The organism is Nonomuraea sp. NPDC049655, assembly GCF_044465465.1.
Lineage (GTDB): Bacteria > Actinomycetota > Actinomycetes > Streptosporangiales > Streptosporangiaceae > Nonomuraea.
Window position 1 is genome coordinate 54,349 of sequence record NZ_JBITLS010000007.1, and the last position, 56,045, is coordinate 110,393.

Here is a 56,045-nt window from a genome sequence, read left to right on the forward strand (position 1 = left end):
CGGGGGGCGGGGCCCCCCCCCCCCGGGGGGGGGGGGGGGGGGGGGGGGGGGGGGGCCGGGGGGGGGGGGGGCCCGGGGGGGGGGGGGGGGGCCGGGGGGCGCCCCCCCCGCCTCCGCCGGCGCGGGCCCTGCGGCGAGGTCAGGTACGCAACCACCTGGAGCAGCCTCTTGCGACGTGACCGTGGGCTACGGAAGGATCGCCAGATCGAGCCCCACCGGTATCCGTAACCCCATGCGTATACCGAGGCCCGTCACCCCCCGCATGGACGACATGGAGAGGCTGTCGTGCAACCTCAGGAGAGCATCGAGCAGTTCGGCTACCGTCAGGAATTACGCCGCGGGGTCGGACTGACCGACCTCGTGTTCTACGGCCTGATCTTCATGGTGCCGATCGCGCCGTTCGCGATCTTCGGCCCGGTCTACAAGGCCTCGGGCGGCATGCCCGTCCTGGCGTACCTGGTGGGCATGGTCGCGATGTTGTTCACCGCTGCCTCCTACGCGCAGATGGTCAAGGCCTTCCCGCTGTCGGGGTCGGTCTACAACTACGCGGGCCGCGGCATCGCCCCGTCGGTCGGCTTCATGACCGGGTGGGCGATCCTGCTCGACTACCTGCTCGTGCCGAGCCTGCTCTACCTGGTCGCCTCGATCGCCATGAACGCCAGCGTGCCGGGGGTGCCGGTCTGGGGGTGGCTGCTCGTCTTCGTGGCCGTCAACACGGTGGTCAACCTGCGCGGCATCCGGATGACGATCACCCTCACCAAGGTGCTGATCACCTGTGAGCTGGTCGTGCTCGGCCTGTTCGTGCTGATCGGGATCTGGGCCCTGCTCCAGGGCGAGGGCCACGGGTTCAGCCTCTCACCGCTGTTCAACCCCGACACCTTCTCCTGGCCGGTGATCTTCGCCGCGGTCTCCGTCGCGGTGCTGTCCTTCCTCGGCTTCGACGGCATCAGCATGCTCGTCGAGGAGTCCGCGGGCGGCTCGGCCCAGGTGGCCAGGGCCATGCGGCTGGCGCTGATCCTGGCCGGGCTGCTGTTCGTGGCCCAGGTCTGGGTGGCCGCGCTGGTGGTGCCCGACCCGGCGGGCCTGCTGAAGACCGGCTCGGAGACCGCCTTCTACGACGCCGCCGCCTCGGCGGGCGGCGAGTGGCTGCGGCACGTCACCTCGACGGCCACCGCCATCTCCTGGGGCTTCGCCGACACCCTGGTCGCCCAGGTCGCCGTCTCCCGCCTGCTGTACGCCATGGCCCGCGACCGGCAGCTGCCGGCCTTCCTCGCCAAGGTGTCGATCAAGCACTCGGTCCCGGCCAACGCCATCCTGCTCGTCTCGGCGCTGTCCGTCGGCATCGGCGTGTGGGCCTCGCAGCTCAAGGAGGGCGTCGGCCTGCTGAGCAGCCTGGTCAACATGGGCGGCCTGATCGCGTTCGTCGTGCTGCACGTGTCGGTGATCGTCCACTACCGGGTCCGGCAGCGCTCGTCCGACTTCTGGTCGCACCTGGTGGCGCCGCTGATCGGCATGGCGATCCTGATCTTCGTGATCGTCAACGCCAACATCCTGGCCCAGCGGGTGGGCCTGATCTGGCTCGCCGTCGGCGTCGTCGTCCTCGGCGTCCTGTACGCCCGCGGCCGCCGCCCGGTGCTGGACGGCGACGACAAGGCCGGTCTGACCGGGATCCGGTCGCCGTGACGCGGCCGCCGCTCCACCACGAGCTGTTCCTCATCGCTCACGACCAGTCCGGCAAGCCCCTGGTGCACCAGCACTCGATGGCGCTCGGGCTGGCCGGGGCGGTGCTGCTCGACCTGGCGCTGAGCGGGCGCGTCACGGTCGGGCGGGGCCGGATCGCCGTCGTCGACCCCACCCCGGTCGGCGACGCGGTCGTGGACTCCCTGGTCCCGCTGATGGCCCGCGACCGGGCCGAGGGCGAGGCCAGGTTCTGGATCAAGAAACTGGCCGAGGACGCCTACGACCGCACCCGGCAGAGCCTGGTCACCGCGGGCGTGCTGGTCATGGTGACCGGGCGGCGTATGGGCATGTTGCCGTACACGCGGTACCAGCTCGCCGACATCGCCTCGGTGGTGCGCGCCTCGGCCGGGGTGCGCTCGGCGGTGGAGGGCTGGAAGCAGCCAGACGGGCGTGGCGCGGCGCTGTGCGGGCTGGTGGGGGCGCTGCGGCTGGAGGCCGAGCTCTACCTCGACCAGCCCTCGGCCCGGCTCGTCGAACGCCTCCGGGAGATCGCGGGCGAGCACTCCCCCGTCGTCAGGGAGGTCGTGCAGCTGATCGACGACATGCTCGGCGAGGCCGCGGTCGCGGTCTTCCGCTGACCGCGGCCCCCTTCGAGAGCCGCTGGTCAGCCGAACAGCTCGCGGATCTGGCCGACGACCTCCACGATCACCGACACCTCGGCGGCGCGGGCCGACAGCCGCTTGAGCGCGTCGAGGACGCGGGAGCGGTCGGGGTCGGCCTGCTCGATCTCCTGGCGCACGTCGGCGACGTCCCGGCGGGCCCGCGCGGGCTCGGTCACCTCCGCCTCGTGCTCGGCGAGCAGGCGTTCCAGCCGGTCGAGCAGCCGGGCCGCCTCGCCGGGGGCCGAGCCGCCCAGGTTGTTGACCGTGGCGCGGGAGTGCGGGCCCACCGCGATCGGGCCGCTCACCTCGCCGCCGCTGATGTGCACGCCGTACGAGCCCGGCATGGGGGTCTGCTCGTTCGTCACGCGCCCTGCCCTCCCAGGTTGTTGACCGTCGCCGCGGCCTGGTGCCCGAAGGCGACCGGGCCGCTGACCGTGGCGCCGCCGCTGACCGACAGCGTGTTCATGGTCACGCTCGCCGCCTGCAACCGGTAGGCGCCGGTCTCCACGCCCTTGTCCTCCAGGAAGTCGAGGACCGCCTCGGTGAGCCGCTGCTCGATCATCCGCACGTACTTGGAGACGTCGAGGACCTGGATGTGGGTCTGCAGGTCGTCGCTCGCGCCCAGCTCCCGGACGCTGAAGCGGGCGCCGTAGGGGTAGACGATGTGCTTGCGCGGGTCGGGCGCCAGCATGTTCTGCCGGACGGCCTGCACCCCCGTACGGACGAGCCGGGCGGGCGCGGCCAGCACGTCGCGCAGCAGCCGCAGCTTCAACGACCTGACCGCCTCCCAGGCGATGCGGCCGCCGGTCATCGTGGGCAGCCGGTCGACCACGTGGTAGGGGCCGTGGGCGGGCGGGAGCACGGTGACCACGAACTGGGTGTAGAGCATCCGGCCCTCGACGGCCAGGTAGATGAACGCGGAGGTCAGCGCCTCCTGATCCTCGGCGGGAGCGACGAGCCGGCCGTTGCGGTCGCGGATCTCCTGCCCGGCGTTGTTGATCGTGACGCGCTGGTAGTAGCGCACGCCGCCCTGCGGATGGCGGACGATCGCCTCGATCTCCTCGGGCGTGGCGTGGGACCTGGGCAGGCCGTTCTTGCCGATCAGCGGATGGGACACCGGAACGCCGCCCTCGTGCCAGTCGGCCACGGTGAAGATCCCCCTGGTGACGACGTGGTCGCCGATGTCGAGCCGCTGGATGCCCTCGTTGGGACGCAGCACCCGGTCGCGCATGTCCTTCAGCCGCTCGCGGACGAAGGCGTGCAACTCGACGGGGTCGAGGTCGACCGGGTCGTCCTGGCGGCGCGGCGGGCCCTCGCGGCCGCGCACCCGGTCGAGCTCGACGGCGATCGACCAGGTCCTGGCGATGGACCCGGCGCCCATGAAGGCGTCTTCGTTGGCGTACATGGTGATGTTGCCCCACTGGGCGCTGCGCACGTAGTCGACGCGATGGGCGGTGCGGGGGCCGGTCGCGCCGGTGACCGGCTCGGGCGCGCCCGGCCGCAGCGTGCCTGCCAGCGTCATGTACGTCGCGATCCGGTAGACCAGCGCCACCCCGAGCGTGGTGAAGGGCACGGCCATCGCCAGCGCCAGCGTGCCGAGCCCCTGGCCCAGGACGTCGGCGACGCCGTAGGAGGGGCCGTCGTCGTAGAACGAGGAGCTGGACAGGCTCTGCAGCAGCAGCACGGACAGCGCGGTGGAGAACACCGCGGCCAGCAGGAGCAGGGCCATGTTCGCGGCCCAGAACCAGAGCATGGCCCGCAGCACCAGCGAGCCGCGCCGGACCCGCCCCGACGTGAGCAGCACCAGCGGGACGAGCGTCGCCACCCACGCGATCGTGGTCAGCGGGGAGATCACGAACCCGACGAGGAAGAACACGGTGATGAGCGCGTCGCGGACGACGAGCATCGAGCGCGAGCGCCGGCAGTGGTGGATCACCGGGACGAGGTCGAAGCCGCCGTAGGACGGGGGGACCGCGCGGTAGGGATCGAACATCAGCTCGCCCAGCACCCGGTCGCGGAACCCGCTGTCGAGGTAGGCGGCGGCGCTGAGGTAGCGGGTGACGTTGCTCATGCGGGGCACGCCGGGGTGGGCCCTGGTGTCCCGCGTGGAGCCGGTGGCGCCGGAGCTGTCGACGGCCATGACCCTCCTTCGTCGGTGAACCCGGCCGAGCTTATGAGGGGCGAGTGCTTTGGGGGGCTCGTTGTTATCAAATAGTCTCGTTCACCGGAAGTGAAGCTCGGGACAAAAGCCCGATAAATTGAAATTCTTCCCTTTACGGAGCATTACGGGAGGGTGTATTGGTCCACCATTCAGGCGCCGAGGGGCGGTGCGGGCGATGCGGCAGCGACACCGGCGCCCTCACCCAGTGCCCCCGCTGCGGCGCCCTCCTCCCCGCCCCCACACCCCCCACCTCCACACCTCCCGCCGCCTCCGGCCCCTCACCCGCCGACCCCGCAGACACCGGCGCCCCACCCGGTGGCCCCGGTTCCCCGCCCGCCGGCAGTGGCGTCCCGTTCGTAGGGGTCGGCACGCCGGGGGCCGGTTCCGGTGGTGTTCCGCCTGTGGCGCGCTCGTCCGGGGAGGGGGCGTTCGCCGGTCTCTCGCGGGGGCCGCTGGGGGACGATCATCCGCCGCCGCCCTCGCGGTTGCGTCCGCCGGGGTGGCGGCGGCCGGTGGTGCTGGTCAGCGTGGCGGCGGCGTGCGCGACGACGGCGCTGGTCTGGTGGGTGGCCGGGAGCCGCCCGTCCTCTCCGGCGGAGGCGGGCGGGCGCTCGGGCGGCGCGCCGTCGGCCGTCCAGCCGCAGACCTCGGACGAGGCGACGGACGACCCGGCGACCGAGGACGCCACCCCCACCGGCGACCCGGCCGCGAGCACCGACCCGACACCGAGCACGGACCCCACGGCAGGTGCGGCCGGGCAGGCCGGGCGGGTGGACGAGCTGCTGTCCAGCAGCAGTTCCGCCCGTTCCAGCCTGTCGGCGGCGATCGCGGACGCGACCGGTTGCCGCCGGTCCGGCGTGACCACGATCGAGGACATCACCGCCGGCCGCCGCGACCAGCTCGCCGCCGCCCGGACGCTGGAGGTGACGGCCCTGCCCGAGGGCGCGGCGCTGAAGCAGACGCTCATCACCGCGCTCGACGCCTCCTACGACGCCGACACCGCCTTCCTCTCCTGGGCCCGGCGCCATCTGGCGGGCGGCTGCACCGGCCCGGTCTCGGACGACCGCGATTACCGGCGAGGTCTCAGCAGATCGGAGGCCGCCCAGACGGCGAAGGCGCAATTCGCGCAGGCGTGGCAGCCGATTGCGGAGACATATGGCCTGACAATATGGAAAGCCGACCAGATCTAGCCATATTGGCCCATAATTCAGCGTAAGCACCGAAATTCCGAGCGCCGATCGACGAGAGGCCGCGCAGACGGCACGTTCCGCCGGTGACACGTTCCGTCCGGCGACGCGTCTCGTCAGTGACACGAAGGAGTGCTGCGATGTTCCTGCCACGCCGTGTGTTCCGGCTGGCCGCGGGGGCGGCGGCCGGATACCTGCTCGCCGTGCGCCCCTGGCACCTGCGCTGGGGCGCGACCGACAGAGAGGTGCACGAGGACCTGCCGGGTGACGACATCGTGCCGCTCCCCCAGCTCCAGGCCACCCGTGCCGTCACCGTGAACGCGCCGCCGCCGGTCGTGTGGGCCTGGGTGGTCCGGCTCGGCGGCTACCCGGGCCCGAGCACCCGTCCCGGCACCCGTCCGGGCACCGGAACCGACGCGCGGGCGGAAGCCGCCGGCGAGCCCGCGCAGCCCCCGCACGACCTCAAGCCCGGCGACGTCATGGACGGCGGCGCCTTCGTCGTCGAGCGGATCGAGCCCCCGCACAGCCTCGTGCTGGCCGACCGCGGCGCCGACGCCACCACGACCTGCTCCATCGCGCTCCGCGACACCGGCGGCGGCACCCGGCTGATCTACCGGCTCCGGATGCGCGGCGAGCCCACCGTGCGCGGCGCCGCCCACGTCGCGATGACGGACGTCGGCGACTTCGTCGCCATGCGCAGGCAGCTCCTCGCCGTCAAGACGGGAGCCGAGTCGGCGAGGTGAGCCACTGAGCCGAGCCGGTGAGCCGGGCTGGAAGGCCCTGGTTCGGGCCCTCCGCCGCTGCCTTAGGGTTCATGCTGTGGATCAACGGGCAGCGAGCGCGACGGCCGAACGCGCATCCGCCGGCAAGCGTCCCTCACCCCGGCGGCGCAGGCGCTGGTTCGCCTGGACGGTGGTCGCGCTGCTGGCGGCCTGGGCGGCGCTGCGGGTCGGTGGCCTGGAGACCGGCTCCTTCCTCATCCAGCTCATGACGGTGACGCCGATCGGCGCGGGGCTGGCCGCGCTGACCGCGCTGCTGGCGGTGCTCAGGCGCAACCGCCCGGCGGGGCTGAGCGCGGCCGTCGTGGGCATGGTGTTCGTCGCGTGCCTGATCCCGAGGACGTCCGGGGTCGAGCCGGGCAAAGTGATCGAGGGCGTCCCGCTGCGGGTGTTGTCGGTCAACCTGTTCGGATGGGCCGACGCCGAGACCGTGGTCCGCCTGGTGCGCCTGTACGAGATCGATGTGTTCAGCGCGCTGGAGCTGACCCCCGACGCGGTCCGGCGGCTCGACCAGGCGGGGCTGCGCAAGCTGCTCCCCTACCGGGTGCTCCAGGCCGCGGACGGCGCGATCGGCAGCGGCCTGTTCGCCAAGCACCCGCTGCGGCCGCTGCGGGGGCTGTTCACCCCGATCGGCCACAACATGCCGGCCGCCACGCTGTCCCTGCCCTCGGGCGGCAAGGTCGAGGTCGTGGCGGTGCACCCCGACCCGCCGCTCGGCCGGATGGCGGCCGAGTGGGACGCCTCGCTCAAGGCGCTGCCGTCCCCGTCGCCGTCGGTGATCAGGATCCTGGCCGGCGACTTCAACGCCAGCCTCGACCATCGCGCCTTCCGCGACCTGCTGGCCCGGGGCTATGTCGACGCGGCCGACCAGGTGGGCAAGGGGCTCGTCCCGACCTGGCCCAACAACAGGGCGATACCGCCGATCATCACGATCGACCACGTGCTGGCCGACCGCCGGGTGAACGTGGCCAGTACGGAGATCCTCGACGTGCCCGGCACCGACCACCGCGGCGTCTTCGCCGACCTGCGTCTGCCCGCCATCGGCTGACCCGCCGCTCCCCGCCCGGTCACCGCCCCCGCTGCCCGTGCAGCATTCTGAGGGACGCCCTGAGCAGCTTGCCGGCGCCGTTCCGCGGCAGGCCGGGGACGAGCTCCAGATACCTCGGGATCTTGAAGCGGGCCAGGCGGCCGTCGAGGTGGGCGAGCAGTTCCTCGGGCTCCGCGCTCGCCCCCGGCCGCAGCACGACCAGCGCCTTGCCGGTCTCCCCCCACTTCTCGTCCGGTACGCCGATCACCGCGCACTCGGCCACCGCCGGATGGGCGAGGAGCAGGTTCTCGATCTCGGCCGGGTAGACGTTCTCGCCGCCGGAGATGTACATGTCACTGATCCGGTCGCGGATGCGGACGTACCCGCCCTCGTCGGCCACGCCGATGTCGCCGGACCTGAACCAGCCGTCGGCGGACAACACCTTCGCGGTCTCCTTCGGACGCCGCCAGTAGCCGGGCATGACGTTGGGGCCCTGGACGTACACCTCGCCGGGCGCGCCGGGGGCGGCGGGCGAGCCGTCGTGGGCGACCAGCCGCACGTCGGAGAAGAAGCACGGCACCCCGGCCGAACCGAGCTCGGCCTCCGGGTGCCCCGCCCCGAGGAAGAGCGCGCCCGGGGAGGTCTCCGTCATGCCGTACCCCTGCAGGAACGGCAGCCCGCGCTCCCGGTACGTCCTGATCAGCGGCTCGGGCACCGGCGCTCCTCCGCACAGCAGGTGCCGCAGGCTGGACAGGTCGGCGTCCGCCCAGCGCGGCGACCGCGCGAGGGCCGCGAACATCGACGGCACGCCGAACATCATCGTGACCCGCTCGGACTCGACCAGGTCGAACGTCCTGTCCACCCGGAACGACGGCTCCAGCAGCGCCCGGCCGCCCTTCAGCACGGTCGGGACGAGCGTCTGCGCCAGAGCCGCGATGTGCCACAGCGGCGCGCTGACCAGCGTCACCTCGTCGTGCGCGAGCGGCACGTCGACCAGCAGGTTCACGGCGTTCCAGATGAGGTTGCCGTGGGTGAGCATCGCGCCCTTGGGGCGGCCGGTGGTGCCCGAGGTGTACATGATCAGGCAGAGGTCGTCCTGGCTCACCGGCTCGTCCACGGGGTCGGCGGGCGCGCCGGCGATCAGCTCCTCGAAGGCGTCCTGGCTCAGGTGCCGGCCGGGCAGGCCGCCGCCGTCCTGGCCTTCGCCGAGGACGACGACGCGGGCGCCGGAGTCGTCCAGGAGGAAGCGCAGTTCGGGCGGGGCCAGCCGGGCGTTGAGCGGGACGAACACCGCGCCCAGCAGTCCGGCGGCGAAGAACGTCTCCACCAGGGACGGGTGGTTGGGCCCGAGATAGGCGATCCGGTCGCCGCGGCCCACGTCCAGGCCGGTCAGCCCGTGGGCCAGGCGGGTGACCCGGTCGTACAGGTCGCCGTAGGTGCGGTCGATTCCCTGGTAACCGACGGCGGGCCGGGCGGGCGTCATCCGCGCCCTGCGTGCCGGCCATGACCCAAGCCCCTGATTCCGCATCGGCACTCCTTGACGGTCAGGACTCAAGGTAGGTCACCAAGCGCTTGCTGTCACCGGAATGCCATACTTTCTCCCGTCCGCCCTCTCTCGTGCTCCTGGGGCGTCGGCGGTTTCCGTGGGTGGCGGCCTCTTTCAGCGGCGGCATCCGCGCGTGACACTGGACGGCGTGTCCCCAGTCACGCGCGTTCCCGTGTTACGCGGCCGCGACGCGGAGGAGAACGTCCTGCTGCGGCTCCTCGACGACGCCCGGGCCGGCTCCGGAGGGGCGCTGCTGCTGACCGGCGCGGCGGGCATGGGCAAGACGGCGCTGCTCGACCTGGCCGCCGCGCGGGCCTCCGGGTTCCGGGTGCTGCGGGTGTCGGGGGTGGAGCCGGAGTCGCGGGTGCCGTACGCGGGGCTGCACGGCCTGCTGAGGCCGGTGTCCGGGGTCGTCGCGGCGCTGCCGGCCGCCCAGGCCCGCGCGCTGGCCGAGGCCCTGGAGTCCGGGACCTGCGGAGCGGGGCTCGTGCTGCCCGCCGCCGTGCTCGGGCTGCTGTCGGCGGTCGCCGCCGAGCGTCCCGTACTGGCCTGCGTGGACGACGCCGACCGGCTGGACGCGGCGAGCCTGGACGCGCTCTCGTTCGTGGCCCGCCGCCTGTCCTGCGAGCCGATCGCCCTGCTCTTCACCAGCAGCCCCCCGCCCTCCCACGCCGTCCCGTACGGCGAGCGGGAGCCGGAGGGGTTCGACGGCGAGGCGATGCGGCGGCTTGAGGGCGTGCCCGCGCGGGTACTGCGCGGGCTCGACGGGCCGGCGGTGCGGGAGCTGGCCGCGGACCTGGCGCCCGGCGGGCTCGCCGAGGACCTGTCGGCCGCGCTCGACCAGATCGCCCGCGGGAACCCGCTGGCGCTGCGCGAGCTGATCGGCGCGCTCACCCCCGACCAGCGGGCCGGGCTCGCGGCGCCGCCCGCCGTCCTGCCTCCTGGTGGGCGGTTGTGGCGGGAGCACACGGGCGTGCTGGCCCGGCTGCCCGCGCGTACGCGCCGGCTGTCGCTGCTGATCGCCGCCGATCCGGCCCTGGACGTGGCGACCCTGGCCAGGGCGGCGAGCCCGGCGTGCGCGTTGTCGGTGCTCGAACCGGCCGAACGGGCGGGCGTCCTGCGGGCCGACGGGGACGCGTTCGCGTTCCGGGAACCCGCGATGCGGGCGGTCACGTACCACGCGGCGTCGCTGGCCGAGCGCCGCCGCGCCCACCGCCTCCTCGCCGACCTGCTCACCCCGGGCGGGTGCCACACAGGTGGTTGGGAGGGGTTGCGGCGGGCGTGGCATCGGGCCTGGGCGGGGGATGGCGGGGAGGAGGCCGGGGACGAGCTGGCGCGGGCGGCGCTGGCCGTGCGGTGGGCCGCCGGGAGCTCCGAGCCGTGCCTGGCCTCGGAGCGTCGTGCCGGGTTCCCCGAGCCCTACCTGGCGTTGGAGCGCGCCGCCGAGCTGACCGCTGATCCCGCGGTCAAGGCCGGACGGCTGGCCGCCGCCGCCAGGCACGCCTGGGTGTCCGGACGTCCCCTGGCCGCGCGTTCCCTGCTGGCCCGGCTGCGGTCGCCCGGCGCGCCCGAGGAGCTGCGCGGCCACGTCCAGCTCCTGCGCGGCAGCCTGGAGCTGCTGGGCGGCGAGACCGGCAGCGCCCGCGAGGAGCTGCTGGCGGCGGCCCGCGGGCTGCTGGACAGCCACCGCGTGCTCGGCGTGCGCGCGCTGGTCCGCGCGGCGGACGCCAGCTACCGGGCGGGCGACAACCGGGCGTTCATCGCGATCGCCCGGCAGGCGGCGGCCCTGCGACGTCCGGACGAGCCGGCGCCGGCGCAGCTCATGTTCGAGTACCTGGCGGGCATGGCCCACACCTTCAGCGGCCTGCACCAGGAGGCGGCCGGGCCGTTGCGGCGGGTGCTGGAGCTGTCCGGCTCGGTACGCGACCCGGCTGTGCTCACGTGGGCGTGCGTGGCGGGCATGCTGCTGGGCGAGGACGCGGTGGCCCACCGGCTGTCGGCGCGGGCCGTGGAGGAGGCCCGGCTGCGCGGAGCCGCGTCGGCCGTGCCGCAGCTCCTGGAGTTCACGATCTACCCCGACGTCTGGACGGGCCGGTACGCCTCCGTCGCTGCCACCGCCGCGAAGGGCCTGCGGCTGGCCCGCGAGACGGGCCAGTACAACACCGCGGCCCAGCACCTGGCCTGGCTGGCGATCAGCGCTGCCGTGGAGGGCGACCAGGAGACGTGCCGGATCCGCGCGGACGCCGCCATCGAGCTGGCCGACGCCCACGAGCTGGGTCTGGCCGGCGCGGTCGGCAACTGGGCGCTGGCCTGCCTCGACCTGGCCGCGGGCCGCGTGGCCGACGCCGCGGGCAGGCTGCGGGCCGAGCGGCGCAACCGCCACGTCGTCATCAGGGTCATGTCCACCCCGCACTACATCGAGGCGGCCGCCCGCACCGGCGACCGCGAGCGGGCCGCGGCCGCCCTGCGGGTGCTCGAACGCTGGGTCGGCAGCACGCGCAGCCCCGGCCTGCGGGCGCTGGTCTCGCGCTGCCGGGCGCTGCTGGCGGTGCGTCCCGGCGAGGCCGAGGAGCTGTTCCTGGACGCCCTGCGCCTGCACGGCCAGGGCGTCTGCGCGTTCGAGGCGGCCCGTACGCACCTGCTGCTGGGCAGCGCGCTGCGGCGTGACCGGCGGCCCGGCGCGGCCAGGAACCACCTGCACACGGCGCTGGAGACGTTCGAACGGCACGGCGCGCGGCTGTGGACCGAGCAGGCCAGGGCCGAGCTGCGGGCCTCCGGCGAGCCGGTCCGGCCGGCCGCGGACGCGACGGTGTCGCAGCTCACCGCGCAGCAGGCGCAGATCGCCCGCATGGTGGCCGCCGGCGCCACCAACAAGGAGGTCGCCGAGCAGCTCTTCCTCAGCAGGCGCACGGTCGAGCACCATCTGCGGAACATCTTCAGCAAGCTCGGCATCCGCTCACGGGTGGAGCTGGTCAGGTTCATGTAGCGCCTGAACCGGGCGGCGGGCGGCACGAGACCGGTGATTTCACCGATGCACGGCTGACCGCGCGTCCCGACAATGGCGACAGACAGCAGTCATTCCCCCGATGAGCAGGGAGTTCGACGACGTGCAGCTCTCCACCCCCCACTTCGGCGCGCGAACGTTCACCAAGCTCGCCCTGGCCGTCACGCTGCTCGCCGGTGGCGTCGCGGCGGCGCCGGCGGCCCACGCGGCCGGTCCGTACGAGCGCGGCCCCGACCCGACCGGCGCGATCCTGGAAGCCGCCCGCGGCCCGTTCGCGACCGCCGAGCTCGGCGTCTCGCGGCTGAGCGTCTCCGGCTTCGGCGGCGGGACGATCTACTACCCGACCGACACCAGCCAGGGCACCTTCGGCGCGATCGCCATCTCGCCCGGCTATACGGCGACCTGGTCCAGCCTCGCCTGGCTGGGGCCGCGGATCGCCTCGCACGGGTTCGTGGTGATCGGCATCGAGACCACCACGATCTACGACCAGCCGGCCAGCCGCGGCCGTCAGCTCCTGGCCGCGCTGGACTACCTGACCTCGGGCAGCCCGTCGGCCGTGCGCGGCAGGATCGACGCGTCCCGGCTCGCGGTGGCCGGTCACTCCATGGGCGGCGGCGGCACGCTGGAGGCCGCCGACGCGCGCCCGTCGCTCCAGGCGGCGGTGCCGCTCGCGCCGTGGAACCTCACCAAGAGCTGGTCGGGCCTCCGGGTGCCGACGATGATCATCGGGGGTGAGGCCGACACGATCGCGCCGGTGGCGACCCACTCCGAGCCGTTCTACCAGTCGATCCCGTCGCCGGTGGAGAAGGCGTACCTGGAGCTGAACGGCGCCTCGCACTTCTTCCCGCAGGTCACCAACACCACGATGGCCAAGTCGATGGTGGCCTGGCTGAAGCGGTTCGTCGACGACGACACCCGCTACGACCAGTTCCTGTGCCCCGCCCCGCGCGGGACCGCGATCGAGGAGTACCGCGACACCTGCCCGATCACCTGACGGGCGCGGATCCGGAGCCGGTGACGCCCGCCGTCACCGGCTTCTGCGGCGTTACCGGTGGTTGTCCGGCTGCCAGCCGGCCGGCGGGTCCTCGCCCACCAGGCCGTCGACGGCCTCGCGCAGGAGGTCGGCGTGGCCGGTGTGGCGGCCGTACTCCTCGATGAGGTCGCACAGCAGGCGGCGCAGACTGGCGTGGCGGCCGTCGGGCCAGGACAGGTGGACGAGCCGCGCCGGGCCGCCGTCGGCCAGCGCCGCGCCGATCCGGGCGCGTGAGCGCTCGACCGCGGCGTCCCACAGGGCGTAGAGGTCGGCGGGGCTGTCGTGCGCGGCGGAGGTGAACGGCCAGTCGGGGCCGTCCCAGTCGGCCGACTCCCACGGCTCGCCGAGCGGGGCGCCGGTCAGCCTGACGGTGGACAGGTGGTCTTCGACCAGGGCCAGGTGTTTCAGCAGGCCGCCGAGGGTGAGCGCGGAGGCGCCGACGCGGGCCCGCAGCCCCTCGGCGTCGAGGCCGTCGGCCTTCCAGCGGAAGGTCGTGCGGAGGCGGTCGAGCGCCCCGAGCAGGTGTTCGGCCTCGCTGCCCGCGATGGGCGGCTCCCAGGGGGTGTCGCTGTCGGTCATGCGGACCACCGTAGAACCCGCCACCGACAAGACCGGCGGTGTTGGGCCCGTCGCCGGTGGTCAGCGGAAGGCGGCGGCGTTGCGCTCGGCCCAGGCGGCGAACGGGCGGGCGGGACGGCCGAGGACGCGCTCGACGTCCGGGCTGACGCTCCGCTCGTCGGGGGTGGGCTCGCCCAGGATGGCGAGCGTGCCCTCCACCACGGGCAGCGGCATGACCTGCGCCATCTGCGCGTGGGCGGCCTCGCGGGTCTGCTCGGCGAAGCGCACCGGCTCGCCGAGCGCCGCCGCGATCGCCGCCGCCCGGTCCCGCGGGGTGGTGGCCTCGGGGCCGGTCAGCACGTACGTCGCCCCGTCGTGCCCGTCCTCGCGCAGGACGGCGGCCGCCACGGCGGCGACGTCGGCGGGGTCGACGAAGGGCAGGCCGACGTCGCCGAAGGGGGCCTCGGCGGTGCGGCTCAGGCGTACGGGCTCGGCCCAGGCGTAGGCGTTGGAGGCCATGCCGCCCGAACGCAGGACCGTCCAGGACAGCCCCGACCCGCGGACGGCCTCCTCGAACCGGACGGCGTGCGGGTAGGCCCCCGGCCGGGTCCCGGCGCCCTGGCTGGACAGCAGGACGACCTTGCGCACGCCCGCCTCCCCGGCCGCCGCGATCACGCCCTCCGGGTCCTCCCCCGCCACCAGCAGGAACAGCACGTCCGCACCCGCCAGGGCCGGACGCAGGCTCGCGACGTCGCCCAGGTCGGCGGCGACGGCCCGGACGCCCGGCGGCACGTCGGCCTCCGTGACGCGGCGGGCGACGGCGGTGACCGGCAGGCCCTCCTCGGCCAGCAGACCGACCAGCGTGCGGCCGACGTTCCCGGTGGCACCCGTGACAACGAACATGGTGGTTCTCCTCAGTCATTAGTTAGTTACCTGACTAAGAAGAACCGTAGCACAGGAACTAAGTCAGGCAACTAACTTCTTGTCGGGAAGGTGTGAGACCTCCGCACGCCGGGGACATCTGGGCAAATGGGGACGGCGTTCGCCACGACGGCACTGGCCGGACAAGGATGGACCCAGCTGGGAGAACTGGGTCTGGCCCTGCTGCTGTCGGCCGCCATCGGGCTCGAACGCGAGATCCGCCAGAAGAGCGCCGGCCTGCGCACCCACACGCTGGTCGGCTTCGCCTCGGCCCTGATCATGCTGGTGTCCAAGTACGGCTTCGCCGACGTCCTGGGCGAGCACGTCACGCTCGACCCGTCCCGGGTGGCCGCGCAGATCGTGTCGGGCATCGGGTTCATCGGCGGCGGCCTGATCTTCGTCCGCCGGGACGCGGTGCGCGGGCTCACCACCGCCGCGGTGGTCTGGCTGACCTGCGCGGTCGGCATGGCCGCCGGGGCCGGGCTGTGGCTGCTGGCGGTCGCCGTCACCGCCGGCCACTTCCTGGTCCTGTTCGCCTTCACCCCGCTCAGCGCCCGGCTCCCCCGCTCCAAGTACGCCCAGTCGCGCCTGCACCTGACCTACCTCGACCGCCACGGCGCCCTCCGGCGGGTGCTCGCGCTGTGCAGCGACAGGGGTTTCGTCATCGCCGAGCTCACCCTCGAACGCGACCAGCCGCCCAAGGACCGGGAGTCGATCTCGATCTGGCTCGTCGTCCAGGGCCCGGGGCCGGTCGAGGTGCTGGTCACCGAGCTGCTGGAGATCGACGGCGTGCTCGGCGTCTCCAGCGTCGACCTCGACGTCACCACGCCCTGACGCCGGCGCGGGCCGCACAACCGTTCAAGACCGGAGCCGGTCCCTGCCGCTACAACGGTGACGGCGGGACACGCGGAGCGGGAGGGCGGATGGCCGGAACGGGATTCATCGGACTGGGGATCATGGGCCGGCCCATGGCGCTCAACCTGGTGCGGGCGGGCACGCCGGTCGTGGTCTGGAACCGTACGGCGGCCGGGTGCGAGCCGCTGCGGGCGGCCGGCGCGCACGTGGCGGCGAGCCCGGACGAGGTGTTCGCGCGGGCCAGGGTCGTGCTGCTCATGCTGGCCGACGAGGCCGCCGTGGACGCGGTGCTCGGGCGCGGCACGCCGCGGTTCGCGTCCATGGTGGCCGGGCGGATCGTGGTGCACATGGGCACGACGTCCCCGGCGTGGTCGGCGGACCTGGGCGCGGCGGTGCGGGCGGCCGGCGGCGACTACGTCGAGGCGCCCGTGTCGGGCTCGCGCGGCCCGGCCGAGGCCGGGCGGCTGGTGGCGATGCTGGCCGGCGAGCCCGCGGCGGTCGAGGAGGTGGGCCCCCTGCTCGCGCCGATGTGCGCCGGGACGATCGCGTGCGGCCCGGTGCCCGGCGGGCTGCTGATGAAGCTGGCGGTGAACATCTTCCTGATCACCATGGTCAGCGGCCTGGCCGAGGCCGCGCACTTCGCCGCCCGGCACGGCCTGGACCTGGACAGGTTCGCCCAGGTGCTCGACTCGGGCCCGATGGCCAGCGACGTGTCGCGGGGGAAGGTCCGCAAGCTGCTGGACGGCGACCTCGCCGCCCAGGCGGCCATCGCCGACGTGCTGAAGAACAACCGGCTCATCGCCGGGGCGGCGCGGGCGTCGGGCGTGGCCTCGCCGCTGATCGACGTCTGCCACGCGCTGTTCGCCGAGACCCTGGCGCTCGGGCACGGCACGCTCGACATGGTGGCCGTGATCCGCGCGATCGAGGCCAGGACCGACGGGCGTCAGGTGGGCGCCGCTGTGGACGCGCCGGGCGTCAGGTGAGGGCGGTGGTCCATTCGCCGGGGGTGAGCCCGTAGGCGCGCTTGAACATGCGGGTCAGGTGGCTCTGGTCGGCGAAGCCCGCCCGCAGCGCGGCCTCCCGCAGCGGCAGGCCGCCGCTCATCGCCCGCCGGGCCACGTCCAGCTGCCGCATCGTCCGGTACCGGGTCGGGCTGGTGCCGAAGGCGGCGCGGAACTGGCGGGCGATCGTCCAGCGGTCGAGCCCCGAGACGCGTTCGAACTCGGCCACCGGGTGCCGGGTCGCGGGGTCGGCGGCGATGAGCTCGCGCACCCGTGCCAGCGCCTCGATCGCGAGGGGATCGCGCCGCCGCCGGACGGGGACGTCGGCGTGACGCTCCAGGGCCGCCGCGACCAGCAGCGCGACCTCCAGCCGGGCCAGCTCCTCCAGGGGCTCGTCCAGGTGCCGCAGCCAGGCGAGCAGCGCCGGCGACATCCCCTCCGGCCGCACGACGGGGTCGGCGACGAACGGCAGCGGCCGGCCGCCCAGCGCCTCCTGGATCAGGTACGGGTCGACGTAGAAGATCCGGTAGCCGAAGCCCGCGTCGGTGCCTGCGGCCCCGTCGTGCAGCTCGTCGGGGTGCAGGACGTGCCACTCCCCCGGCAGGCATCGCCGCAGCTCGCCGCGGTAGCGGAAGGTCTGCACGCCGGCGAGCGTGACGCCGATCGCGTACGTGTCGTGGCGGTGGGGCGCGAACGCCTCGCCGACGAGCGAGGCCGCCAGCCGCTCGATGCCCTCGGCGGCCGGGCCGAAGCGCAACCGGTGCCCCGGCCGCCCCGCCCCGCCGCGGACAGGTCGTGTCTCCACCACCCCAGTGTCGCGCTTCACCCCTCCGGCGCGGTCACCCCTCGGGCGCCCGTCAGCGCCCGCGCGTCGTTGCCGACGATCGGGTTGCGCACGCTGCCCAGGCGTTCGGCCTCGACCTCGACGACGTCGCCGGGCCGCAGCAGCCACGGCGGGGTGCGCGCGTAGCCGACCCCGGCGGGGGTGCCGGTGGCCAGCAGGTCGCCGGGCCGCAGCGTGAACGTGCGCGAGATCAGGGCGAGCGTGTCGCCGACGCCGTAGACCATCTCGTCGGTACGCCCGTCCTGGACGACCTCGCCGTTCACCCGGGTCCGCACCCGCAGCCCGTCGCGCAGGTCACCGACCTCGGACGCGGGCACCAGCGGGCCGAGCGGGCCGGACCGGTCGGCGTTCTTGCCGAGGATCCACTGGCTGGTGAGCTTCTGCGCCCTGCGCGCGGTGAGGTCGTTGAAGACCGAGTAGCCGGCGACCGCGGCCAGCGCCTCCTCCGGGTCCGCGTCCACCAGCGGCGCGCCGACGTACGCGACCACCTCGCCCTCCCAGTCCAGGCCGTCCTCGCCCGAGGGCACCGGCACCGGGACGCCGCCCACGGTCAGCGACCGCGTCCAGCGGGCGAACAGCGTCGGGTGCGGCGGCACGCCCTCCCCCGCGTAGGAGCCCTCGGCGACGTGCCTGAGGTAGTTGAGCCCGATACAGATCACCCGGGCCTCCGGCAGCACCGGCGGCACGAGGGTGACCGACGCGACCGGGAGCCGCTCGCCGGCCGGCTCGCGGGCCAGGAAGGCGGCCGCGCCGGCCCAGAACCGCTCCAGCGGGGCGAGGACGGTGACCTCGGCCCCGTCGGCCGACAACGCGCCGGCCTCGACGTCCCCGGCGGCGTGCCGGCGGATCCCGACGATCCTCATCGCTCATCTCCTCACGGCGGCGAAAACCTGCCAAAGGTTCGCAGGTTTTGTGGTTGGATCCGGACTATGCCCTACTCCTCCTCGCCCGGACAACCGGCCGCCGCGCTCGGGCAGGGCGCGGGCACGCGGGCCGAGCGGCTGGCCGCCGCGCTCGACGAGCGGATCAGGTCGCGCGGGCTGGGTCCCGGGGAGCCGGTCGGCACGCTGGAGGCGCTGCGCGCGGAGACGGGCCTCGGTTACGCCACGGTCAGCGAGGCCGTCCGGCTGCTGCGCGACCGTGGGGTGCTGGAGATCCGGCCGGGCCGCGGCGGCGGGCTGTTCGTCGCCGACCCCGGCCCGGTGGTGCGGCTGCGGCACACCCTGCTCGGCGTCGCCGAGGAGCCGGGCACCGTCGCCGACGCCGTCGAGCTGCGCGACCACCTGGAGGAGCTGATCGACGTCGGCGCCGCCCGCCACCGCACCCGCCGGGACGTCGCCGACCTGCGCCGCCTGCTGCGGCGGCTGCGCGCCGCGCCCGGCTGGGACGCCTTCATGCGCGCCAACTGGGCCCTGCACGAGCGCATCGCCGCCATCAGCCCGAACGCCATGGCCCGGGCCGTCTACCTCGGCACGCTCGGCCATCTGGGCGCCGCGTCCGCGCGTCCCGACGACGCGGCCGGCGCCGGCTACCGCGAGCTGCGCCACCAGATCCACGCCGACCTGGTCGAGGCGATCGCGGCCGGCGACGAGAGCGCCGTACGGGTCGCCGTCGCCCGGCACAACACCACCGTCTGAGACAGACCGGAGAGCCCTCATGCCCGGCGAGTTCCGCCAGTACCTGTTCCCGCACGACCACCCGCGGCTGGCCGGCGTACGCGGCCTCGACCCCTACGCCTACCGCGAGCTGGCCAGGAGACCGGGGACGTTCACCTGCGGCCTGATCGAGGGCTGGACCCCGCTGTACGGCAACGACTTCCGCGGCGTCACCGAGGACGGCGTCCTGCGCGACGGCCTGTACCCGCTGACCCCGGCCGCCCGCGGCGAGCAGGCGCCGGTCGCCGCGATGGTGTCGGCCGCCCGCGACCTGCTGGCCTGCCTCGACGACGAGGACCGCGAACGCCTCTCGCACGACGCCGACGACGTGGCGTGGCAGACCTGGGCCAACCCGGAGTTCATGCAGTTCGACACCGGCCTGCGGCTGGACCTGCGAGCTCCGGCCGTCAGGGAGAAGGCGCTGGCGCTGGTGGGCGCCTCGCTCTCGCCCGCGGGCGGCCGGCTCGTCCGCGCGGTGATGCGGGTCAACGGCTTCCTGGGCGAGGTGGTCGGCCTGGAGACGATACTCAACGAGTTCAGCTACAACTTCGCCCTCTACGGCACGCCTGACCCGCGGGCCCCCTGGGGCTGGCAGCTCTACGGCCACCACTGCGCGCTCAACTGCCTGGTCGTCGAGGGCCGCATGGCGCTGTCGCCGGTGTTCCTCGGCGCCGAGCCCGACGAGATCGACGCCGGTCCGCACGCCGGCCTGCGCGACCTGTTCGCCGACCGGGTCGCCCGCGGCCTGCGGCTGATGGCCGCCCTGCCGGAGGAGCAGCGCCGGCAGGCCGTCGTCTACGAGCACATGGTCGACCCGGCGATGCCCGAGGGACGGGTGCACCCGGGAGACGAACGCCACCTGGCCGGGGCGTTCCAGGACAACCGCGTGATCCCGTTCGAGGGCGTGCGGGTCGCCGCCATGCCCGCGGCGGCCCGGGAGCACGCGCTGGCCGTCGCCGAGTCGTTCGTCGGCCTGCTCCCGGCGGGGCCGCGCGCCGCCCGGCTGCGCGAGATCGCGGCGCACCTCGACGAGACCTGGTTCTGCTGGATCGGCGGCCACCGGCCGGGCGACGTCTTCTACTACCGGCTGCAGTCACCGGTGATCGTCGCCGAGCTCGACCACCACCGCGGCGTCTTCCTCGACTACGACACGCCCAAGCCGTTCCACGTCCACACCGTGCTGCGCACGCCGCACGGCAACGACTACGGCCGCTCGTGGGTGCGGCAGTGGCAGCAGGGTCAGGGCTCGGGCTGCAGGTAGACGACCGTGGACATCGGGACGCGTTCGCGGATGCGCCGCTCGGCCTTGGCCAGCGCCTCGGCCACGGCGTCCCCCTGCTCGGCGACGGTGACCCGGGCGGCCACGAGCAGCTCCTCCGGGCCCAGGTGCAGGGTGCGCAGGCGGGTGAAGGAGGCGACGGCGTCGTCCTCGCGCAGGGCCTCCTCGATGGCCCGCTGGACCTCCGGCGACGCCGACTCACCGATGATCATGCTCTTGGTCTCGGTGGCCAGGGTGACAGCCACGATGATCAGGAGCACGCCGATGGCGATCGAGCCGATGCCGTCGTAGACCGGGTCGCCGACGACCAGCGTGAGCGTGACCCCGATGAGGGCGAAGGCCAGCCCGAGCAGGGCGGCGGTGTCCTCCAGCAGGACCACGGGCAGCTCGGGGGCCTTGGCCTCGCGGATGTAGCGCAGCCACGACCGGCCCCCGCGGGCCCGGTTGGCGTTGCGCACCGCCGTGCGCAGGGACAGCCCCTCCATGACGATCGCGCCCACCAGCACCCCGATCGCCCACGGCCAGCTCTCCAGCGGCTTCGGGTGGCTGATCTTCTCGTAACCCTCGTACAGGGCGAACAGGCCGCCGCCGAAGAACAGCACGACGGAGACCAGGAAGGCGTAGAAGTACCGCTCGCGCCCGTGGCCGAAGGGATGGGACGGGGTGGGCCCGCGCTTGGCGCGGGACTGGCCGAGCAGCAGCAGCCCCTGGTTGCCCGAGTCGGCGAAGGAATGGATGCCCTCGGCGAGCATCGAGGACGAACCGGTGAAGAAGAACGCCACGAACTTGGTGACGGCGATCCCCAGGTTGGCGGCCAGCGCCGCGTAGGTCGCCTCCTGCGAGCCCCCCTTACCGCTCACGCCGACCCCGCAACCGGCACTCGTCCAGGCTGTCGCGTCATCACGTTCCTCCCGTGCGGGTGAGCTGTCGGATGCGTGCCTTTGCCCCGTGGGCCCGCGGGCACACCTTGACCCGGCGATCGAATGGACATGCACAACGTGCATTGATGCGCGTCATGCATCTTTGTAGGGTGGAACGGCCCGCACCCGAGAGAACAGGACGTGCCGATGAGCGACCGCAGCCTGACCGACGACTCCCCCGGTGCGAGTCCCACGGCGATGCGCCGGATCCTGCCCGCCGACCTGGTCGTGCGCGGCGGGTGCCCGTTCGACCCGCCGCCGGGCCTGCGGGAGCGGCGCGGCCAGGACCCGGTCCGGCCGGTGGAGCTGCTCAACGGCGCGCGGGCGTGGCTGGTCACCGGTTTCGACGAGGCCCGCACCGTCCTGTCGGACGCCCGCTTCAGCGCCGACCGGGTCCGCCACCGCGAGGCCACGTCGCTGCAACCGCACGAGGTGGCCGAGCAGGCGGCCGGCGCCCTTCCGGCGGGCCCGTCCGTCGAGAGCCGCGAGGACGGCTTCTTCGTGTTCATGGACCCGCCCGAGCACACGCGCATCCGGCGGCTGCTGACCGGCCAGTTCACCGTCCGGCGCATGCGGGAGCTGGAGGCCCGGGTCACCGAGATCGCGGTCGAGCACATCGAGGCGATGAAGGCGGCCGGCACGGAGGCCGACCTCGTGCCGTCGTTCGCGCTGCCGCTGCCGTCGCTGGTCATCTGCGAGCTGCTCGGCGTCGACTACGCCGACCGCGCCGAGTTCCAGGAACGCACCTCCGTCGGGCTGAACGCCGGCTCCACCGACGAGGAGCGGGCGGTGGCGGGCGTCGAGCTGTACGCGTTCATGCAGCGGCTGGTGGCCGCCAAGCGCGCCGAGCCGGCCGACGACCTGCTGTCGGGGCTCGTCCACGACGCCGACCCGCCGCTGACCGACGCCCAGCTCGTGGACGTCGCCCTCGTCCTGCTCGGCGCGGGCCACGAGACCACCGCCAACATGCTGGGACTGGGCGCGTTCGCCCTGCTGGAGCACCCCGACCAGCTCGCCGCCCTGCGGGCGGACCCCTCCCTCGTCGACAACGCGGTCGAGGAGCTGCTGCGCTTCCTGAGCATCATCCAGCTCGGCGTCAGCCGCGTCACGACCGAGCCCGTCACGCTGGGCGGCGCCGACCTCCCCGCCGGCGCGACCGTCGTGATCGCCACGCCCGAGGTCAACCGCGACCCCCGCCACTGGCCCGACGCCGACCGGTTCGACGTCAACCGCGCCCGCGTCCCGCACCTGGCCTTCGGGCACGGCGTGCACCAGTGCCTGGGCCAGCAGCTGGCCCGGGTGGAGATGCGCATCGGCTTGACGGAGCTGATCACCCGCCTGCCGGACCTGCGGCTGGCCGTGCCGGCCGGCCAGGTGCCGGTGCGCGACGAGATGCTCATCTTCGGCGTGCACTCCCTGCCGGTCGCCTGGTCCTGACCGGGCGCAGTGCCCGCCGGAGCCCCGTCGCCCTGCCGGAGCCCATAATGAGGACCGTGGCAGAGGAGGCCGGGGTGGTTCAGCTCGCATCGGGCGGCGGGGAGCCCGCGTCGCCCGGCCGCCGCGAACGCAAGAAGCAGGCCACCCGCGCCGCCCTCCGCGCGGCGGCGCTCCGGCTGGCCCTGCGCCACGGCGTCGAGAACGTGACCGTCGAGCAGATCGCCGGCGAGGCCGACATCGCGCTGCGCACGTTCTTCAACTACTTCTCCAGCAAGGAGGAGGCGGTCGTGGCCTCGCTGGCCACCGCCGCGCAGGAGCTCGTCGCCCGGTTCAGGGCCCGGCCGCGCACCGAGCCGGTCCTGCGGGCATTCCGCGAGGCCGTGCTGACGGTCATGAACGAGAGCGACGCCGCCGGCCGCGACCACGTCCGGGCGTTGCAGCTCGTCCGGTCGGCGCCCACGCTGGTGCCGCAGCAACTGGCCGTGCTCGCGGCGCAGGAGCAGGCCCTGGCCGAGGCGATCGCCGAGCACGTCGGCCACCCCGCCCCCGGGCGTCCCGGCGACACCGGCTATCCCCTGCTGTGCGCGGCCGCGGCCCTGACGGCGCTGCGCGTCGTCCTCGACCAGTGGCTCCGGCAGACCGCGGCCTCCGCGGGGCCGCCGGACACCGCCCTGCTCGGACGGCGCATCGACACGGCGATCGACCAGCTCACCGCCGGCCTCGACCACCCCGGCCGGCCCGGGCCGTGAGGTGAGCGGCCCCTTCGGCGGGCCGCACGGGCTGTCCGGGCTGTCCGGGCTGTCCGGGCTGTCCGGGCTGTCCGGGCTGTCCGGGCTGTCCGGCGAGGAGATCCGCCGCTAGTGTCGGCAGTCTCCGGTGATGATCGACTTGGGAGGGCGTCGTGCGGCGTGTCCTGATCCTGCTGGCCCCGATCGCGGCCCTGGCCGCCGGGCTGGCCGCCGGGCTGGCCGTCGCCCGGCGGCGCCTGGTCGTCGTCCGGATCAGCGGGGCGAGCATGTTGCCGACCTACCGCACCGGCGACCGGGTGCTCGTCCGCAGGACGACGGGGGCGGGCGTCGGACGCGGTCAGGTCGTGGTGCTGCAGACGTTGCCGCCCGGTGGCGAGTGGCGCACCGGCCCGCTGCCGGCGCCGGGGGCGGCCATGTGGTTCATCAAGCGGGCGGTGGCCGTGCCGGGCGACCCGGTTCCGCCCGAGGTCGCGGGGCGGGTGGGGGCGTCGCCGGGCGACACGGTCCCGGCCGGACGGCTGGTGGTCCTGGGTGACGGGCCGGTCAGCGAGGACTCGCGGGTGTGGGGTTACGTGCCGTTCGACCGGGTGCTCGGCGTCGTCGTCCGGTCGATGTCGCCCGTCCGCGGGTCCGGTGGGGTGGCCGGTTCGTAGCCCTGGGCCTGGAGGGTGAACAGGCTCGCGTACTCCCCGCCGAGCGCCATCAGCTCCGCGTGCGAGCCCTGCTCCGCGATCCGGCCCTCGGCGAGCACGACGATCGCGTCCGCCTCCCGGACCGCGCCCAGCCGGTGGGAGATCAGCAGGCTGGTGCGTCCGGCGCGGTGGCGGCGCAGGCTCTGGTGGATGGCGTGCTCGGCCTGCGCGTCCAGGCCGGAGCTCGGCTCGTCCAGCACGAGCAGGTCGCGTCCCTTCCGCATCAAGGCGCGGGCCAGCGCCAGGCGCTGCCACTGACCGCCGGACAGCACCACTCCGGCCTGGGGGTCGTCCCGGTCGCCGAAGAAGATCCGGCTCAGCAGCGTGTCGTAGCCGCGCGGCAGCCCGGCGACCGTCTCGTGGACGCCGGCCAGCCGGGCGGCGGCCTCGACCCGCTCCCGGTCGCCGATCGCCGCGACGTCGCCGAGGCCGATGTTCTCGGCCGCGGTCAGGTCGTAGGACATGTAGTCCTGGAAGACCGCGCCGATGCGGCCGCGCAGCTCGGCGGGGTCCGTCTCGCGCAGGTCGACGCCGTCCCAGAGGATGGACCCGCGCACCGGGTCGTACAGCCGGCAGATCAGCTTGACCAGGGTGCTCTTGCCCGCGCCGTTCAGGCCGACGAGGGCGAGCGAGCCGCCGCGGGGGACGAAGAGGTCGACCCCGCGCAGCACCCACGGATGGGCGTCGTCGTACCGGAACCAGACGTCGCGCACCTCGATGCCCTCGCGCAACGCCGGGACGGGCCGCGGCCGCCGCGGCACGGGCAGGTCGGGCGGGTCGGCCACCACGTCGAGGTAGTGCCCGAACATCAGCAGAGCGTTGTGCGCGTCCGCCGACTGGCCGACGATCGACGCCAGCGCCGACTGCACCCCGGCCACGGCCGCGACGAACACGGCGACGTCGCCGACGCTCAGCGCGCCCGACGCGGCGGCGATGATCGCCCAGAGCAGTCCGGCCGCCGCGACGGCCGCCCCCACCAGCGACAACGCGCCCTGAGTACGCAGGGTCCGGCGGGCCAGCCCCTGCTCGGCGGCGTTGACCGCGCGCAGCTCGGCCAGCATCCGGCCGCGCAGCAGGTCGCCGAGGCCGAACAGGCGGATCTCCTTGGCCGCGTCGGGGCTGGTGAGCAGGCCGGCGAAGAAGATCTGCCGCCGGGCCCTGGAGCTGACGCCCCACATCATGCCCGCGCGACGCCTCGACAGGTCGAGCTGGGCGCGGACCGACGGGATCGCGGAGAGCGCCACGACGGCGATCATCCCCGGCGCGAGCACGGCCAGCGCCGCGGTGAACCCGGCGAGGGTGACGGCTCCCTGGGCGATCCCCAGGGTCGAGCGGACGATCCGCTGCGGCGCGTTCTGCCCGGCCTCCTGCGCCAGCCGCATGCGGTCGTGGAAGGCCGGGTTCTCGAACCGGCTCAGCCCCGGATGGGCGTTGACCGCCTGGAACAGCCGGTCCTGGATCAGCACCTGGAGGGCGCGGCGGAGCTGCTCCTGGGCGTACTCCGCGACCGCGGGCAGGGCCGCGCCGGCCAGGCCGGTCACGCCGAGGGCCACGCCCGGCGGCAGCAGCTCGGCGGGCCCCGCCCCGGCGGCCAGGCCGTCCAGGACGAGCTTGGTCAGCCACGCGGCGGCCACCGGGACCAGCCCCATGAGCAGCACCGCGATCCCCGACCCCAGGACGGCGGCCGGATGCGCCCGCCAGGCGAGCGCCACGGCCGCGCGCGCACGCCGTCCCCGGGCGGCGCCGCCGGGCCCGGCGGGAGGGGTCATCGGCGGGTGACCGCCGGCAGCCTGCCCGGGGCGGTGTCGGCCGCCACGACCACCGCGTCACCGTCGACCAGGAAGAAGCTGGGGAACTGCGAGACCTGCAACGCCCTGCTCACCGGGCCGCCCATCGGCTCCACGACGACGGTGGCCGAGGTCAGCTCGCGGGTGAACCGCCGGGCCTCGTCCGGGTCGCCCGTGACGACGGCCAGCACCCGCTCGGGACGCGTGTCGGCGAGGTAGGACGTGAACTCCGGCAGCAGCTCGTGGCAGGACGCGCACTCGGTGGAGAACACCGCCACCACGGAGACCCCCGAGAAGAACGCGCGCGACACGGTCCCGCCGTCGGCGGTCGTCGCGCTGAACTCGCCGATCGTCGTGCCCGGCTGCACCGTCGGGGGACGCGTCGGCCCCAGCTCCGACAGCCGCAGCGTGTGCGCGCGCAGGCGGCGGATCACCGCCAGCGTCAGCACCAGGTTCACCAGGCACAACAGTCCGACGATGACGACGGCGGCGACGAGATAGGGCATGCGGGCTCCTCAGGGGTGACGCGGTTGTGCGGCGAACAGGTCGGCGAGGTCGTCGAAGAAGATCACGATGACGGCGAGGACGCCGCCGGCCAGCACGCTCAGGGCGACGCCCGCCGGATGCGGTGCGGCGTGCCCCGGCACGAGCCCGGCGGCGACCAGCGCGAGCAGCCCGGCGTTGCGGACGAGGTGGCGGCCGCCGAGCGGCGTCCCGGCGGCGCCGAAGCACCGGCACGGCGTCGTGGCGCCCGAGCGCATCGCCCTGACGATCCCGGCGCAGAAACCCACCAGGACGGTGCCGGTCAGCAGCACGCCGGCCCGCACTGTCCCGGGGATCGCCAGCAGCACGACGACGCACCCTTCGGCCAGGACGACGGCGCCGCTCAGCGCCGTGACGGCCCGCGGCCCCAGCGGGACCAGGCCGCGCACGGATCCGCGGAACCCGGCGAACGCGGACCTGCCGCGCACCTTGCCGGCCACCGCGACCAGGAAGACGACGCCCAGCGCCACCCGGCAGGCCGGCGCGACGTACTGCATGGCTGTCATGGGAGATGGGGAGGAGGCGTCAGCAGTAGTCGAAGCTGCCGCAGCTGACCGTGCCGCTGGAGTCGTGGTAGCAGCAGGTCCGGCAGAACTTGCCCTGGCAGCACCAGTCGGTCCAGCACGCGGCCGAGGCGTTCGCCGAGGGGAGGAGTTTGTCGAGGAGGCGGTCTCCCAGCTGGTTGAGTGCGCGGATCATGGCAGCTCCTTGCGTGGGGATCTTTACGCGATCAACGTCGCCCAGCAAGAGACCGGAGTTAACGGAGAGATCGGCTGATGCTGGAGATGGCTTTGAGCAGCAAGTGATCTTGACATTTCCGGACTGATCGTTATCCGCACGTAGGCCGTCGGTGTCGTTCACTGCCCGTTCTGGTGGACCAGGGGGCCCGAGTTCTTGAACGCCGCGCGCGAGGCGTCCTTGAGCCACTTGGCCGCGGCGGCGGCTCTGGTGAGGTTCGTGTGGACGGCGAGGGTGCGGATCACGTACCGGCCGCGCTGCCCGGTCCACGAGGACAGCTGCACGTCCCACCAGTTCGACGTGTAGCAGATTCCGGTCGACCCCGGACCGGTCTGAGGGCACCGGATGCCCCACTCCTGCGCGTAGGCGTCCTTGAGCCTCGCGTACGCGGCGCGGGCCCGGCCCGAGTCCTTCAGCGGGACGACCCAGACGGTCACCATGACGCGTCCCTTCGGGGCGCCCGAGCCGACGTAGACGCCCACGGCCATGTCGTCGCAGCGCGCCTTGCGCAGGGCGGACTTGACCCTGGCGACGGGCCACGGGCTCGGGCAGTCCTCCACCCCGGCCGCCTTACGGCTGAAACGCATCCCCATGGCACTCGTGAAGGACTGCGGGAGCAGGGCGTCGGCGGTGATCGGGGTCGGGTCCGTGCTCTCCTTGTCGAGGTCGGCGGGGGTGAACGGGTCCTCGCGCGGCTTTTCCGAGGGTGTCTGTGCAGGTGTCTGTGCAGGTGTCTGTACAGGTGTCTGTACAGGTGTCTGTGCAGGTGTCTGTGCAGGTGTCTGTGCAGGCATCGGTGTGTCGGAGGGGCTCGGCTGGGGGGAGGACCCGGCGGTGGAGGGCTGGCCGATCGACAGCGCTCCCCGTATCGCGCCCTTGACCACCGCTCGTACGCCCACCACTGCCAGCACCAGAGCGACCGCTCCAGCGCCGACGGCCAGGGCGGCCCTCTTCGACCGCCCGCCGCCGTCCTCGGATGGAGGCCGGGGAGGGGCACCCCATCCAGGTGACCCGTACGGCTCCGTCGGGGCGGGAGGCTCATCGCCGGTCAGGCGGCGGACCAGGGTGGCGGCGTCCGGACGGGCCGCGGGATCCTTGGCCAGACAGGCCGTCAGCGCCGGACGCAGTTCCCCCGGCACGGACGACAGGTCGGGTTCGCGGGTCAGAATGGCGTGCATGATGGCGGGAAGGGCGTCTCCACGGAAGGCCTGCTGCCCGGTGGCCGCGTAGACCATGGTGGACGCCCAGCTGAACAGGTCGGCCGCCGGGGTGACCAGCGCTCCGCCGAACTGCTCCGGCGCCATGTAGACGGGCGTGCCCACCACGCTGTGCGTGGCCGTCAGGGCGGTCACCCTGGCGATGCCGAAGTCGATCACCACGGGCCCCTCCGGACCCATGATCACATTGTGCGGTTTGAAGTCGCGGTGGACGATCCCGGCCCGGTGGATGGCCGCCAGCGCGGTGAGCGTGGCCACCGCGAGCCGCTCCAACCCGCTGCCCGAACGCGGCCCTTCGGTCCTGACCAGCAGGTCGAGCGACGGCCCCGGGATGTGCTCGCTGACGATGTACGGCCGCCCGCCCACCAGGCCCGTGTCGAGCACCCGCGCGGTACAGAACGCGGCGACCCGGCGGGCCGCCTCGGCCTCGCGCAGGAACCGGCGGCGCGCGTTCTCGTCCGCCGCGGCGTCGGCGTGCAGGACCTTGACCGCGACCTGCGCGCCGGACTGCCCGTGCCCCAGGTAGACCGTTCCCTGACCGCCTCGTCCCAGCACCCCGACCAGGCGATAGGGACCTATTTGAGGTAAGTCTTCCGGCGTGAGCGACTGCACAAGATCTCACCCTAGCGTTCGCCGGCAAGATCTCCTCAAAGTCACACACAGCGGGTCAAGTCACTGCCGAGCACCCCATCGAGAGTTGCGTCGCCACCGGGCTGCCCGGACGGCGTCGGAGCGGCTTCTCGGCGGCGCCGGGGCGCCGCGTGCCGCAGGTCCGGCGGCGCCTGGTGGTGGTCCCCATCCGGCAGGGCGCCGGGCCTCCTTGGGCAGCGGGCCGTTCAGCGCACTGGCACCGTGGCGGCCGGACTTCGCCTTCCGGCCGGCGGCCGGGGAGGTCCCTTCCTGCTCGGCGACGTCGAATCTGGCCAGGTAGGGCGTCGATGAAGTGGTCGCGGACGCCGTCGTATGCCGCTCTCCATGTCGGCGCGCTCCGGCGTCTGGTCCGGGCTGCCGGTCAGGCCGTTCACGTCGAGGGTGAAGGCCTGCCCGTCGGCGGGGAAGACGATGTCGGGCCGGTCGGAGCCGGTGACGTCGTCGCCGAGGTGGGTGGGGATGAAGGCGCGGTCGCGCCAGCGTCCGGCCAGGGCCTCGACGTCGTCCAGGCCCATGAATGGCGTAGCCCAGCGCGATCGGTGTGGTCTGCTGCGCCGGCGGGGCCCGTACCAGGTGGTCGCGCCCCTGGCCGGGGCCCTCCCATCGGCCGCCGGCGGGGCCGAACTCGTTCCTCCAGCCCGGCGGGGCCGAGCAGGACGAGCTCACGGTCGCGTTCGCGCAGCAGCCCCTGCTCCATGAGCAGGAAGATGATGTCGAAGAAGTGGTCGGCGTGGAACTGCGTGATCAGGCAGAGGTCGATGGCCGTCAGGTCGATCCCGCCGCGGCGCATCGCCTTGACCGAGCCGTTGGGTGTGTCGACCAGGAGCGTGCCGTCGATGAGCGCACTCGCGCTCATCCGGTCGGTGAAGATCGATCCGGTGCCGATGAGAGGCAACCGCATGCGGTCCTTTCCGTCACGGCGATGCGGGCACGGAGAGGTGCTCTGCGTCAGGTTGCCGGGCGCCCGCCCGGGGCACCCCGCAAGGCGCGGGCGGAGGACCGGCGGGAACGCTCGGCGCCGCCTGGCGGATCGGCCCGCCGGGTGAGCGGCCCTCCGGCCGCTCCCGGCCGCCGCCGGACCGGCGGCGCTCACGATGCAGTCACCAGTCCCGGCGTTTCGCGGACTTTCCGGACGAACTCCCCCACGCGCCCACGACGGTTCGGGCCACCGGTCTGAGCCGCCGGTCTGAACCGTCGGCCGGTCAGGAGGTCTGGAGCCGCCGGCATCCTTGACCACGGACCCACAGGCTGCCTTCGGCCCAGCCGGTGACGCAGCGGTAGACGGCCCGGTCTCTGGAATTGATGACGAAGTCGGACAGAGGCCCCCAATGGTCGGTGTCGCAGGCGCGGGCGAAGATGTCCGGCAGTTGCGCGTCCACCTCCTGGCACGTGATGACCTCGCCCGCCCGCGCCACCGGCGCGTTGAGCGAAACCGCGGTGGCGGCCTGGGCTGTGGCGAGCGGGGCCATCGCCACGGCGCCGGCGGCGGCGAGAGCGGCCAGCGCGATCGGGATGCGTCGCATGATCGATTTCCCTTCGGGACGGGAGCGGCGGATGCCGCCCAACCCCAACCCTAAGCGTAGAGTGATTAATCAACTACTATCCGTTACGTAAGTAACCGGGGGCCTAACACCCGCCGCCCTGCTGCTCCTACGGTGAGCACCGAAACCGGCCAAAAACTCGTGGACGTCTGTCGAACACCTTGCGACCATCGCACGGTGACAGATGAAGCCGATCGCCAGACGTCATTCCCCACCAGTCCGAAGCAGGTGCGCTTCGTCGAGCTGTCGAGCACCGCGATGTCCGCTCTGCTCGACGGGGATCTGACCACAGCCAGCAGTACGGCCGGGGTCGCCCTGACGGATTACTTCGTGACAGACAGAGCACGGTGGCTGTGGCAGATCCGGATCGACCGGATGGCCGCCGACCCTGACCACGCACCGTGGATGGCGCGGCAGGCGGTGACCGGGCCCGAAGGGGTCGTCGTCGGCCATGCGGGCTTTCACGGACCGCCCGACGAGGCGGGCATGGTGGAGATCGGCTACGCGGTCGCTCCAGAGTTCCGTCGCCAGGGGTACGGCCGAGCCATCCTGATCGAGTTGCTGCACCGGGCCGCGGCCGAACCGGCGGTCAAGACCGTACGGGCGACGATCAGCCCCGACAACGCGGCATCCCTGGCCACGATCGCCGGCTTCGGCTTCGTCAAGGTCGGAGAAGACTGGGACGAAGAGGACGGCCACGGCCTCATCTTCGAAGCCCCCGCCAACCACAGCCACTGTCGGTGATGATGAATCGCTTACAGCCGTTGACCTTCTTGCCCGTGTCGTAGCCGCGGCTGTCACGGCCGACGGTGTCGGCGCCCTTGACGCTGGGGGAGTCGATGATGGCCGCCGTCGGCTCATCGGGGCGACCGTCCTGGCGGCGGGCCTTGATGCGCAGCTCGCGCAGCAGTGTCCCTCGGTGCCACTGGCGGCTTCCCACTGTTGGAAGTACCAGTACACGGTCTTCCAGGGTTGCAGGTCAGTTGGCAGGTACCGCCAGGGCAGCCCGAGCGGACCACGTGCAGGATGGCGTTGACGATCTCCTGGCGTGGCTGCTTCTCCGGGCGTCCGCCGCGTTCGGCTTGGGCACTAAGGGCTCGATCAGTTCCCGCTGCGCGTCGTTCAGATCCGAGTGGTGACGGTCCGGGGGCATCGGGCCCCCCTGGCAGCGTCAGTGCTGCTCGTCACACCGCCACGCCGAGCCCCACTGGCTTCTCAAACACCCATTTAGTGACGTTGGAGTGCGGGACTCCTTCTGAGAGCCACCGTCGGTGACGCCGAGGCGCACGACCCGTTCGCTCGCCCCGTCAACGTCCGCGGTGGATCCGACCCGATCGGGGATACCGAGCTGCGCGGATCACAGCTGCTACCGCATACAGAATGCGCGCGCGTTCCTGCGGGGGCGTTCCCCGTAGTGCGATGCTAACGACAGCGATAGTTACGGCGGCCATCACCATGACAACTGCGAGCGGCGCGATGACATACACGGCAATGGTCATGACACTCTCCAGCCATTCAGGCCGCCTCGTCTTCGGGCGACTTCCCTTGCCGATTCCATACGTCTCGGGATCTCGGAGAGAACAACTGCCGGATCAACCGGATCGGATTGACGTACCTACAGGTCAGAGAGGCTGCCGCTGCCAATCCGGCCGGACGCACCGGACCGGCCGAAGCACAGGCGTCCGGCGTTGAGCGGTAACCACACGCCTGGTCCCGGCAGGCGGCTGCTGCTGGAAGACTTGGCACGCCTGGAGGCTCGCGCACTCACACCCGAACGAACGCGGGCACAAGCCATCGCCGAGGCCAACCGAAGGCGCGTCAACCTCGGACTGTCCTCACTCAGTACCAGTACAGTGAGCGACTGGTTCAATCACGGCAACCCGGCTAGAGACTTCACCGCCCTATGGGCTTTGATCGAAGTCCTGCTGGAGTGGGCGGATCCCCGCGCCCACCCGGGCCAACCGGGTCAAGCAGCTGTCATTGACGTGTATCGACGGCGATGGAAGCTGCTGTGGGAAGATGCCCGGGATGAGCGGCGACCGCCCGGCCCGGCGCCAAGGCCAGTAAACGTCCACCCCGGGCAGAAGAAGGCGGCGGCCGACGGTGCCCCCCGGAATCTGAAAGACGTACTCCTCTCCACCCACATTGACCTTTTCCTTGATGTTTCTGACATCATTTCCGACCCGCTTGCGGAAGTACCCCGGAGCGAGAATCGTCTCGGCTGGCGATTGTTTCCGCCAAGGCCGATGTTGAGATGCGAGATGACCTGGCCGATCCGCCACTACAAGCACCGCGTCGGCTACCTGGCATTCCACAGTGACGACAATCCCAGCAGCTGGAGCGTGGCGGTGCCCGAATGGCGCTGGGAAGGCTGGACGGAGGGCTACGACGGCTTCGTCGAGCAAGAGCTCGATGAAGATACCTTGTACGCGCGCCGCTATGCACACGTGCGATACCTCAGAACCCCGCCGGCTGAGCGTGCCGGCACAGCAGCAGCGTGGGCTGACCCCACGAGTGCTCTGGTGGCCCTCGCCAGGTGGCACTACTGCCCGCGCGCCGCGCTGACCGCCCTCTTTCGCCTGGTCGACGCGGGACTCGCCGCGCGGGAGGCAAGCGTGGCCGTGCACATCGTCCCGGCCGTAGGCGAGAACCTGGTACAGCGGGCATGCGAAGTGCGCAGCGAAACGGGCCGACCGATTCTGGATCAGGTGGACGATTTCCTGCCCATTGGGGAGTCCGGCTGGGAACCGGGAGGGGAAGAGCCATGGTGAGGAAGGCGGATGCGCCGCGACAACGGCGACTCGATCCTTCTCTCGGCGGCTAACGGCAAGGAGCCGGCGCCAGATCCCGGCCGAGGCAGAGGCTCAGCACGAGGGGCGGACATCTTGCTGTAGGCGACCGGCATCAGACGTCGTGCACGTGAGGCTCCCCGCAATCAGCGTGCATTGAGGTGATCTCAGCGATTACCGCAGGTAGTCCGGGGTGCCCAGCAGATTCCGGACAGTCGGCTACATAAGCCGACAGAAGTCTGGAAGAGGTTGGTACGTGACGAGGCGTCGCAGGCGGTTCTCGCCGGACGCTGGAGGGCGATCGGACGTGGGCAGCGAGGTGAACCGGCATCGGCTCGCGAGCGCGCAGGAGGAACGGCAGGCGCTCTCCGGGCCGGAGCGGGCGCGGATCCGGGAGTTGGAGCGGGAGAACGCCGAGCTGCCCGAGAAGCTGGTCTTCTTGAAAAAAGCGGCCGCCTTCTTCGCGTCCGAGACTCGATGACGCTCGCCAAGTACGAGCTCCTCGCGCAACGCCGGACGCTGCCGGCCGCGTCGGTCGCCGAGATCTTCGCCGACTCGCACGAGATCCCTCGAAGTGCTCAACGAGTCCCTTTCCATCCCGATGGCCGCATGGGCTACGCCCACAAGGCAGGCGTGGAGGGCACTGTCGCCCAAGGCGTCAAGGGCTTTGGCCTGCGGCGGTCGCCGTGTCAGTAGCAGCGCATGTCCGTCCAGGTGTCGTCGTACATGCCGTCCAGGTTGATGATCAATGAGTTTGTGGCGGAGGTGTCATCCACGGGGGTGCCGGGCTCGTCGAACAGCGTGAAGGCCACCACCTCGTAGTCGCCGAGGTCCCCGTCGGGGTCTTCGATCTTTGCCTGGCGGTAGTGGTTCAGCACTTCTTGGACGGGCCGTTCGGTGGAGAGCTCGAAGCGGATGGTGTACCAGCAGTCGCCGGAGTCGCCGCTCACCTCGACTTGCGGGTCGAAATACCCGAAGTCTGTTCCGGATGGCAGCGGATACGCCTGGATGCGGTCCACCATGCGCGCCAGCCGGTGGTCATTGATCCACACTGGCGCCATGACGATCGCCGCGAGCAGCAGGAGCGGCACCAATAGCAAGGCCAGGCAGCCGGTTCGGCGAGCCACTCGTGAATGTCTGGACTTCTGCGGTGGTGCGGGTGCGGGCGGGTCCCGGGGGATCGACATGGATCACATGATCGCGTACCCGTTCCCCCTCGCGTGAAGTCACCGCCCTGCTCGGTGGAGGGACTCAGGGATCAAAGACACTCTCGATATGCCCTTGCTTGCCCGGCGTGCACTTCCTGACACAGGAAACGCCCCGTGATCACAAACGTGACCAGGGGGCTGTTTCTGTTTGGCCTACTTCGCCAACGGTGTCCCATCACAGGGAAGCGGGGTTCTCGGACGTCAGGGGCTACTTCGCCAGTTGGCGGGCGATGACCAGGCGCTGGATCTGGTTGGTGCCCTCGAAGATCTGCATGATTTTGGCTTCGCGCATGTAGCGCTCCACCCGGAACTCCCTGGTGTAGCCGTAGCCGCCGAATACCTGGACCGCGTCCGTCGTGACCTTCATCGCGGTGTCCGTGGCGACCAGTTTGGCCACGCTGGCCTGCCGGCTGTAGTCGAGGCCGGCGTCGCGGCGGCGGGCGGCGTCCAGGTACGTCGCCCGCGCGCTGTCCACCCCCGCCGCCATGTCGGCCAGCAGGAAGCCGAGGCCCTGGTGGTCGATGATGCGCTTGCCGAAGGTCTGCCGCTCCTTGGCGTAGGCGACGGCCTCGTCCAGGGCCGCCTGGGCCAGGCCGACGGCGCAGGCCGCGATGCCGAGCCGGCCGGAGTCGAGGGCGCTGAAGGCGATCTGCAGGCCCTGGCCCTCCTCGCCGATCAGCCGGTCGCCGTCGATGACGGCGCCGTCCCAGTGGGCGCTGGTGGTCGGCACGGCGTGCAGGCCCATCTTCTCCTCGGGGCGGCCGAACGTCAGCCCTTCGGCCGCGCCGGGCGCGAGGAAGCAGGAGATGCGCTCGCCGGTGCGGGCGAACAGGGCGTAGAAGTCGGCGATGCCGCCATGGGTGATCCAGGCCTTGTTGCCGGTGATGCGGTAGTCGCCGCTCTCGGTGCGCTCGGCCCGGCAGGTGAGCGCGCCCGCGTCCGAGCCCGCCTGCGGCTCCGACAGGCTGTAGCCGCCGACGATCCGTCCGGCCAGCATGTCGGGCAGCCAGCGTTCGCGCTGCTCGGTGGTGCCGTACGCGGCCACGGGGAAGCAGGCCAGCGTGTGCACGCTCGTCGCCACCGCGACCGCCGCCCAGCGGGCCGCCAGCTCCTCGATCACCTGGAGGTACACCTCGTACGGCTGGCCGCCCCCGCCGAACTCCTCGGGGTAGGGCAGCCCGAGCAGTCCGGCCGCGCCGAGGGTGGCGAACAGCCCCTCCGGGTACGTCTCCGCGCGCTCGTGCTCGTCGACCCGGCGCGCGAGCTCCTTGTCGGCGATGTCGCGGGTCAGCTCGATCAGGTCTTTGGCGTCCTGGTCGGGGAGCAGGCGGTCAACGGTCACGACGACTCCTTGGGTGCGGCTTCGGCGAGGCGGGCCAGGGCGGCCGCGGCCCGCTCACGGAACTCGGCGACGCGGGCGAGCTTGATGTCCTCGTACCCGCGGATCGACTCGGGAAGGCCGGCGATCTCGGCGACGGCGTCGATCGTGCCGGGGGTCAGCCGGGCGAGGGCGGCACGCATGAGATCACGATATTCGGTGATCAGTTCCCTTTCGACCCGGCGGACCTCGGCCTGGCCGAACACGTCGAGGGCGGTCCCGCGCAGCACGCGTGCGGCCCGCAGGCCGCGGAACAGCACCGGCGCGGAGCGGCGCAGCCGGATCTTGCGCTTCATGCCCATCGCGCGCAGCAGCGGCGGGTGCAGCAGCACGGACACGACCGCGTCGGCGCCGTACTCGCGCTCGCGCCTGGCCTGCTCCTCGGGGTCGAGGTGCAGCCGGGCGACCTCGTACTCGTCCTTGTAGGCCATGAGCTTGTGCAGGGAGCGGGCGTAGGCGAGCCCGACGCGCGCGCCGGCCTCCTCCCCCGCGCGCCCGGCCGCCTCGGCGACCACGCGCCTGACGTCGGTCTCGTACGTACGGGCGTAGGTCTGGTTCTGGTAGCCGGTCAGGTCCGCCACCCGCAGGGCCAGCGTCTCCTCCAGGCCGGGCGCGGGCCGCTCGGCGGGCTCGGCGAGCGCGGCCCGGCGTACCGCCTCACGGTCGGCGACGGCGGCCCGGCCCCAGCGGAAGGCCGCGAGGTTCTTCTCGACGGCGGCCTTGTTGAGCCTGATCGCCGCCTCGATCGAGGCGGCCGAGACGGGCAGGCAGCCGTGCTGGTACGCCGCGCCGACCAGCAGCATGTTGGCCGGCATGTGGTCGCCGAACAGCGCCTCGGACAGCTCGTGGGCGTCGAGGTACAGGTTGTCCGCGCCCTCCGTGGCGGACTCCAGCCTGACCACCGCATCGGCCGAGGAGCCGGGCACGGTCGCCCGTCCGGTGACCATGGCGGCGGTGGGCACGATGGAGGTGTTCACCACGGCGACCGTCCGGCCGGGCGCGGCGACGGCGAGGTTGGCGTCGGCGGCGACCCCGAGCAGGTCGAACCCGATCAGCACGTCGGCCGTGCCGCGCGAGGCGCGCACCGAGCCGTCCACCGGCCGCTTGGCGATGCGCACGTCGCTGACGACCGGGCCGCCCTTCTGCGCGAGGCCGGTCTGCTCGATGCCGGCGGCGTGCAGGCCGTCGAGGTGGGCGGCCATCTGCAGGATCTGCGAGACCGTGACGACGCCGGTGCCGCCGATGCCGGGCATCCGGATCAGCGTCTCGGCGTCGCCGTCGAGCCTGACGACCGGCTCCGGCAGCCGCACGGGCAGCGGCGGCAGCTCGCGCGGCGCCCTGGTGCCGGGCTCGACCAGCAGGAACGACGGGCAGTCGCCCTTGAGGCAGCTCAGGTCGGAGTTGCACGACGGCTGGTGGATGCGCGTCTTGCGGCCGTACTCGGTCTCGACGGGCTGGACGGACAGGCACGTCGAGACGTCGCCGCAGTCGCCGCAGCCCTCACAGACGCGCTCGTTGACCACGACCTTCGCCGTCGGGGTGGGCAGCTTGCCGCGCTTGCGCAACCGCCGCTCCTCGGCCGCGCACTTGTCGTCGTGCAGCAGGACGGTCACGCCGTCGAGGGCGGCCAGCTCGCGCTCGACGTCGGCGAGGTCGTCGCGGTGCCGCACGGAGGCGATCGGCGCCAGCCGCACCCCGCGGTACGTCTCCGGCTCCGGCGTGGTGATGACGATCCTGCGCACGCCCTCCTCGGCCAGCGAGCGCGTGAGCGCGGGCACGTCGAGCCGCCCTTCGGCGCGCTGGCCGCCGGTCATGGCGACGGCGTCGTTGTAGAGCAGTTTGTAGGTCATCGTCACCCCGGCCGCCACCGCGGCCCGCACGGCCAGGGAGCCGGAGTGGTGGAAGGTGCCGTCGCCGAGGTTCTGCACGAAGTGCCGGTCCCGGGTGAACGGCGCGAGCCCGATCCACTGGGCGCCCTCGCCGCCCATCTGGGTGATGCCGATCTGGGTGCCGCGGCCGTGCCCGTCGAGGGCGATCATGGCGTGGCAGCCGATGCCGACGCCGACCAGCGTGTCGTCGGACGTGCGGGTGGAGGAGTTGTGCGGGCAGCCCGAGCAGAAGTACGGCGTGCGCGCGGCGACCATCGGCAGCAGGCGGCGCGCGGCGGACGCGGGGCGGGACAGGTGCACCGTCCCGCGCGGGAGCCGGTCGGGGCCGAGGCAGGTGGCCAGCGCCTTGGCGACGTCCTCGGCGCCGAGGGTGCCGCGGGCGGTCAGCAGGTCCCGGCCCGACACGACGGGGGCGCGTTCGCCGCCGTAGAGGGCCTGCTTGAGCTGCCCTTCCAGGAACGGCACCTTGTCCTCGACCACCAGCACCCGGTCGAGGTCGGAGGTCATGGCGGCCAGGTCGGCCTCGGCCAGCGGGAAGGGCATGCCCAGCCGGATCAGGCGCAGCCCGAGGTCCTCGGTGGCGCTCTCGTCCAGGCCGAGGTCGGCCAGGGCGCGCAGGACCACGGCGTACGTGGTGCCGGAGGCCAGGATGCCGAGCGTGGCGCGGGGGGCGTCGCGCATGACGCGGTTGAGCCCGTGCCTGCGGCCGTAGTCGCGGGCCAGCTCCAGCCTGCGGGTGAGCAGGTCGTACTCGGCGTCCAGGGCGGAGGGGCCGACCAGGATCGGTGACTTGCCGCGGTCGGCGTGGTCAGGGGTGGGGATGTCGTACGGCGCGCCCAGCTCGACGGTGGCCGAGGCGTCGGCGATGTCGGCGACGATCTTCAGGCCCGTCCACAGGCCGGTGGCGCGGGACAGGGCGACCGCGTGCAGGCCGAACTCGATGATCTCGGCGACCGAGCCGGGCGCGAGCAGCGGCATCGACAGGCTCTGGCACATCGGCTCGCACGAGCTGGGCACGGTGGAGGACTTGCAGCCGGGGTCGTCGCCGATCCAGGCCACCGCGCCGCCCAGCGCGGCGGTGCCGGCCATGTTGCCGTGCCTGATGGCGTCTGCGGCGCGGTCGAGGCCGGGGTTCTTGCCGTACCAGAAGGCGGTGACGCCGTCGTGGCTGCGGCCGGGGACCTGGCCGAGGAGCTGCGTGCCGGCCACGGCCGTCGCGGCCAGCTCCTCGTTGAGTCCGGGCTGGAAGACGACGCCGGCCTCGTCCAGGAAGCGGGCCGCGCGGCCCATCTCCAGGTCCAGGCCGCCCAGCGGGGAGCCCTGGTAGCCGGAGACGAAGGCCCTGGTGTTCAGGCCGCGGTCCCGGTCCAGGCGCCGCTGTTCGAGGGTCAGCCGGACGAGGGCCTGGATGCCGGAGATCAGCACCCGGCCCTCCGGCGCGGCGTACTTGTCGTCGAGCGACACGGTCGCGCTGTTCACGCTCACGCGAACCTCCTGGCGGGCAATGCGTATGTGGGGTTTCCCAGCACAGCAACGGAGAGCTACTGTGCGCAAGTATCAGACGTGAAACCACAACGAAGACGCAAATAATGTGAGCTGGGCGATTCTGGCGCAGAAGAACTTTGCGTCACCAAGGAGGATTCTCACATGCCGGACATCGACGACATCGACCATCAGGTGCTCCGGCTGCTGCGCGAGGACGGCCGCCGCACCTTCTCCGAGATGGCCGAGCAGGTCGGGCTGTCGGTGGCGGCGGTCAAGCGGCGGGTCGACCGGCTCAGGGAGATCGGGGTGATCACCGGGTTCACCGTGCAGATCGACTACGCCAAGCTCGGCTGGGGCATCGAGGCGTTCACCGAGCTGCGGTACCCGGGGACCACGCCGGTGGGCGAGATCGTCCGCACGGCGACGGACGTGCCCGAGGTGCAGGCCGTCTTCACCATCGCCGGCGACCCCGACGCCCTCATCCACGTACGGGTGCGCGACCTCGGGCACCTCCAGCAGGTCATCGACCGGCTACGCCGGGCCGGCAACGTCACCGGCACCAAATCCCTGCTGGTCCTGGGCTCCTGGACGCGCGACGCCCTCACCTGACGACCCGGCCGTCCGCTCGCGGCGCGCGTCGCCGGAGGGTCGGTTCACCCAGGCGTACTCCAGCTCGGGCAGCTCGAACCCCTGCCGGAAACGGCACATCCGCTCGTCGGTGCGGCGTGCGCCGTGCCGTTCGTAGAAGCCGATGGCCCGGGTGTTCGCCCTGAGCACCTCCAGGTAGACCTCCCGGCCGGGATGCTCGTCCGCCGCCCAGGCCAGTCCGTGCCGCAGCAGGCGCGATCCGGCGCCGGAGCCCGTGCTCCCCGGCCGCACGTGCAGGTTGTCGAGCAGGATCCGGCCGTCCGGGGACGGCAGCAGGTAGGCGAAGCCGAGCAGCTTCCCCTCGTCGTCGTGGCCGACGAACAGGCCCGCCCCCCGGACGGGCGGGTCCAGCCGCTCCCGCCAGAGCGCGAGCCGGTCGTCGTCCAGGGGGCCGTTCAGGAAACCGGCGGGCATGATGCCCGCGTAGGCCGTGCGCCAGCTCTCCACATGCAACGCCACGATCGGGGAAATGTCGTCAATTGTCCCGTTTCTTATCAGCATGGCGGAGAGCATTCCATACCGGGACGGGCCTCACCCCACCCGGCAGGAGACCGCGGGCCAGGTCCGGTCGCCGTTGTGCTGGACGGTGAACCCGAAGGTGTTGCCGTCGCCGTTCGGCCGCATCGTCATGACGTTGCCGGTGCCGTCCCAGGTCGGGGTGCCGTTCCAGGTGGCGATGATCTTCTGCGGGCTGCGCACGGCGACGGTGGCGATCCAGGAGTTCGTGCCGGAGACCGCGACCGACAGGTTGAAGCGGTCGGCCCACTGCCGGCCCGCGGAGACGGTCGCCGTGCAGGCGCCGCCGGGCGGCGGGGACGAGGGCGGCGTGGACGGGCCGCTCCCGTCGGGCGCGACGGCCCGGCCGGTCGCCGGCGAGATCATGCCCGCGCACATGTTGCGGGCACGCAGGTTCGCGGCGATCTGCGGGATCGCGGCGATGGTCGTCGCGTAGTCGTCGTGCATGAGGATCACCTGGCCGTTCTGCAACCGGCCGGCGGCCTGGACGATCTGGGCGGTGCTCGCGCCGTTCCAGTCCTGGGAGTCGACGTCCCAGATGATCTCGGTGAGGCCGAGTTGCTGCTCGACCGACCGGAGGGTGGCGCCGGTCTCCCCGTACGGCGGCCGGAACAGCCTCGGCGCGACGCCGGTGGCCTGCTGGATCGCCTGCTGGGTGCGTTGCAGCTCGGACTGGATCTGGGCGGCGCTCAGCTGCGTCAGGTGCGGGTGGGTCCAGCTGTGGTTGCCGATCCACATGCCCGCGTTCTGCTGGGCGCGGACCAGGGCCTGGTTGTTCTGCGCGTTCTGGCCGACGTTGAACATCGTGGCCCGCAGGCCGTTGGAGGTCAGCGCGTTGAGCAGGCTGGAGGTGGTGGCGGGATCGGGGCCGTCGTCGTAGGTGAGGCCGACGTAGCCGCCGCCGCAGTCGGCGGCGTTCGAGGGGGTGGTGGCCCAGGTCAGCGCGAGGCCCGCGGCGAGCGTGCACGCGGCGCCGAGGATGAGCAACTTCCTGATCATGGTCTGCCTCCAAGGCGGGCGGCGGGTACGGGAGCTCGATCGCGAGTGTGATGACCATGCCGAAACATGTCAATCCATCACAGAAACTTTCGCCACCGCATGGCGGACAACACCAGGACGAGGTGCGGCGATCGGGAGAGAAAGTTTCGGTGCGCGGAAAGCTTCATGGCTCATACGTAGATTTCCCGATGCTTTGCCCGCCGGATGTCCCTACTGTCGGGCCCATCCGAAGCCTTCCGAGCAAGGTGGGTTCATGCGCGCGCTGACCGTCCTCCTGTCCGGACTCCTGCTGGCCACCACCCTCCAACCGCCCGCCGTCGCCGCCGTCGCCGGGAAGGACGCCGCCGGGACGAAGCCGGGCCCCGTCGTGCCCGACGTCGTCTACCAGCGGGCCGACTTCGCCACCGGCACCGGCGAGGGCACGTCCGCCGCCGACGGGCTGTCGTTCGCCTCGGCCGCCGGCACCACCTCCTACACCGACGCCCTGGGCACCAGGACGTGGGAGTACGCCCGCTGGACCGGCCCCGAGCGCACGGTCGGCTTCCCCGCCACCCAGCTGATCGCCTCCTGGACGGCCGACGTGCCCCAGGGAAGCTGGCTGCAGGTCGAGGCCAGGGCCAGGAACACCGCCGGGCTGAGCAAGTGGTACGTCCTCGGCCGCTGGTCCTACGCGGAGGGCGACATCCTGCGCACCTCCGTGGCCGGCCAGGGCGACGCCGACGGGTCCGTCGCCGTGGACACGCTGGTGGCGGCGTCCGGGCGGCAGCTGTCGGCGTACCAGCTCCGCCTGACCCTCTACCGCAGTCCGGGCTCGGCCGTGACGCCCCGGGTGCGCACGTTCGGCGCGATGGCCTCGAACGTGCCCGACCGCAAGACCGTCCCGGTCAGCCCCGGCGGCGGGGGGTGGGGCGTCGAGCTGAACGTCCCGCGCCGCTCCCAGAACGTGCACGCGAGCCACTACCCCGAGTGGGACGGCGGCGGCGAGGCGTGGTGCAGCCCGACCTCGACCACGATGGTGCTCGGCTACTGGGACAAGTGGCCGAGCGCGCAGGACACCTCCTGGGTGGACCCGTCCGACCCGAACCCCGAGGTGGACCACGCGGCCCGCTACACCTACGACCACGCCTACCAGGGCGCCGGCAACTGGCCGTTCAACACCGCCTACGCCGGCCGCTACGGCCTGGACGGCTTCGTCACCCGCCTGCGCACCCTGACCGAGCTGGAGCGGCTGATCAAGGCGGGCATCCCGGTGATCACCTCGCAGTCGTTCAAGAAGGGCGAGCTGCCCGGCGCCGGTTACGGCACCGACGGCCACCTCATGGTGATCGTCGGCTTCACCGCGTCGGGGGACGTGATCGCCAACGACCCGGCCTCGTCCAGCAACGACGCCGTCCGCCACGTCTATCCGCGCGCCGACTTCGAGAACGTGTGGCTGCGCGGTTCGAGCAGCGGCGGCGTCGCCTACGTCATCCGCCCGCCCGGCCACGCCCTGCCCGCCACGACGCCGGGCCTGCCCGCCAACTGGTGATCAGTCCAGCACCGGGTAGTTGGCGCGGAACACGCCCTGCGGGTCGCGCGACCGCTTGATCTCGCGCAGCCGGGCGAGCGCCGGCTCGGGGAACGCCTGAGCCGCCCGCTCGCCCGGCGACAGGAACGTGTACGGCTTGCGCCCGCTCACCCGATCGCCCAGGGCGGCGACGACCGCGTCCTGCTTGGCCCGTACGGCCTGGCCGAGCTCGGGGCTGATCCCGGCCCCGAGCAGGTAGAGCAGGTACGGCTCGGCCAGCGCTCCCCCGGCGCCGCCGCCCGGCCGGGTCAGCGCCCCGCCCAGGTGCCTGACCTGCATGGCGACCAGCGGCCCGACCGGCTCGGCCAGCAGGATCTCCACGGCGCCGGCGTCCAGCCCGGTCAGCAGCTCGGTGCGGGCCACCGCGGGCGCCGGGTCGGTCGGCTCGGCGGTGATCGCGCCGAGGTCGGCCGTGGCCATGGCGGACCGGGTGTCGCTCAGCACGCCGTCGATCTTGGCGAGCCGGTCCAGCAGACTCTCGGCCTCGGCCGCCTCGCCCAGGTAGGCCAGGTCCACGGTCACCATCGGAGGCGCCTTGGGGAACTGGACCCGGTTCACCCACAACGACAGCTCGGGCGGCGCGTCGGCGGTCAGCTCGCGGAAGGCCGCGAACACCTCGGCCTCCTTTGCGCCGGGCCACATGAGACGGCCGCCGTACAGGGCGCGCTCGGCGTACAGGTCGAACTCGACGGCGGTGACCAGCGCGAAGTCGCCGCCGCCGCCGCGCAGCGCCCAGAACAGGTCGGGGTCGCTCTCCCCGGTCACCCGCGCGGGCCGGCCCTCGGCGTCCACGACGTCGAAGGCGCGCACGCTGTCGGCCGCCCAGCCGTACCTGCGGCCGAACCAGCTCAGGCCGCCGCCGAGGGTGTAGCCGGTGACGGTGACGGCGGGGTTGCTGCCGGCCAGCCCGGTCAGGCCGTGCCTGCCCGCCTCGGCCTGCACCGCGCCCCAGGTCACGCCTGCCCCCGCGCGGGCGCGCCGCTCGGCCGGGTGGATCTCCAGCTCGTCCAGCCGGTCGGTGCGCAGCAGGATCACGCCGTCGGCGGTGCCGCTCGCGCCGTGGCCGCGCGGCTGGGCGGAGACGGTCAGCCCCTCCTCGCGGGCATGGCGGACCAGGGCGGCCACGTCGGCGGCGTCGGCCGCCTCGACCACGGCGGCCACCGGCTGGGCCACGGTCAGGTTCCACGCCCTGGCCGCCGCCTCGAATCCCTCGTCGCCGGGCAGCCACACGCGTCCCTCGACCGCGGTGCGCAGCTTGTCGTACGTCATCATCCACTCCTTCATGAAGACTCACCTCCTTGACGACGCGGGCTTGGGAAAGGTGACCGACCGCCGGAAAGATCGCCCCGGGGACATGCCGACGGGCCCCGGCGCGCTCGTGCGCCGGGGCCCCTCACCATGTCCTGACGGGCTTAGGATGCCGCCATGGTCGCCCCCCGTCGTCGCCCAGCCGCCTGTATGACGACCCGGCGCGACGAAAGGTGACCGATGAACGCGCAAGCCGACCTGGCCGGCCACTTCGACCTGACCAGGAGCCACCTGCGGGCGGTGGCGCACCGCATGCTCGGCTCGGCCGACGAGGCCGACGACGCCGTCCAGGAGACCTGGCTGCGGGCCGCCCGCGCCGGCACGGACGGGGTCGCGAACGTGCCCGGCTGGCTGACCACGATCGTCGGCCGGGTCTGCCTCGACATGCTGCGCGCCCGTGGACGCAGGGACGAGCAGCTCGTCGAGAGCGAGCGGTTCGACCAGGTGAGCGTCCATGACGGCGATCCGGCCGACGCGGCGGTGCTGGCCGACTCGGTCGGGCTGGCCCTGCTGGTGGTCCTCGACACGCTGAGCCCGGCCGAGCGGGTCGCGTTCGTGCTGCACGACCTGTTCGCGATGCCGTTCGGGGAGATCGCGCAGATCGTGGCGCGCTCCCCCGCCACGGCCAAGAAGCTGGCCAGCCGGGCGCGGCAGCGGGTGCACGGCACGCCCGTCCTGCCCGCCGCCGACCACGCCAGGCAGCGCAGGCTCGTGGCCGCCTTCCTCGCCGCGGCCCGCGCCGGCGACCTGGACGCCCTGCTCGCGGTCCTCGACCCCGACGTGCTGCACCGGTCGGACGTGCCGGGGTCGGGCGGCGAGCGGCGCGGCGCCCGTCCGGTGGCCCAGGGCACGCTCACCGATTCCGGCCGCGCGCGCTTCGCCGACCTCCTGCTCATCGACGGCAGGCCGGGCATCGGCGTGCTGCGCGGCGGCCGGCTGTTCCTGGTGCTGCGCGTCACGACGGACGGCGAGCGCATCACGGAGATCGACATCGTCTCCGACCCGGTCCGCCTGGCCGCCCTCGACCTCGCCCTCGACCCCGCCCTCGACCCCGGGCCCGGCCCCGGGCCCGGCCCCGCCCCGGACGGCGGCGTGCCGGCGCCCTGACCGGTCAGGCCAGCCGCGGCACGAGCCGCAGCGCGTTGCCCGCGTACACCTGCGCCAGGACGTCGTCGGGCAGGTCGAGCCCGGAGATCGTCCACCGGCCCATCAGCGGCGGGTCGTCGAGGGAGTGCGCGAACGCCTCGTCCTCGGTCTCCATGAATCTGAAGTGGATCCGGTAGACGTCCGGGTGCGGCGGGATCTCGTCGGTGCCGAACAGCACCCGGCCGGGGTGGCGGAGCATGAGCGCCCGCGTGGCGCGCGGCTGGCGTCCCAGCTCGGCGACGCGCGCCGCGATGTCGATGTGGAAGTTCGGGTACGCGTCCAGCATCCGGCCGGCGAACCCCAGGTTCTCCGGCCAGCACCCGGCGTGCACCCCGATCACGGTCGTGGCCGGATGCCGGGCCACCATCGACTCCATGGCCTCCATGAGCCGCTCGAACGGCGGGAACCCCGGCCCGGAGAAGTTCCAGTCGGGCCGGGCGGCCAGCAGTTCGAGGCGTTCGTTGCGCTCGTCCACGGGCTGGAAGAAGGCGACCGGGTCGGCGGTGTGCAGGGCGATGGGCACGCCCGCCTCCCCCACGGCGGCCCACAGCGGGTCCAGCCGGGGGTCGTCGAGCATGACCAGCTCGCCCCGGTGGTCGCGCACCCGCAGCCCGACGTCCTTCCACACCTTCAGCCCGGCCGCGCCCTCGGCGACCGAGCGGCGCAGCTGGGCGGCCAGCCGCTCGCCGAAGCCGGGCGTCGCGGTCTCGGACCAGTCGACGTGGCAGAACGTGGCGAACCGGCCCGGATGGGCGGCGTCGTAGCGTTCGAGGTTCTCGGCCAGCTCCCGGCCCCATCGGCCGTCGAGGTTGACCATGCCGCGCAGGTTGAGCTCGTCCATCATGCCGATCAGGGCGGGGACGTCCTCGACCATCCAGCCGCCGTCCTCGGACAGCCAGCGGCCGAGGTGGATGTGGGCGTCCACGACGGGCAGCCGGGCCCGGTCGACCTCGTGCACGGCCACCCGGAGCTGGGACACCGGACGGTAGCGGGACAGCGGCAGGCCGGCGTCGGACGACAGGGTCACTTCCTGATGCCTTCGGGCAGCAGGTCGCCGTGGGCCTCGATGAGGGCGTCCACCAGCTCGCGGACCTTGCGGACCGGCAGGGTGGCGGCGGTGTTGGGGTCGAGCAGCGCGGCCTGGTAGACGTGGTCGCGCCGCCCTTCCAGGGCCGCCTTGACGGTCAGCTCGCCGACGCTGAGGAAGGCCCGGTTGAGTGCGGCGACCTGGGCGGGCAGCTCGCCGACGGGCAGCGGCCGCACGCCGGACCGGTCGACGTGGCAGGGCACCTCGACGGTGGCCTCCGGCGGCAGGTTGGAGATCAGGCCGCCGTTGCGCACGTTGCCGTGGATCAGCCTGCGGGTGCCGGTCTCCATCGAGTGGATGGCCAGCGAGGCCAGCTCGTCGCCGCGTTCGATCGGCACGCCCCGGCCGGCCTCCAGCGAGCTCTTGTACTGCTCGTACTCCTCGTAGCCCTCGGCCAGCCACTCCAGGTAGACGTTGATCGGGATGCGGTACCGCTCGACCTCCTCGGCGTGCGGCAGGAACCACGGCAGGTACTCCGAGCCGTGCTCGGAGGACTCGGTCGGGAAGTAGCCGAAGTTGCGGTAGACCTCCACACGCACCCGCCGCCGCAGCTCGGGGTCCCGGTCGATCAGCTCGTCGAGCCGCCGGTAGAGGTTCTCGCCGTCGCGCTCGAAGCGCAGCACGAACGCCTGGTGGTTGACGCCCGCGGTGAGAAAGGAGATCTCCTCCTCCGGCACGCCGACCATGGCGGCCAGCGTGCTCTGCGTGTCGCGGGCGGCGTGGCAGACGCCCACGACGTTCTTGAACGGAGTGCCGGCGTAGACCGACCAGGGGATCATCGACATCGGGTTGGTGTAGCTGAACAGCACCGAGTCGGGGGCGAGCTCGGCCAGGTCGTCGCCGATGCCGACCATGACGGGGATCGTGCGCAGGGCGCGGAAGATGCCGCCGATGCCCAGGGTGTCGCCGATCGTCTGGCGCACGCCGTACGCGGCGGGGATCTCCAGGTCGCGCCTGACCGCCTCCAGGCCGCCCACCGCGATCTCGTTGATCACGTAGTCGGCGCCCTCGACGGCGGGCCGGCGGTCGGCGTACGCCTCGATCCGGGCGCCTATGCCCAGCTCGGCGACCATCCAGCGGGCCATCGCCGCGGCGGTGTCGAGCCGGGCCCGGTCGATGTCGTGGAGCACGATCGTGGACTCCGACAATTCCGGAAATGTCAGGATGTCCGAGAGGAGGTTCTTGGCGAACGTGATGCTGCCGGCGCCCACCAGGACGATGCGGGCCATGGGTTACCTCGATTCCGGGGTCAGCAGGGCTTTGACGGGGGTGGCCTGGCCGTTCATCAGCCGGGTGAAGACCTCGGCGCCCTCTTCCAGGGGGAAGGTCCGGACCCAGCTCAGGTCCCAGCGGCCGACCAGGCCGACGGCCGCGGCGAAGTCGGCCGCATCGTAGGCGAACGAGCCCAGCACGCGCTTCTCGCCGCGCACCAGGTCGGCGGCGTCGTACCCGGCGACGTGGTCGGCCAGGCCGAGCCAGACGGCCACGCCGCCGGGGCGCAGCCGGGACAGGGACTGCTCGTGGGTGGCGGCGGCGCCGACCGCGTCGAAGATCACGTCGTACTCGCCGGTCAGCTCGGCGCCCGCCGCCACGCCGCCGAGCCCCGCGGCGACGGCCAGCCGCTCGGGCGAGCGGTCGGCCACGTCCACGCCGGCCGCGCCGCCGGACAGGGCGGTGAGCAGGCAGGTCAGGCCGATGGCCCCGGCGCCGATCACGCCCACGCGCGCCCCGGCCGGCCGCCCGGCCAGCCCCCAGGCGTGCACGGCGTTCGCGGCCGGCTCCACCACGCCGGCGGCGGTCCAGCCGAGCCCGTCGGGCAGCGGCACCACAGCCCCGGCCGGCACCGCGACGCGCTCGGCGAAGGCGCCCGGCCGGTGCACGCCGATGATCTGCCGCTTCCTGCACACGTTGGGCCGGCCGATCAGGCACACGTCGCACGCGCCGCACGACAGGATCGGGTTGACCGTGACCGGCCGCCCGTCGTCGGTGCGCCCGGCGAACTCGTGCCCCATGACCAGCGGCGGCACCCGGAACCCGGGGGTCCGCACGCCGTGCAGCTCACTGCCGCAGATGCCGGAGGCGACCACGTGCACCAGCACCTCGTCCGGCCCGGCCACGGGCTCGGGCACGTCCCGCTGCTCCACGACGCCGGGGGCGGTGAAGACGAGAGCCCTCACGAGGGCCGGCCGGCGGTCGAATGCGCGCGTTCCATGGAGATCCCGTCCTGTTCCTGTTCCGTCATAAGGAATGCTATTCCGAACTGGCGCTAGGAGACCATTGCGGCGAAGATCGTGTCAAGAGGCCGAGAGGAAGTGAGGGGGCGTCACCGCACCCGGCACGACAGGAGCGGCCGGGTCGAGGACGTCATCCTCGACCCGGCCGCCCTGTTCCGAATCACGGAAAGCCGGTTTGACAGGCAGAATCAGCGCAGCAGTACGGGCACCGCCAGGGGCCCCTCGGTGATGATCGACGCCGTGTAGGCGATCTCCTCGGGGCGGACCGCCAGCCGCAGCCCCGGGAACCTGCCGAACAGCGACGACAGCGCGATCCTGGCCTCCAGCCGGGCCAGCGGCGCCCCCAGGCAGAAGTGCGGGCCCCGGCCGAAGCCGAGATGCCCCTCCTTGGCCTTGCCCAGGTCGAAGCGGCCGGCGTCCGGGCCGTAGCGGGCCGGGTCGGTGCCCGCGCCGGTGAGCCCGACGACGATGGGCCGGCCCGCCGGGATGGTGGTGCCGGCGACCGTGACGTCCTTGAGCGCGTAGCGGAAGACCAGGCCGACGACCGAGTTGCGGCTGCGCAGCGCCTCCTCCACCACCTGCTCCCACGCGTCCTCCGTACGGGCGCGGTCGAGCTGGGCGGGGTCGGCGCACAGGGCCACGACCGCCTTGGCGATCAGGTGCACGGTCGTCTCGTGGCCGGCGACGAGCACGACCCACAGGATCCACAGCAGCTCGTTGTCGGACAGGCGGCCGCCGTCGTCCTCGTTGGCGCGGATCAGGCCGGTGGTCAGGTCGTCGGCCGGCTCGCGGCGGCGGCGCGCGATGAAGGCCGCCAGATAGCCGAGCAGCGACCCGGCCGCCGCGTTCACCTCGTCGGGGGCGGCGGCGTGCGACAACATCACCCCCGTCCACTCGCGGATCTGCGCCCGCTCCTCCTGCGGGACGCCGAACAGCTCGCAGATCACGGCGACCGGCAGCGGCTCGCTGAAGGCGTGCACGAGATCGACCTCGCCGTCCCGCTCGGCCATGCGGTCGAGCAGCTCGTCGGTCATCTCCTGGACGCGCGGCGCGAGGGCGGCCACCCGGGCCGGGGTGAAGGCGCGGTTGATGAGGCTGCGCAGCCGCCGGTGGTCGGCGCCGTCCTTGGTCAGCAGGTGGTCGCCCTCGATGACCTGGCGCAGCGGCCAGTCGGCGGGGACGCTGCCGTCATGAAGGCCGGTGAAGTTCCTGGCGTCCTTGCTGTAGAGCGCCTCGTCGTTGGCCAGCACCTCGTCCGTCGCCTCGTAGGAGGTCACCAGCCAGCCGTTCACCTCCCCCGGCAGCAGGACGGGCAGGACCGGTCCGTGCTCGTCCCGCAGGCGGCGGATCGTGTCGGACGTCCGCTCGCCGGGAACCGGGAACGGAAGTGGCGCGGTGTCCAATGCAGCCTCCCATGTACGGATGTCTCCCTACTCTCCGTGGTAACGCCGATGGATCCAAGGGGTGAGGTTGTCACCCCCAGGCAGGCAACATCTGCCTCCTCCGCCACGTCGGAGCCCCAGGATCGGCGGTCTCACACGTTCGGCAGCCCCTCCCCCTCGGGTTCGAGCGCGTACGCGATCCCGGCGTCGACCTCGCCGTCGTACCCGGCGCGGAACGCCGACCCGTACGCGTCGTCGCCCAGGGCCTCGCGCGCCTGCCGCTCGCACTCCTGCCGGGCCGCCACCCAGGCCGGGACGCTGGCCTGCGCCTGACCGTGGCTGCTCCAGATCCGCTGCGCCAGCCCCAGCAGCCGGGCCGCCCGCTCGGGCCGGCCCGCGGCCCCCGCGCCGAGCGCCAGCAGGTCGACGGTCAGCCCGATGCCGAAGTCGTCGTGCAGCCTCCGCTTGGTGCGCAACGCCGCCTGCCCGTAGGCGACGGCCGCCGCCACCCGCCCGCGGGCCAGCTCGGCCTGGCCGCGCAGCAGGTCGCCGTGGGAGCGCATGGCCTGCTCGCCCTGCTGGTCGCACAGGGCGCGCAGATCCTCCAGCACCGAGATCGCCTCCTCGATCCGGCCGGCGACGGTGTGCGCGACGGCCCGGCACATCAGCGCCAGCAGCCCGGCGATCGTCAGCTCGTCGCCGCTCCAGCGCATCGCGTACGCCGGCTCCGACTCCGCCATGGCCTGCTCCAGGTCGCCGCGGATCACGCCGGCCGACGAGCGCAGCGCCTTGACGCACAGCGCGGCGAAGGCGTCGTCGTCGGCCGCGGCGGCCTCGCACTCATCGGCCCGCGCCTCGACCGCGGCGGCGTCCCCCTGGGTGGCGGCGAGCAGGCCGTCGGCCCACAGGGCGCGGGCGCGGACCGGGCCGGGGGCCGGGTCGAGCGCCAGGGCCTGGCCCAGGTAGTGGCGGCCCTCCTTGGCGTAGCCGCAGCCGTACCAGAAGAAGGCCAGCGTGCCGGCCAGGTCGAGGGCGGCCGCGCCGTCCCGCTCGCCGAGCGCGGTCTCCAGCGCGGCGCGCAGGTTGTCGTGCTCGCCGACCATCCGGTCGTACCAGGCGGGCTGGCCGGCGCCGAGCCAGCCGGCCGCGCCGCGCACGGCCAGATCCTGGTAGTGGGCCCGGTGCCGGCGGCGCAGTTCCTCCTCCTCGCCGAGGCCGCGCAGCCAGCCCGCGCCGTACTCGCGCAGCGTGTCCAGCATGCGGTAGCGCTCGCCCGAGCCGGTCGGCAGCCAGGTCAGGATCGACTCGTCGGCCAGGGCGTCGAGCAGCAGCCCGATGTCGGCCTCGGGCAGCCGCTCGTCGGCGCACACCCGGCGCGCCGCCTCGGCGTCGAAGTCGCCGGCGAACACCGACACCCGCGCCCACAGCAGCCGCTCGGCGGGCTCGCACAGCTCGTGGCTCCACCCGACGGCGGTACGCAGCGCCTGGTGCCAGGGCGGGTCGGCCTCCTGGGTGAGCGCGGGGTCGTCCTCCAGGGTGGCGAAGCGGTCCTCCAGCCGGTCGGCCAGATGGCCCAGGGGCAGGTCGCGCAGCCGGGCCGCGGCCAGCTCGATCGCCAGCGGGATGCCTTCGAGCCTGCGGCACAGCCGGACGACGTCGTCGCGGTTGGTGTCGGTGATCTCGAAGGTCGGCATCGTCGCCGCGGCGCGCTCGACGAGCAGGGTCACGGCGTCATGGCCGAGCGGCGCGGTGGCGCCCGCGGCCGGCACCGGCAGCGGGTCGACCACGATCACCAGCTCGGGGCCCACCTCCAGCGGACGGCGGCTGGTCGCGAGGACGTGCAGGCCGGGCACCGCCGCGAGCAGCCCTTCGACGGTCGCCGCGCACGCCCCGACCAGGTGCTCGCAGGTGTCGAGCACGAGCAGCAGCTCGCGCCCGAACAGGTGCTCGGCCAGCACCTCGGACATGGGCCTGGTGGTCTGGTCGGTGAGCCGGAGCGCCTCGGCGATGGCGTGCGGCAGCAGGGTCCCGTCGTCCAGCGGCGACAGCTCCACCAGCCAGCAGCCGCCGGCGAAGTCGGGCCGAAGGTCGGCGGCGGCGCGCAGGGCCAGGCGGGTCTTGCCGACGCCGCCCACCCCGGTCAGGGTCACCAGCCGCGAACGCCGGCACGCCCTGCGCACCTGCTCCAGCTCCGCGCCGCGGCCGATCAGGCTCGTGAGTTCCGCTGGAAGGTTGCCCGCCTGCCACTTACCTGCCATCGTGATCGCCACCTATCGGATGAAGTTGTGACAGCAGCTTGCCGGAACCTGATGCACTGCGTGACTAAAAGTGAGAAAGTAGCTACTCACCCTGTTCGCCGCGTCCGGAAAGAAGAAGCCGATAACCGGAGACACACCATGCGTTCACAGCGAGGCTGGTTCCTGCTGTTCCTGCTGGTCGAAGGGGTTGTCGCGCTCTATGTCACCTTCGGGCGCGCCGGTTTCGACCCGCTGACGGGGCTGCTCGTCCTCGCCCCTGCGACGGGGCTGGCGTCCGTGGCCTACCGGTTCCAGTGCGACCAGGAGCGCGAGTTGTCCCGGGTGCGGCAGATCGCCGAGCTGGCCCAGCAGGCGATCGTCCGGCCGCTGCCGCCCCGGCTCGGCGGCATGAGCCTGGCCGTCCACACCCGTTCTGCCACCGACCAGGCGCTGATCGGCGGCGACCTGCACGACGCGCTGGTCGCGCCCTCCGGGGTGCGGCTGATCGTCGGCGACGTCAAGGGCAAGGGCATGGAGGCCGTCCGCCTGAGCGCCGTCGTGCTGGCCTCCTTCCGGCGGCACGCGCCCGGCGCGCCCGACCTGGTGACGCTGGCCACGGCGCTCGACGCCGACCTCGTCCCGCACCTGGGCGAGGAGGACTTCGTGACCGTCCTGCTGGCCGAGTTCGTGCCCGGCGAGGTGCGGCTGGTCAACTGCGGCCATCCGGCTCCCCTGCGCATCGGCCACCGTCTGGAGGCGCTGGAGCCGCCCGAGCCCTCGCCGCCGCTCGGCCTGGGCCCCGAGCCGCGGATGCGGCGCGCCGGGCTCGGCCTGTCCCAGCGGCTGCTGCTCTACACCGACGGCCTGAGCGAGGCCAGGGACGCCGACGGCGTGGAGTTCCCGCTCGACCAGCACGTCCGGCACGCCCTGGCCGCGCCCGGCCTCGACCACGCGCTGCCCAACCTGCTCGACCTGCTGGACGAGCACGCCGGCGACCTGCGCGACGACCTGACGCTGGTGCTGGTGCAGCCGGTGCCCGCGCCGGACCCGGCCGAGCGCGCGGCCGGTCCCGCGCCGGACGGCCCGGCCGCCACCGCCCTTCCGGCCGACTCCCGCAAGGACGGCTTCTGAGGGAGGACCGCGGCGGGGGCCGCCGGGATCGGACCCCCTAAGGTGGGGACGTTCGTTGGCGGCGTCCCCGAGAGGAAGTTCCGGTGAGCGGTACCGGTGAGCTTGCCATACCCGAGTCGGTCGAGAGCGCGGGCCGTACCGGGCCGCCTTCGAGCCGGCCGGCGCGATGGCTGCTGCGGCACCAGGTCCAGCCCGTCGGCCCGGAGTCGGCCGAGGGTCACGGCGAGCCGCAGCCCTGGTGGAAGGTCATGTGCCTGACCGGCGTCGACTACTTCTCCACCCTGGCCTACCTGCCCGGCATCGCCGCGCTCGCGGCCGGCGCGCTGTCGCCGCTGGCCACGCTGCTCATCGTGGCGCTGACGCTGCTGGGCATGCTGCCGATGTACCGGCGGGTGGCCAAGGAGAGCCCGCACGGGCAGGGGTCGGTCGCCATGCTCGAACGCCTGCTGCCGTTCTGGCGGGGCAAGCTGTTCGTGCTGGTCCTGCTGGGGTTCGTGGCCACGTCGTGGATCATCACGATCACGCTGTCGGCCGCCGACGCCTCGGTGCACATCCTGGAGAACCCGTACTTCCCGAGCTTCCTGCACGGGCACGCGGTGATCATCACCGTGGTGCTGCTGGTGGTGCTCGGCGGGGTGTTCCTGATGGGCTTCACCGAGGCGGTCGGCGTCGCCATCCCGCTGGTGGCGCTGTTCCTGCTGCTCAACGCGGTCGTCGTGGCCGTCGGGTTCGCCGACGTGGCGGCCGAGCCGGAGACCCTGTCACGCTGGACGGACGCGCTGCTCAACGGGCGCGGCGGCTTCACCGGGCTGGTCGGCCCGGCGGTGCTGGCCTTCCCGCTGCTGGTGCTGGGCCTGTCCGGGTTCGAGACGGGCGTCAGCATGATGCCGCTCGTGGCCGCCCAGGGCGACGACCCCGAGCAGCGGCTGCGCTCGCGCATCGGCAACACCCGCAAGCTGCTGACCGTGGCCGCGCTCATCATGAGCGTCTACCTGATCGCCACCAGCTTCGTCACGACCGTGCTCATCCCGGCCGAGCAGTTCGCGCCGGGCGGGCAGGCCAACGGCCGGGCGCTGGCGTACCTGGCGCACGAACGGCTCGGCGAGGGCTTCGGCACGGTCTACGACGTCAGCACCATCCTCATCCTCTGGTTCGCCGGCGCCTCGGCCATGGCGGGCCTGATCAACATCGTGCCGCGCTACCTGCCCTCGTACGGCATGGCGCCCGAGTGGGGCAAGGCCGTCCGGCCCGTCGTGCTGGTCTACACGGCCATCTGCGTCCTGCTCACCCTGGCCTTCAACGCCGACGTCGACGCCCAGGCCGGCGCGTACGCCACCGGCATCCTGGCCATGATGGTCTCCGGCGCGGTGGCGGTGACCATCTCGGCCGTCCGCCACCGCCAGACCCCGGCCGTCGTGGGCTTCGCCGTGCTGACCCTGGTGCTGGTCTACGCGCTGGTGGAGAACATCAGGGAGAAGCCCGACGGCATCACCATCTCGGCGTTCTTCATCCTCGGCATCGTCGCGATCTCGCTGATCTCGCGGGTGTCGCGCACGACCGAGCTGCGGGCCGACCGGATCGAGTTCGACGAGACGGCCCGCCGGTTCGTCACCGACTCGCTGAACCACGACGGCGCGCTCAACGTCATCGCCAACCGGCGCGGTCCCGGCGACGCGGCCGAATACCTGGCCAAGGAGAGCGAGCAGCGGTCCATGAACCCGGTGCCGGGCCGGGCCGACGTGCTGTTCCTGGAGATCGACGTCATCGACCCGTCCAGCTTCAGCGACGTGCTGCGGGTGCGCGGCGTCGAGGTCGACGGCCACCGCGTGCTGCGCGCGGAGAGCCCGGCGGCGCCCAACGCGATCGCGGCCGTGCTGCTGGCGCTGCGCGACGGCACCGGGGTGCGTCCCCACTGCTACTTCGAGTGGGCCGAGGGTTCGCCGATGGTGCACCTGCTGCGTTACCTCATCCTGGGCCGCGGCGACACCGCGCCGGTCGTCCGCGAGATCATCCGCAAGGTCGAGCCCGAGCCGCAGCGGCGGCCCGGCATCCACGTCGGCGGCTGACCGGCCGCGACCGGTCCAGGGCCGGTCCAGGGCCGGTTCGGGGCCGGTTCGGGGCCGGTTCGGGGTCGGTTCGGGGTCGCGTCAGGGCCAGCGGGTGCGCAGCCAGGCGAGGGTGGCGCGGCGGGAGCGTTCGCGACGGTCGCGCAGCGCCGGCGGCGCGGGCGCGGTGGCCGAGCGCGTCCAGTAGCCGAGGAGGGCGACCAGGAGGGCGTCCACCTGGTCGGCGGGCGCCCGGCGGCCGAGCGGGTGCGTGGTGAGCAGGCGCTCGGGGTCACGCGGCCCGAGGTCCGACTGCAGCAGCAGGCAGACCAGGTCGGCCCAGGCCGGGCCGGTGCAGGCACGCCCCCAGTCCACCAGGCTTGCGGTCCCGTCGCGGTCGATGAGGATGTTGTCGAAGCGCGGGTCGAAGTGCAGCAGCGTGCCGCCGGTGACCAGGGCGGTCCAGCGGCGTTCGACCGCGGCCAGGCGGGGCAGGCGGGCGCGTTCCCAGGCTCCGGCGCGGGCGGGG

Annotated in this window: 51 protein-coding genes (1 of these 51 running past the window's edge); 23 read left to right on the forward strand and 28 right to left on the reverse strand. The window is 73.0% G+C overall.

Annotated elements, in window-relative coordinates:
- The first annotated feature begins 285 nt into the window (after window positions 1–285).
- Window positions 286–1,683 (forward strand): APC family permease, encoded by a 1,398-nt coding sequence (locus ACIBQ6_RS23040; protein WP_397214329.1) that lies wholly within the window; start codon window positions 286–288, stop codon window positions 1,681–1,683.
- The gene (locus tag ACIBQ6_RS23045; RefSeq protein WP_358292337.1) at window positions 1,680–2,318 is read left to right on the forward strand and encodes a GPP34 family phosphoprotein; all 639 of its coding nucleotides are present in this window, start codon (window positions 1,680–1,682) and stop codon (window positions 2,316–2,318) included. The genes ACIBQ6_RS23040 and ACIBQ6_RS23045 overlap by 4 nt, the downstream gene beginning before the upstream one ends.
- Window positions 2,319–2,344: 26 nt before the next feature.
- On the opposite strand, the gene ACIBQ6_RS23050 is transcribed toward ACIBQ6_RS23045, so the two are convergent.
- The 3 genes from ACIBQ6_RS23050 to ACIBQ6_RS23060 form a co-directional block, all read right to left on the reverse strand.
- On the reverse strand, window positions 2,345–2,707 hold the full coding sequence (locus tag ACIBQ6_RS23050; protein ID WP_397214332.1) for a hypothetical protein: 363 nt from the start codon (window positions 2,705–2,707) through the stop codon (window positions 2,345–2,347).
- Window positions 2,704–4,482 carry a hypothetical protein gene (locus ACIBQ6_RS23055; protein WP_397214334.1) on the reverse strand — a complete coding sequence of 593 codons (1,779 nt, stop codon included), beginning with the start codon at window positions 4,480–4,482 and terminating at the stop codon, window positions 2,704–2,706. Before ACIBQ6_RS23055 ends, ACIBQ6_RS23050 begins: the two co-directional genes overlap by 4 nt.
- Window positions 4,483–4,966: 484 nt before the next feature.
- Window positions 4,967–5,236: a hypothetical protein gene (locus ACIBQ6_RS23060; protein ID WP_397214336.1), complete on the reverse strand. Its 270-nt coding sequence runs from the start codon at window positions 5,234–5,236 to the stop codon at window positions 4,967–4,969.
- Between the two features lie 37 nt (window positions 5,237–5,273).
- Here ACIBQ6_RS23060 and ACIBQ6_RS23065 point away from each other — a divergent pair, with 37 nt between their 5' ends.
- From ACIBQ6_RS23065 to ACIBQ6_RS23075, 3 genes are all read left to right on the forward strand, one after another.
- Window positions 5,274–5,693, forward strand: a complete 420-nt coding sequence (locus ACIBQ6_RS23065; RefSeq protein ID WP_397214338.1) for a hypothetical protein — start codon at window positions 5,274–5,276, stop codon at window positions 5,691–5,693.
- Between the two features lie 137 nt (window positions 5,694–5,830).
- On the forward strand, window positions 5,831–6,433 hold the full coding sequence (locus ACIBQ6_RS23070; RefSeq protein ID WP_397214340.1) for a hypothetical protein: 603 nt from the start codon (window positions 5,831–5,833) through the stop codon (window positions 6,431–6,433).
- Window positions 6,434–6,509: 76 nt separating this feature from the next.
- Window positions 6,510–7,517, forward strand: a complete 1,008-nt coding sequence (locus ACIBQ6_RS23075) for an endonuclease/exonuclease/phosphatase family protein (RefSeq protein ID WP_397214342.1) — start codon at window positions 6,510–6,512, stop codon at window positions 7,515–7,517.
- A gap of 19 nt (window positions 7,518–7,536) precedes the next feature.
- On the opposite strand, the gene ACIBQ6_RS23080 is transcribed toward ACIBQ6_RS23075, so the two are convergent.
- On the reverse strand, window positions 7,537–8,979 hold the full coding sequence (locus ACIBQ6_RS23080) for a long-chain fatty acid--CoA ligase (protein ID WP_397214344.1): 1,443 nt from the start codon (window positions 8,977–8,979) through the stop codon (window positions 7,537–7,539).
- Between the two features lie 211 nt (window positions 8,980–9,190).
- On the opposite strand from ACIBQ6_RS23080, the gene ACIBQ6_RS23085 reads away from it, so the two are divergent.
- Window positions 9,191–12,028, forward strand: coding sequence for an ATP-binding protein (locus tag ACIBQ6_RS23085; RefSeq protein WP_397214346.1), 2,838 nt, complete (start codon window positions 9,191–9,193; stop codon window positions 12,026–12,028).
- A gap of 100 nt (window positions 12,029–12,128) precedes the next feature.
- Window positions 12,129–13,040 (forward strand): alpha/beta hydrolase family protein, encoded by a 912-nt coding sequence (locus ACIBQ6_RS23090; protein WP_397214348.1) that lies wholly within the window; start codon window positions 12,129–12,131, stop codon window positions 13,038–13,040.
- A gap of 51 nt (window positions 13,041–13,091) precedes the next feature.
- Here ACIBQ6_RS23090 and ACIBQ6_RS23095 read toward each other — a convergent pair whose 3' ends face one another.
- Window positions 13,092–13,658 carry a DUF664 domain-containing protein gene (locus tag ACIBQ6_RS23095; RefSeq protein ID WP_397214350.1) on the reverse strand — a complete coding sequence of 189 codons (567 nt, stop codon included), beginning with the start codon at window positions 13,656–13,658 and terminating at the stop codon, window positions 13,092–13,094.
- 60 nt (window positions 13,659–13,718) lie between these two features.
- Window positions 13,719–14,540 (reverse strand): SDR family oxidoreductase, encoded by an 822-nt coding sequence (locus tag ACIBQ6_RS23100; RefSeq protein ID WP_397214352.1) that lies wholly within the window; start codon window positions 14,538–14,540, stop codon window positions 13,719–13,721.
- Window positions 14,541–14,666: 126 nt separating this feature from the next.
- On the opposite strand from ACIBQ6_RS23100, the gene ACIBQ6_RS23105 reads away from it, so the two are divergent.
- Entirely contained in the window at window positions 14,667–15,392 is a 726-nt protein-coding gene (locus ACIBQ6_RS23105; protein WP_358292311.1) for an MgtC/SapB family protein, read from the forward strand.
- A gap of 89 nt (window positions 15,393–15,481) precedes the next feature.
- A complete protein-coding gene (locus ACIBQ6_RS23110; protein WP_397214354.1) occupies window positions 15,482–16,396 on the forward strand; it encodes an NAD(P)-dependent oxidoreductase in 915 nt (304 codons plus the stop codon).
- Here the strand turns inward: ACIBQ6_RS23110 and ACIBQ6_RS23115 are convergent.
- On the reverse strand, window positions 16,389–17,219 hold the full coding sequence (locus ACIBQ6_RS23115; protein ID WP_397214356.1) for an AraC family transcriptional regulator: 831 nt from the start codon (window positions 17,217–17,219) through the stop codon (window positions 16,389–16,391). The genes ACIBQ6_RS23110 and ACIBQ6_RS23115 overlap by 8 nt on opposite strands.
- A gap of 17 nt (window positions 17,220–17,236) precedes the next feature.
- Entirely contained in the window at window positions 17,237–18,121 is an 885-nt protein-coding gene (locus ACIBQ6_RS23120; RefSeq protein ID WP_397214358.1) for a fumarylacetoacetate hydrolase family protein, read from the reverse strand.
- 66 nt (window positions 18,122–18,187) lie between these two features.
- Between ACIBQ6_RS23120 and ACIBQ6_RS23125 the strand changes: the two genes are divergently transcribed.
- Together ACIBQ6_RS23125 and ACIBQ6_RS23130 are read left to right on the forward strand one after the other, a co-directional pair.
- Window positions 18,188–18,895: a FadR/GntR family transcriptional regulator gene (locus ACIBQ6_RS23125; RefSeq protein WP_397214360.1), complete on the forward strand. Its 708-nt coding sequence runs from the start codon at window positions 18,188–18,190 to the stop codon at window positions 18,893–18,895.
- Between the two features lie 19 nt (window positions 18,896–18,914).
- On the forward strand, window positions 18,915–20,174 hold the full coding sequence (locus tag ACIBQ6_RS23130) for a DUF3500 domain-containing protein (protein ID WP_397214362.1): 1,260 nt from the start codon (window positions 18,915–18,917) through the stop codon (window positions 20,172–20,174).
- On the opposite strand, the gene ACIBQ6_RS23135 is transcribed toward ACIBQ6_RS23130, so the two are convergent.
- Window positions 20,153–21,052, reverse strand: coding sequence for a cation diffusion facilitator family transporter (locus ACIBQ6_RS23135; protein WP_358292295.1), 900 nt, complete (start codon window positions 21,050–21,052; stop codon window positions 20,153–20,155). The two genes, ACIBQ6_RS23130 and ACIBQ6_RS23135, sit on opposite strands and share 22 nt — an antisense overlap.
- A gap of 207 nt (window positions 21,053–21,259) precedes the next feature.
- Between ACIBQ6_RS23135 and ACIBQ6_RS23140 the strand changes: the two genes are divergently transcribed.
- From ACIBQ6_RS23140 to ACIBQ6_RS23150, 3 genes are all read left to right on the forward strand, one after another.
- Window positions 21,260–22,549, forward strand: a complete 1,290-nt coding sequence (locus ACIBQ6_RS23140) for a cytochrome P450 (protein WP_397214365.1) — start codon at window positions 21,260–21,262, stop codon at window positions 22,547–22,549.
- Window positions 22,550–22,623: 74 nt separating this feature from the next.
- On the forward strand, window positions 22,624–23,298 hold the full coding sequence (locus tag ACIBQ6_RS23145) for a TetR/AcrR family transcriptional regulator (protein ID WP_358292290.1): 675 nt from the start codon (window positions 22,624–22,626) through the stop codon (window positions 23,296–23,298).
- A 152-nt stretch (window positions 23,299–23,450) separates the two neighbouring features.
- Window positions 23,451–23,951 carry a S26 family signal peptidase gene (locus ACIBQ6_RS23150; RefSeq protein WP_397214367.1) on the forward strand — a complete coding sequence of 167 codons (501 nt, stop codon included), beginning with the start codon at window positions 23,451–23,453 and terminating at the stop codon, window positions 23,949–23,951.
- On the opposite strand, the gene ACIBQ6_RS23155 is transcribed toward ACIBQ6_RS23150, so the two are convergent.
- The 7 genes from ACIBQ6_RS23155 to ACIBQ6_RS23185 form a co-directional block, all read right to left on the reverse strand.
- Window positions 23,867–25,759: an ABC transporter ATP-binding protein gene (locus ACIBQ6_RS23155; protein ID WP_397214369.1), complete on the reverse strand. Its 1,893-nt coding sequence runs from the start codon at window positions 25,757–25,759 to the stop codon at window positions 23,867–23,869. The genes ACIBQ6_RS23150 and ACIBQ6_RS23155 overlap by 85 nt on opposite strands.
- Window positions 25,756–26,283 (reverse strand): TlpA disulfide reductase family protein, encoded by a 528-nt coding sequence (locus tag ACIBQ6_RS23160; protein ID WP_358292282.1) that lies wholly within the window; start codon window positions 26,281–26,283, stop codon window positions 25,756–25,758. The genes ACIBQ6_RS23155 and ACIBQ6_RS23160 overlap by 4 nt, the downstream gene beginning before the upstream one ends.
- Window positions 26,284–26,292: 9 nt before the next feature.
- Window positions 26,293–26,817 carry a MauE/DoxX family redox-associated membrane protein gene (locus tag ACIBQ6_RS23165; RefSeq protein WP_397214372.1) on the reverse strand — a complete coding sequence of 175 codons (525 nt, stop codon included), beginning with the start codon at window positions 26,815–26,817 and terminating at the stop codon, window positions 26,293–26,295.
- 28 nt (window positions 26,818–26,845) lie between these two features.
- Entirely contained in the window at window positions 26,846–27,019 is a 174-nt protein-coding gene (locus tag ACIBQ6_RS23170) for a hypothetical protein (protein ID WP_352318817.1), read from the reverse strand.
- 158 nt (window positions 27,020–27,177) lie between these two features.
- A complete protein-coding gene (locus ACIBQ6_RS23175) occupies window positions 27,178–28,887 on the reverse strand; it encodes a serine/threonine protein kinase (protein ID WP_397214374.1) in 1,710 nt (569 codons plus the stop codon).
- A gap of 224 nt (window positions 28,888–29,111) precedes the next feature.
- Window positions 29,112–29,441, reverse strand: coding sequence for a hypothetical protein (locus ACIBQ6_RS23180; protein WP_397214376.1), 330 nt, complete (start codon window positions 29,439–29,441; stop codon window positions 29,112–29,114).
- 687 nt (window positions 29,442–30,128) lie between these two features.
- Window positions 30,129–30,449: a hypothetical protein gene (locus tag ACIBQ6_RS23185; RefSeq protein WP_358292272.1), complete on the reverse strand. Its 321-nt coding sequence runs from the start codon at window positions 30,447–30,449 to the stop codon at window positions 30,129–30,131.
- Window positions 30,450–30,644: 195 nt separating this feature from the next.
- On the opposite strand from ACIBQ6_RS23185, the gene ACIBQ6_RS23190 reads away from it, so the two are divergent.
- The 4 genes from ACIBQ6_RS23190 (at window position 30,645) to ACIBQ6_RS23205 (ending at window position 33,952) form a co-directional block, all read left to right on the forward strand.
- Complete coding sequence (locus ACIBQ6_RS23190) at window positions 30,645–31,211, forward strand: GNAT family N-acetyltransferase (protein WP_397214378.1); 567 nt, start codon at window positions 30,645–30,647, stop codon at window positions 31,209–31,211.
- Between the two features lie 1,109 nt (window positions 31,212–32,320).
- Complete coding sequence (locus tag ACIBQ6_RS23195) at window positions 32,321–33,238, forward strand: hypothetical protein (RefSeq protein ID WP_397214380.1); 918 nt, start codon at window positions 32,321–32,323, stop codon at window positions 33,236–33,238.
- 325 nt (window positions 33,239–33,563) lie between these two features.
- On the forward strand, window positions 33,564–33,737 hold the full coding sequence (locus ACIBQ6_RS23200) for a hypothetical protein (protein WP_397214381.1): 174 nt from the start codon (window positions 33,564–33,566) through the stop codon (window positions 33,735–33,737).
- Complete coding sequence (locus ACIBQ6_RS23205) at window positions 33,734–33,952, forward strand: hypothetical protein (RefSeq protein WP_397214383.1); 219 nt, start codon at window positions 33,734–33,736, stop codon at window positions 33,950–33,952. The genes ACIBQ6_RS23200 and ACIBQ6_RS23205 overlap by 4 nt, the downstream gene beginning before the upstream one ends.
- On the opposite strand, the gene ACIBQ6_RS23210 is transcribed toward ACIBQ6_RS23205, so the two are convergent.
- The 3 genes from ACIBQ6_RS23210 to ACIBQ6_RS23220 all read right to left on the reverse strand — a co-directional run bounded on the left by ACIBQ6_RS23210 (window position 33,946) and on the right by ACIBQ6_RS23220 (window position 39,285).
- Entirely contained in the window at window positions 33,946–34,443 is a 498-nt protein-coding gene (locus ACIBQ6_RS23210; protein ID WP_397214385.1) for a hypothetical protein, read from the reverse strand. The genes ACIBQ6_RS23205 and ACIBQ6_RS23210 overlap by 7 nt on opposite strands.
- A gap of 229 nt (window positions 34,444–34,672) precedes the next feature.
- Window positions 34,673–35,806 (reverse strand): acyl-CoA dehydrogenase family protein, encoded by a 1,134-nt coding sequence (locus tag ACIBQ6_RS23215; RefSeq protein WP_397214387.1) that lies wholly within the window; start codon window positions 35,804–35,806, stop codon window positions 34,673–34,675.
- Window positions 35,803–39,285, reverse strand: a complete 3,483-nt coding sequence (locus ACIBQ6_RS23220; protein WP_397214389.1) for an indolepyruvate ferredoxin oxidoreductase family protein — start codon at window positions 39,283–39,285, stop codon at window positions 35,803–35,805. Before ACIBQ6_RS23220 ends, ACIBQ6_RS23215 begins: the two co-directional genes overlap by 4 nt.
- 93 nt (window positions 39,286–39,378) lie before the next feature.
- Here ACIBQ6_RS23220 and ACIBQ6_RS23225 point away from each other — a divergent pair, with 93 nt between their 5' ends.
- Window positions 39,379–39,825, forward strand: a complete 447-nt coding sequence (locus tag ACIBQ6_RS23225) for an Lrp/AsnC family transcriptional regulator (protein ID WP_357979480.1) — start codon at window positions 39,379–39,381, stop codon at window positions 39,823–39,825.
- On the opposite strand, the gene ACIBQ6_RS23230 is transcribed toward ACIBQ6_RS23225, so the two are convergent.
- Both ACIBQ6_RS23230 and ACIBQ6_RS23235 read right to left on the reverse strand, forming a co-directional pair.
- The gene (locus ACIBQ6_RS23230) at window positions 39,748–40,323 is read right to left on the reverse strand and encodes a GNAT family N-acetyltransferase (RefSeq protein ID WP_397214391.1); all 576 of its coding nucleotides are present in this window, start codon (window positions 40,321–40,323) and stop codon (window positions 39,748–39,750) included. The two genes, ACIBQ6_RS23225 and ACIBQ6_RS23230, sit on opposite strands and share 78 nt — an antisense overlap.
- A gap of 72 nt (window positions 40,324–40,395) precedes the next feature.
- On the reverse strand, window positions 40,396–41,379 hold the full coding sequence (locus tag ACIBQ6_RS23235) for a polysaccharide deacetylase family protein (RefSeq protein WP_397214393.1): 984 nt from the start codon (window positions 41,377–41,379) through the stop codon (window positions 40,396–40,398).
- Window positions 41,380–41,632: 253 nt separating this feature from the next.
- Between ACIBQ6_RS23235 and ACIBQ6_RS23240 the strand changes: the two genes are divergently transcribed.
- Entirely contained in the window at window positions 41,633–42,907 is a 1,275-nt protein-coding gene (locus ACIBQ6_RS23240; protein ID WP_397214395.1) for a C39 family peptidase, read from the forward strand.
- Here the strand turns inward: ACIBQ6_RS23240 and ACIBQ6_RS23245 are convergent, their stop codons facing one another.
- Window positions 42,908–44,230, reverse strand: a complete 1,323-nt coding sequence (locus tag ACIBQ6_RS23245; RefSeq protein ID WP_397214397.1) for an FAD-binding oxidoreductase — start codon at window positions 44,228–44,230, stop codon at window positions 42,908–42,910.
- A 204-nt stretch (window positions 44,231–44,434) separates the two neighbouring features.
- Between ACIBQ6_RS23245 and ACIBQ6_RS23250 the strand changes: the two genes are divergently transcribed.
- A complete protein-coding gene (locus ACIBQ6_RS23250; RefSeq protein WP_397214399.1) occupies window positions 44,435–45,361 on the forward strand; it encodes a sigma-70 family RNA polymerase sigma factor in 927 nt (308 codons plus the stop codon).
- Window positions 45,362–45,365: 4 nt separating this feature from the next.
- Here the strand turns inward: ACIBQ6_RS23250 and ACIBQ6_RS23255 are convergent, their stop codons facing one another.
- The 5 genes from ACIBQ6_RS23255 to ACIBQ6_RS23275 form a co-directional block, all read right to left on the reverse strand.
- Window positions 45,366–46,427, reverse strand: coding sequence for an amidohydrolase family protein (locus tag ACIBQ6_RS23255; RefSeq protein WP_397214401.1), 1,062 nt, complete (start codon window positions 46,425–46,427; stop codon window positions 45,366–45,368).
- Entirely contained in the window at window positions 46,424–47,716 is a 1,293-nt protein-coding gene (gene melA / locus ACIBQ6_RS23260) for an alpha-galactosidase (protein ID WP_397214403.1), read from the reverse strand. Before melA ends, ACIBQ6_RS23255 begins: the two co-directional genes overlap by 4 nt.
- A gap of 3 nt (window positions 47,717–47,719) precedes the next feature.
- Entirely contained in the window at window positions 47,720–48,664 is a 945-nt protein-coding gene (locus tag ACIBQ6_RS23265) for an alcohol dehydrogenase catalytic domain-containing protein (protein ID WP_358292235.1), read from the reverse strand.
- Between the two features lie 245 nt (window positions 48,665–48,909).
- Window positions 48,910–50,124, reverse strand: coding sequence for a cytochrome P450 (locus ACIBQ6_RS23270; protein WP_358292233.1), 1,215 nt, complete (start codon window positions 50,122–50,124; stop codon window positions 48,910–48,912).
- A 131-nt stretch (window positions 50,125–50,255) separates the two neighbouring features.
- Window positions 50,256–52,373, reverse strand: coding sequence for an ATPase (locus ACIBQ6_RS23275; protein WP_358292231.1), 2,118 nt, complete (start codon window positions 52,371–52,373; stop codon window positions 50,256–50,258).
- A 126-nt stretch (window positions 52,374–52,499) separates the two neighbouring features.
- On the opposite strand from ACIBQ6_RS23275, the gene ACIBQ6_RS23280 reads away from it, so the two are divergent.
- Entirely contained in the window at window positions 52,500–53,471 is a 972-nt protein-coding gene (locus ACIBQ6_RS23280) for a PP2C family protein-serine/threonine phosphatase (protein ID WP_397214406.1), read from the forward strand.
- Between the two features lie 83 nt (window positions 53,472–53,554).
- Window positions 53,555–55,537 (forward strand): amino acid transporter, encoded by a 1,983-nt coding sequence (locus tag ACIBQ6_RS23285; protein ID WP_397214408.1) that lies wholly within the window; start codon window positions 53,555–53,557, stop codon window positions 55,535–55,537.
- Window positions 55,538–55,618: 81 nt separating this feature from the next.
- On the opposite strand, the gene ACIBQ6_RS23290 is transcribed toward ACIBQ6_RS23285, so the two are convergent.
- On the reverse strand, window positions 55,619–56,045 hold the final stretch of the coding sequence (locus ACIBQ6_RS23290; RefSeq protein WP_397214410.1) for a phosphotransferase. 584 nt of this gene lie beyond the right edge of the window; 427 of the gene's 1,011 nt are visible here — the last part of the coding sequence; the start codon falls outside the window, past its right edge; its stop codon occupies window positions 55,619–55,621.

What these genes read in the sequence shown, in the direction of transcription:
- ACIBQ6_RS23125 (WP_397214360.1), top strand. Translation starts at nt 18,188, where the DNA reads ATGCCCTACTCCTCCTCGCCCGGACAACCGGCCGCCGCGCTCGGGCAG.
- ACIBQ6_RS23100 (WP_397214352.1), bottom strand. Translation starts at nt 14,540, where the DNA reads ATGTTCGTTGTCACGGGTGCCACCGGGAACGTCGGCCGCACGCTGGTC.
- ACIBQ6_RS23120 (WP_397214358.1), bottom strand. Translation starts at nt 18,121, where the DNA reads ATGAGGATCGTCGGGATCCGCCGGCACGCCGCCGGGGACGTCGAGGCC.
- ACIBQ6_RS23160 (WP_358292282.1), bottom strand. Translation starts at nt 26,283, where the DNA reads ATGCCCTATCTCGTCGCCGCCGTCGTCATCGTCGGACTGTTGTGCCTG.
- ACIBQ6_RS23225 (WP_357979480.1), top strand. Translation starts at nt 39,379, where the DNA reads ATGCCGGACATCGACGACATCGACCATCAGGTGCTCCGGCTGCTGCGC.
- ACIBQ6_RS23110 (WP_397214354.1), top strand. Translation starts at nt 15,482, where the DNA reads ATGGCCGGAACGGGATTCATCGGACTGGGGATCATGGGCCGGCCCATG.
- ACIBQ6_RS23170 (WP_352318817.1), bottom strand. Translation starts at nt 27,019, where the DNA reads ATGATCCGCGCACTCAACCAGCTGGGAGACCGCCTCCTCGACAAACTC.
- melA (WP_397214403.1), bottom strand. Translation starts at nt 47,716, where the DNA reads ATGGCCCGCATCGTCCTGGTGGGCGCCGGCAGCATCACGTTCGCCAAG.
- ACIBQ6_RS23165 (WP_397214372.1), bottom strand. Translation starts at nt 26,817, where the DNA reads ATGCAGTACGTCGCGCCGGCCTGCCGGGTGGCGCTGGGCGTCGTCTTC.
- ACIBQ6_RS23105 (WP_358292311.1), top strand. Translation starts at nt 14,667, where the DNA reads ATGGGGACGGCGTTCGCCACGACGGCACTGGCCGGACAAGGATGGACC.
- ACIBQ6_RS23180 (WP_397214376.1), bottom strand. Translation starts at nt 29,441, where the DNA reads ATGGGCCTGGACGACGTCGAGGCCCTGGCCGGACGCTGGCGCGACCGC.
- ACIBQ6_RS23070 (WP_397214340.1), top strand. Translation starts at nt 5,831, where the DNA reads ATGTTCCTGCCACGCCGTGTGTTCCGGCTGGCCGCGGGGGCGGCGGCC.
- ACIBQ6_RS23130 (WP_397214362.1), top strand. Translation starts at nt 18,915, where the DNA reads ATGCCCGGCGAGTTCCGCCAGTACCTGTTCCCGCACGACCACCCGCGG.
- ACIBQ6_RS23210 (WP_397214385.1), bottom strand. Translation starts at nt 34,443, where the DNA reads ATGTCGATCCCCCGGGACCCGCCCGCACCCGCACCACCGCAGAAGTCC.
- ACIBQ6_RS23235 (WP_397214393.1), bottom strand. Translation starts at nt 41,379, where the DNA reads ATGATCAGGAAGTTGCTCATCCTCGGCGCCGCGTGCACGCTCGCCGCG.
- ACIBQ6_RS23245 (WP_397214397.1), bottom strand. Translation starts at nt 44,230, where the DNA reads ATGAAGGAGTGGATGATGACGTACGACAAGCTGCGCACCGCGGTCGAG.
- ACIBQ6_RS23240 (WP_397214395.1), top strand. Translation starts at nt 41,633, where the DNA reads ATGCGCGCGCTGACCGTCCTCCTGTCCGGACTCCTGCTGGCCACCACC.
- ACIBQ6_RS23095 (WP_397214350.1), bottom strand. Translation starts at nt 13,658, where the DNA reads ATGACCGACAGCGACACCCCCTGGGAGCCGCCCATCGCGGGCAGCGAG.
- ACIBQ6_RS23250 (WP_397214399.1), top strand. Translation starts at nt 44,435, where the DNA reads ATGAACGCGCAAGCCGACCTGGCCGGCCACTTCGACCTGACCAGGAGC.
- ACIBQ6_RS23185 (WP_358292272.1), bottom strand. Translation starts at nt 30,449, where the DNA reads ATGCGACGCATCCCGATCGCGCTGGCCGCTCTCGCCGCCGCCGGCGCC.
- ACIBQ6_RS23155 (WP_397214369.1), bottom strand. Translation starts at nt 25,759, where the DNA reads ATGACCCCTCCCGCCGGGCCCGGCGGCGCCGCCCGGGGACGGCGTGCG.
- ACIBQ6_RS23280 (WP_397214406.1), top strand. Translation starts at nt 52,500, where the DNA reads ATGCGTTCACAGCGAGGCTGGTTCCTGCTGTTCCTGCTGGTCGAAGGG.
- ACIBQ6_RS23080 (WP_397214344.1), bottom strand. Translation starts at nt 8,979, where the DNA reads ATGACGCCCGCCCGGCCCGCCGTCGGTTACCAGGGAATCGACCGCACC.
- ACIBQ6_RS23090 (WP_397214348.1), top strand. Translation starts at nt 12,129, where the DNA reads ATGAGCAGGGAGTTCGACGACGTGCAGCTCTCCACCCCCCACTTCGGC.
- ACIBQ6_RS23055 (WP_397214334.1), bottom strand. Translation starts at nt 4,482, where the DNA reads ATGGCCGTCGACAGCTCCGGCGCCACCGGCTCCACGCGGGACACCAGG.
- ACIBQ6_RS23205 (WP_397214383.1), top strand. Translation starts at nt 33,734, where the DNA reads ATGACGCTCGCCAAGTACGAGCTCCTCGCGCAACGCCGGACGCTGCCG.
- ACIBQ6_RS23140 (WP_397214365.1), top strand. Translation starts at nt 21,260, where the DNA reads ATGAGCGACCGCAGCCTGACCGACGACTCCCCCGGTGCGAGTCCCACG.